Annotated in this window: 52 protein-coding genes and 2 riboswitches (2 of these 54 only partly in view); of the genes, 12 read left to right on the top strand and 40 right to left on the bottom strand. The window is 41.7% G+C overall.

Going from position 1 to position 57,671, the window contains the following annotated elements:
- The 7 genes from BK575_RS07670 to BK575_RS07640 form a co-directional block, all read right to left on the bottom strand.
- Positions 1-139: the start of a Gfo/Idh/MocA family oxidoreductase gene (locus BK575_RS07670; RefSeq protein WP_078409855.1), read on the bottom strand. It extends 890 nt beyond the left edge of the window; 139 of the gene's 1,029 nt are visible here — the first part of the coding sequence; the start codon lies at positions 137-139; its stop codon lies off the left edge, out of view.
- 117 nt (positions 140-256) lie between these two features.
- Positions 257-1,078, bottom strand: a complete 822-nt coding sequence (gene iolB / locus BK575_RS07665) for a 5-deoxy-glucuronate isomerase (protein WP_078409854.1) — start codon at positions 1,076-1,078, stop codon at positions 257-259.
- 36 nt (positions 1,079-1,114) lie between these two features.
- Positions 1,115-2,980, bottom strand: coding sequence for a 3D-(3,5/4)-trihydroxycyclohexane-1,2-dione acylhydrolase (decyclizing) (iolD, locus tag BK575_RS07660; RefSeq protein ID WP_078409853.1), 1,866 nt, complete (start codon positions 2,978-2,980; stop codon positions 1,115-1,117).
- Between the two features lie 17 nt (positions 2,981-2,997).
- Positions 2,998-4,020: an inositol 2-dehydrogenase gene (gene iolG / locus BK575_RS07655; RefSeq protein ID WP_078409852.1), complete on the bottom strand. Its 1,023-nt coding sequence runs from the start codon at positions 4,018-4,020 to the stop codon at positions 2,998-3,000.
- 797 nt (positions 4,021-4,817) lie between these two features.
- Positions 4,818-6,059, bottom strand: a complete 1,242-nt coding sequence (locus BK575_RS07650; RefSeq protein WP_078409851.1) for an MFS transporter — start codon at positions 6,057-6,059, stop codon at positions 4,818-4,820.
- Positions 6,060-6,458: 399 nt separating this feature from the next.
- Positions 6,459-7,592, bottom strand: coding sequence for a GerAB/ArcD/ProY family transporter (locus BK575_RS07645; RefSeq protein ID WP_078409850.1), 1,134 nt, complete (start codon positions 7,590-7,592; stop codon positions 6,459-6,461).
- A 579-nt stretch (positions 7,593-8,171) separates the two neighbouring features.
- Complete coding sequence (locus tag BK575_RS07640; protein WP_078409849.1) at positions 8,172-9,671, bottom strand: flotillin family protein; 1,500 nt, start codon at positions 9,669-9,671, stop codon at positions 8,172-8,174.
- A gap of 353 nt (positions 9,672-10,024) precedes the next feature.
- Between BK575_RS07640 and sspL the strand changes: the two genes are divergently transcribed.
- A complete protein-coding gene (gene sspL / locus BK575_RS07635) occupies positions 10,025-10,168 on the top strand; it encodes a small, acid-soluble spore protein L (protein ID WP_078409848.1) in 144 nt (47 codons plus the stop codon).
- 96 nt (positions 10,169-10,264) lie between these two features.
- Here sspL and BK575_RS07630 read toward each other — a convergent pair whose 3' ends face one another.
- From BK575_RS07630 to BK575_RS07570, 13 genes are all read right to left on the bottom strand, one after another.
- On the bottom strand, positions 10,265-11,245 hold the full coding sequence (locus BK575_RS07630; RefSeq protein ID WP_078409847.1) for an MBL fold metallo-hydrolase: 981 nt from the start codon (positions 11,243-11,245) through the stop codon (positions 10,265-10,267).
- A 132-nt stretch (positions 11,246-11,377) separates the two neighbouring features.
- Positions 11,378-11,926, bottom strand: coding sequence for a signal peptidase I (gene lepB / locus BK575_RS07625; RefSeq protein WP_078409846.1), 549 nt, complete (start codon positions 11,924-11,926; stop codon positions 11,378-11,380).
- 264 nt (positions 11,927-12,190) lie between these two features.
- Entirely contained in the window at positions 12,191-12,496 is a 306-nt protein-coding gene (locus tag BK575_RS07620) for an ArsR/SmtB family transcription factor (protein ID WP_078409845.1), read from the bottom strand.
- A gap of 74 nt (positions 12,497-12,570) precedes the next feature.
- Entirely contained in the window at positions 12,571-13,347 is a 777-nt protein-coding gene (locus BK575_RS07615; RefSeq protein ID WP_078409844.1) for an SDR family NAD(P)-dependent oxidoreductase, read from the bottom strand.
- A gap of 180 nt (positions 13,348-13,527) precedes the next feature.
- Positions 13,528-14,028, bottom strand: a complete 501-nt coding sequence (locus tag BK575_RS07610; RefSeq protein ID WP_078409843.1) for a dihydrofolate reductase — start codon at positions 14,026-14,028, stop codon at positions 13,528-13,530.
- A 258-nt stretch (positions 14,029-14,286) separates the two neighbouring features.
- Complete coding sequence (locus BK575_RS07605) at positions 14,287-15,219, bottom strand: manganese-dependent inorganic pyrophosphatase (RefSeq protein WP_078409842.1); 933 nt, start codon at positions 15,217-15,219, stop codon at positions 14,287-14,289.
- A 160-nt stretch (positions 15,220-15,379) separates the two neighbouring features.
- A complete protein-coding gene (locus BK575_RS07600; protein WP_078409841.1) occupies positions 15,380-16,012 on the bottom strand; it encodes a malonate decarboxylase holo-ACP synthase in 633 nt (210 codons plus the stop codon).
- Entirely contained in the window at positions 16,003-17,700 is a 1,698-nt protein-coding gene (gene mdcD / locus BK575_RS07595; RefSeq protein ID WP_078414697.1) for a biotin-independent malonate decarboxylase subunit beta, read from the bottom strand. The genes BK575_RS07600 and mdcD overlap by 10 nt, the downstream gene beginning before the upstream one ends.
- On the bottom strand, positions 17,687-17,992 hold the full coding sequence (locus tag BK575_RS07590) for a malonate decarboxylase subunit delta (protein ID WP_078409840.1): 306 nt from the start codon (positions 17,990-17,992) through the stop codon (positions 17,687-17,689). Before BK575_RS07590 ends, mdcD begins: the two co-directional genes overlap by 14 nt.
- Positions 17,993-18,024: 32 nt before the next feature.
- Complete coding sequence (locus BK575_RS07585) at positions 18,025-18,906, bottom strand: triphosphoribosyl-dephospho-CoA synthase (RefSeq protein WP_078409839.1); 882 nt, start codon at positions 18,904-18,906, stop codon at positions 18,025-18,027.
- A gap of 15 nt (positions 18,907-18,921) precedes the next feature.
- Positions 18,922-20,583, bottom strand: coding sequence for a malonate decarboxylase subunit alpha (gene mdcA, locus BK575_RS07580; protein WP_204524896.1), 1,662 nt, complete (start codon positions 20,581-20,583; stop codon positions 18,922-18,924).
- 50 nt (positions 20,584-20,633) lie between these two features.
- Positions 20,634-21,563 (bottom strand): malonate decarboxylase subunit epsilon, encoded by a 930-nt coding sequence (gene mdcH / locus BK575_RS07575; RefSeq protein WP_078409837.1) that lies wholly within the window; start codon positions 21,561-21,563, stop codon positions 20,634-20,636.
- Positions 21,564-21,713: 150 nt separating this feature from the next.
- Entirely contained in the window at positions 21,714-22,376 is a 663-nt protein-coding gene (locus tag BK575_RS07570; RefSeq protein ID WP_078409836.1) for a GntR family transcriptional regulator, read from the bottom strand.
- Between the two features lie 420 nt (positions 22,377-22,796).
- On the opposite strand from BK575_RS07570, the gene madL reads away from it, so the two are divergent.
- The 3 genes from madL to BK575_RS07555 all read left to right on the top strand — a co-directional run bounded on the left by madL (position 22,797) and on the right by BK575_RS07555 (position 24,505).
- Positions 22,797-23,198, top strand: a complete 402-nt coding sequence (gene madL, locus BK575_RS07565; RefSeq protein ID WP_078409835.1) for a malonate transporter subunit MadL — start codon at positions 22,797-22,799, stop codon at positions 23,196-23,198.
- The gene (gene madM / locus BK575_RS07560; RefSeq protein WP_078409834.1) at positions 23,195-23,959 is read left to right on the top strand and encodes a malonate transporter subunit MadM; all 765 of its coding nucleotides are present in this window, start codon (positions 23,195-23,197) and stop codon (positions 23,957-23,959) included. Before madL ends, madM begins: the two co-directional genes overlap by 4 nt.
- 276 nt (positions 23,960-24,235) lie before the next feature.
- Positions 24,236-24,505 carry a hypothetical protein gene (locus tag BK575_RS07555; protein ID WP_078414696.1) on the top strand — a complete coding sequence of 90 codons (270 nt, stop codon included), beginning with the start codon at positions 24,236-24,238 and terminating at the stop codon, positions 24,503-24,505.
- A 360-nt stretch (positions 24,506-24,865) separates the two neighbouring features.
- Here the strand turns inward: BK575_RS07555 and BK575_RS07550 are convergent, their stop codons facing one another.
- From BK575_RS07550 to BK575_RS07530, 5 genes are read right to left on the bottom strand one after another with little or no spacing between them, the layout of a single operon-like run.
- Entirely contained in the window at positions 24,866-25,897 is a 1,032-nt protein-coding gene (locus BK575_RS07550; RefSeq protein WP_078409833.1) for an ABC transporter substrate-binding protein, read from the bottom strand.
- Entirely contained in the window at positions 25,894-26,646 is a 753-nt protein-coding gene (locus BK575_RS07545; RefSeq protein WP_078409832.1) for an ABC transporter permease, read from the bottom strand. Before BK575_RS07545 ends, BK575_RS07550 begins: the two co-directional genes overlap by 4 nt.
- Positions 26,643-27,419, bottom strand: a complete 777-nt coding sequence (locus BK575_RS07540) for an ABC transporter ATP-binding protein (protein ID WP_078409831.1) — start codon at positions 27,417-27,419, stop codon at positions 26,643-26,645. Before BK575_RS07540 ends, BK575_RS07545 begins: the two co-directional genes overlap by 4 nt.
- The gene (tenA, locus tag BK575_RS07535) at positions 27,412-28,086 is read right to left on the bottom strand and encodes a thiaminase II (protein WP_078409830.1); all 675 of its coding nucleotides are present in this window, start codon (positions 28,084-28,086) and stop codon (positions 27,412-27,414) included. The genes BK575_RS07540 and tenA overlap by 8 nt, the downstream gene beginning before the upstream one ends.
- Before the next feature lie 19 nt (positions 28,087-28,105).
- The gene (locus BK575_RS07530; protein ID WP_078409829.1) at positions 28,106-29,383 is read right to left on the bottom strand and encodes an acetylornithine deacetylase; all 1,278 of its coding nucleotides are present in this window, start codon (positions 29,381-29,383) and stop codon (positions 28,106-28,108) included.
- Between the two features lie 112 nt (positions 29,384-29,495).
- Positions 29,496-29,601, bottom strand: a riboswitch (TPP riboswitch).
- Between the two features lie 228 nt (positions 29,602-29,829).
- On the opposite strand from BK575_RS07530, the gene BK575_RS07525 reads away from it, so the two are divergent.
- Positions 29,830-30,279, top strand: coding sequence for a hypothetical protein (locus tag BK575_RS07525; RefSeq protein WP_139367989.1), 450 nt, complete (start codon positions 29,830-29,832; stop codon positions 30,277-30,279).
- Positions 30,280-30,450: 171 nt separating this feature from the next.
- On the opposite strand, the gene BK575_RS07520 is transcribed toward BK575_RS07525, so the two are convergent.
- The 10 genes from BK575_RS07520 to BK575_RS07475 all read right to left on the bottom strand — a co-directional run bounded on the left by BK575_RS07520 (position 30,451) and on the right by BK575_RS07475 (position 41,875).
- The gene (locus tag BK575_RS07520; protein ID WP_139367988.1) at positions 30,451-31,128 is read right to left on the bottom strand and encodes an MgtC/SapB family protein; all 678 of its coding nucleotides are present in this window, start codon (positions 31,126-31,128) and stop codon (positions 30,451-30,453) included.
- A 275-nt stretch (positions 31,129-31,403) separates the two neighbouring features.
- Positions 31,404-31,916: a (2Fe-2S)-binding protein gene (locus BK575_RS07515; protein ID WP_078409828.1), complete on the bottom strand. Its 513-nt coding sequence runs from the start codon at positions 31,914-31,916 to the stop codon at positions 31,404-31,406.
- Entirely contained in the window at positions 31,907-34,165 is a 2,259-nt protein-coding gene (gene pucD / locus BK575_RS07510) for a xanthine dehydrogenase subunit D (protein ID WP_235867332.1), read from the bottom strand. Before pucD ends, BK575_RS07515 begins: the two co-directional genes overlap by 10 nt.
- A 23-nt stretch (positions 34,166-34,188) precedes the next feature.
- Positions 34,189-35,058: an FAD binding domain-containing protein gene (locus BK575_RS07505; RefSeq protein WP_078414693.1), complete on the bottom strand. Its 870-nt coding sequence runs from the start codon at positions 35,056-35,058 to the stop codon at positions 34,189-34,191.
- Complete coding sequence (locus tag BK575_RS07500) at positions 35,012-35,683, bottom strand: NTP transferase domain-containing protein (protein WP_078409826.1); 672 nt, start codon at positions 35,681-35,683, stop codon at positions 35,012-35,014. Before BK575_RS07500 ends, BK575_RS07505 begins: the two co-directional genes overlap by 47 nt.
- Positions 35,680-36,726 carry an XdhC family protein gene (locus BK575_RS07495; RefSeq protein ID WP_078409825.1) on the bottom strand — a complete coding sequence of 349 codons (1,047 nt, stop codon included), beginning with the start codon at positions 36,724-36,726 and terminating at the stop codon, positions 35,680-35,682. The genes BK575_RS07500 and BK575_RS07495 overlap by 4 nt, the downstream gene beginning before the upstream one ends.
- Before the next feature lie 342 nt (positions 36,727-37,068).
- Positions 37,069-38,031, bottom strand: a complete 963-nt coding sequence (locus BK575_RS07490; RefSeq protein ID WP_078409824.1) for a bile acid:sodium symporter family protein — start codon at positions 38,029-38,031, stop codon at positions 37,069-37,071.
- A 259-nt stretch (positions 38,032-38,290) separates the two neighbouring features.
- On the bottom strand, positions 38,291-39,817 hold the full coding sequence (locus BK575_RS07485) for a glycosyltransferase family 4 protein (RefSeq protein WP_078409823.1): 1,527 nt from the start codon (positions 39,815-39,817) through the stop codon (positions 38,291-38,293).
- A gap of 2 nt (positions 39,818-39,819) precedes the next feature.
- Positions 39,820-40,917 (bottom strand): CotS family spore coat protein, encoded by a 1,098-nt coding sequence (locus BK575_RS07480; protein ID WP_078409822.1) that lies wholly within the window; start codon positions 40,915-40,917, stop codon positions 39,820-39,822.
- A gap of 148 nt (positions 40,918-41,065) precedes the next feature.
- A complete protein-coding gene (locus BK575_RS07475) occupies positions 41,066-41,875 on the bottom strand; it encodes a UTP--glucose-1-phosphate uridylyltransferase (protein ID WP_078414692.1) in 810 nt (269 codons plus the stop codon).
- A 455-nt stretch (positions 41,876-42,330) separates the two neighbouring features.
- Between BK575_RS07475 and BK575_RS07470 the strand changes: the two genes are divergently transcribed.
- Positions 42,331-43,620 (top strand): UDP-glucose dehydrogenase family protein, encoded by a 1,290-nt coding sequence (locus BK575_RS07470; protein WP_078409821.1) that lies wholly within the window; start codon positions 42,331-42,333, stop codon positions 43,618-43,620.
- On the top strand, positions 43,617-43,766 hold the full coding sequence (locus tag BK575_RS28430) for a hypothetical protein (protein ID WP_169907640.1): 150 nt from the start codon (positions 43,617-43,619) through the stop codon (positions 43,764-43,766). The genes BK575_RS07470 and BK575_RS28430 overlap by 4 nt, the downstream gene beginning before the upstream one ends.
- 137 nt (positions 43,767-43,903) lie before the next feature.
- On the opposite strand, the gene BK575_RS07465 is transcribed toward BK575_RS28430, so the two are convergent.
- The 4 genes from BK575_RS07465 to BK575_RS07450 all read right to left on the bottom strand — a co-directional run bounded on the left by BK575_RS07465 (position 43,904) and on the right by BK575_RS07450 (position 49,603).
- Positions 43,904-45,487 carry a methyl-accepting chemotaxis protein gene (locus tag BK575_RS07465; RefSeq protein ID WP_235867331.1) on the bottom strand — a complete coding sequence of 528 codons (1,584 nt, stop codon included), beginning with the start codon at positions 45,485-45,487 and terminating at the stop codon, positions 43,904-43,906.
- Between the two features lie 122 nt (positions 45,488-45,609).
- Complete coding sequence (locus BK575_RS07460) at positions 45,610-46,788, bottom strand: ATP-grasp domain-containing protein (protein ID WP_078409819.1); 1,179 nt, start codon at positions 46,786-46,788, stop codon at positions 45,610-45,612.
- A gap of 212 nt (positions 46,789-47,000) precedes the next feature.
- Positions 47,001-47,084, bottom strand: a riboswitch (cyclic di-GMP riboswitch).
- Between the two features lie 327 nt (positions 47,085-47,411).
- On the bottom strand, positions 47,412-48,332 hold the full coding sequence (locus tag BK575_RS07455; RefSeq protein ID WP_078409818.1) for a response regulator: 921 nt from the start codon (positions 48,330-48,332) through the stop codon (positions 47,412-47,414).
- The gene (locus BK575_RS07450; RefSeq protein WP_235867330.1) at positions 48,329-49,603 is read right to left on the bottom strand and encodes a sensor histidine kinase; all 1,275 of its coding nucleotides are present in this window, start codon (positions 49,601-49,603) and stop codon (positions 48,329-48,331) included. The genes BK575_RS07455 and BK575_RS07450 overlap by 4 nt, the downstream gene beginning before the upstream one ends.
- 259 nt (positions 49,604-49,862) lie before the next feature.
- On the opposite strand from BK575_RS07450, the gene BK575_RS07445 reads away from it, so the two are divergent.
- The 4 genes from BK575_RS07445 (at position 49,863) to BK575_RS07430 (ending at position 55,060) form a co-directional block, all read left to right on the top strand.
- Positions 49,863-51,149 (top strand): cation:dicarboxylate symporter family transporter, encoded by a 1,287-nt coding sequence (locus tag BK575_RS07445; RefSeq protein WP_078409817.1) that lies wholly within the window; start codon positions 49,863-49,865, stop codon positions 51,147-51,149.
- 37 nt (positions 51,150-51,186) lie between these two features.
- Positions 51,187-52,611, top strand: a complete 1,425-nt coding sequence (gene aspA / locus BK575_RS07440; RefSeq protein ID WP_078409815.1) for an aspartate ammonia-lyase — start codon at positions 51,187-51,189, stop codon at positions 52,609-52,611.
- A 158-nt stretch (positions 52,612-52,769) separates the two neighbouring features.
- Complete coding sequence (locus BK575_RS07435; protein ID WP_078409813.1) at positions 52,770-54,017, top strand: NADP-dependent malic enzyme; 1,248 nt, start codon at positions 52,770-52,772, stop codon at positions 54,015-54,017.
- Positions 54,018-54,442: 425 nt separating this feature from the next.
- Complete coding sequence (locus BK575_RS07430) at positions 54,443-55,060, top strand: YczE/YyaS/YitT family protein (protein ID WP_078409811.1); 618 nt, start codon at positions 54,443-54,445, stop codon at positions 55,058-55,060.
- A 42-nt stretch (positions 55,061-55,102) separates the two neighbouring features.
- On the opposite strand, the gene BK575_RS07425 is transcribed toward BK575_RS07430, so the two are convergent.
- Positions 55,103-57,175: a peptidoglycan D,D-transpeptidase FtsI family protein gene (locus BK575_RS07425; RefSeq protein ID WP_078409809.1), complete on the bottom strand. Its 2,073-nt coding sequence runs from the start codon at positions 57,173-57,175 to the stop codon at positions 55,103-55,105.
- A gap of 375 nt (positions 57,176-57,550) precedes the next feature.
- Between BK575_RS07425 and BK575_RS07420 the strand changes: the two genes are divergently transcribed.
- A protein-coding gene (locus tag BK575_RS07420) for a DUF418 domain-containing protein (RefSeq protein ID WP_139367987.1) crosses the window boundary here: on the top strand, positions 57,551-57,671 show its 5' portion. 1,121 nt of this gene lie beyond the right edge of the window; only the first 121 of its 1,242 coding nucleotides appear in the window; its start codon is at positions 57,551-57,553; the stop codon falls past the right edge of the window.

Here is a 57,671-nt window from a genome sequence, read left to right as displayed (position 1 = left end):
CTACTTGCTCTGCCCTTCCTTCAAGAGGATCCACAACGCTAACTAATTGTGCTCCTTTGATTTTAGAAACAAGATTTTCTGCATGCCAGTAACCTAATCTTCCTAACCCCAATACTGCTGTACGAATCGTCTCTTTCATTTCATTCATCCTTTCAATTCATTAAATTTTTTTGAAAGTAAGCGCTTTAATGGACTTTTGAAGTAAAATCATAGCTATAGGGGCCTACAGCTATGGTTTTACTTTACTGTGTAGTTATTATTTCATTAACCATTCATGATCTTTATCATTTGTGAATTTCCAGGTTCTCACAGGTCCTGCCATAACATTTAAGTAATATAATTCATAGCCAGGAGGCGCTGAAACTGGATGATATCCTTTAGGAATAAGTACAACTTCGCTATCTTTTACAACAATCGTTTCATTCAGTGACTTATCATCCGTATAAACTCGTTGTAGAGCAAACCCGCCCTCAACTGGATTCATTTTGTGATAGTATGTTTCTTCTAAGTATCCTTCTTGAGGTAAATTTTCCTCATCATGTTTATGAGGCGGATAGCTTGACCAGTTACCAGCTGGTGTAAATACTTCGATAACGAATAAGCTATCTGCCGGTTTATCCTCTGGTAAAATCGTTTGAATTAGGCGTTCCATACTGCCAGATCCTCGAGTTGCTACATCCACATCTTCTGGAGCGATAAGCCTCGCTTCGTATGTTCCTTTTCCTGGTGCTTTACAAACAGCAATTTCAAGCTCTGTTAATGCTTCTACTTTATATTGATCGTCATTTGGCACGTATACAGAATATGCCGGAGTTTTTTCAAATACACTCATTCTTTTTCCGATATTGTCCCAGGATTTATGTTTCGTCTGTACATTCGCGCGGCCTGATACCAATACAATGACTGTTTCTTGGTCGAGCGTTTCATTTTCTATAGTTTGACCTTCTTTTAGCTTATACACATCAAACCCAACATATTTCCAGCCAGCAGATTCAGGTGTTATGGATAACACTTTACCATCTTTATCACCTTTATGTTCTGGTGTTACAAGCAGATTACTCGCAAGCAGGTTACTCATTTCCTTTATCTCCTTTCGATTCGTTAGTTTATATTTTTAATATTTCCTAGCTTCAGCCACTTTTCTTTCCATATTTTCATAGGCTTTTCGAACTTTTTCACTAGTTGAAACTTCGGCTACACCAAGGCGCCACCATGCTTCATATCCAGTTGTGCATGTACCAGGTAATACCTTTATGTCAATTAATGTTGAGACTGTTTCCTTCTTGGCCTGTGCCAATGCCTCTCTTAATTCTTCTATTGTATGAACTGTATAGCCTTTAGCCCCCATGCTTCGAGCGTTTGCAGCAAAGTCAATTGGCATATAATCCCCTGTTAAACGATTACTTTCTTGCGAACGATAACGGAATTCATTTCCGAAGCCATCACTTCCTTGCCCTCTTTGCAAATTATGGATACATTGGAATCCATGATTATCAAATAAAAGGATATTAATCTTTTTATTTTCTTGAAGACTAGTAACTAACTCTGAATGAAGCATTAAATAACTACCATCACCGACAATGGTATATACTTCTTGGTTCTCTTCAGCCATCTTAATACCTAGAGCACCTGCTACTTCATAACCCATACAAGAGAATCCATATTCCATATGATAAGTTTTAGGGTGAGAGCTTCTCCATAATCGATGTAAGTCACCTGGCAAGCTTCCAGCTGCGGCGATAATAATATCTTTTTCATCAATCGATTTATTAATCTCACCTAAGACTTGAGTTTGAGAAAGCCCTTCTTCTCTTTGATCTGCATAATATTTATCAACTTCTGCATTCCAATTTTCTTTCAATGATTGAAGATAACTTTCATCATATGATGTTTTATAGCCTTGTTTCTTCAATTCTTCTGTCAAAATTTCAAGTCCTACTTTTGCATCTGACACAAATGATTCTGCATCCAGTTTCAGTGCATCATAAGAACTAACATTAATACCCAAAAACTCTACATCTGGATTTTGAAATGCAGTTTTTGATGAGGTTGAAAAATCAGTTAATCTAGTCCCTACTCCAATAATTAAATCTGCTTCTTTTGCTAAGATGTTTGATGCTAATGATCCTGTTGATCCAATACTACCCATGTTTAAAGAATGATCCCATGCAAGAGCGCTTTTCCCGGCTTGTGTTTCACCAACAGGAATTTGGAAAGCCTCAGCAAACGTTTTCAACTGATCGGTTGCTAATGCATAATGGACTCCCCCACCTGCAATAATAACCGGTTTTTTCTTTCTAGAAATCAACTCAACAGCACGTTTAACAGCTGATGGTGCAGGATTTCTTCTCTCAATGTGATGAATTCTCTTTTTAAAGAATTCGACCGGATAATCATATGCTTCACTTTGTACATCTTGAGGTAAAGCTAATGTAACTGCACCAGTATCCACTGGGTCTGTTAATACGCGCATTGCATTTAATGCTGCAGTCATTAGCTGTTCAGGTCTTTGGATACGATCCCAATATTTACTTACTGGTTTAAATGCATCACTTGCAGCAATGGTGTAGTCTGTAGGATCTTCAATTTGTTGTAAAACCGGATCAGGCTGACGAGTAGCGAAATTATCACCTGGTAACAACAATACTGGAATTCGATTCACTGTTGCAGTTCCAGCAGCAGGAACCATATTTAAAGCACCTGGTCCGATTGATGTCGTACAAGCAAAAATTTCAAGTCGGTTTTTGTGCTTTGCATAAGCTGCCGCTGTATGAACCATACCTTGTTCATTTTTCCCTTGAATATAAGTTAGGTCGCCAGTGTGTGTTTCTAATGCTTCTCCCATCCCTGTCACATTGCCGTGACCAAAGATTCCAAAAACGCCTTGGACGAATTTTCTTTCTTCTCCATCAAATTCGATGTACTGATTATCTAAAAATTTCAATAGTGCCTGCGCCATTGTTAAACGGGTTGTTTCCATCTGGTGTTTCCTCCTCTTTACGTAAAATTAGCAATCTGATTAAGCATTACAGTTTCTTTTGTTTTAAAAGACTCTGTAGCAGCTACAGCAATTTCTAACGCAACCTTTCCGTCTATCTCTGTAACTTGCGGTCTTTCATTTTTTTGCAAACACTCTATAAAGTGAGCTAATTCATACTGGAAAGCATCCTTAAATTTAATAGGGAAACTTGGAATATTGTCGTAAACGCTTCCTTGAGAGGTCAAGATTTTTATATCATGATGTTGGAGAGAACCGATCTGAATAGATCCTTCAGTTCCAACTACTTCACCCCTGATATCATAACCAAATGTTGAATTACGACTAGCTTCTATATCGCATGATGCTCCATTTTGGAAATTCATAAAAGTTATTGATTGATCTACATCCCCGTATTTGTTCATAAATGGATGTACTAGCACATTCCCAAATGTTTTAACTGATTTAACCTCATCTCCCATTAAGAAACGAGCAATATCATATTCATGAATAGCTAGATCTAAGAAAATGCCACCGCTTGTTTTAATGTATTCTTCTGGAGGCGAGCCTGGATCTCTACTAACTCCTTTAAAATAGATGGGTTGCCCGATATCACCATTCTTAATTCGTCTTTTTGCTTCCGCGTATGCCGGGTCAAATCGTCTCATAAATCCAACCTGACAATAAACGTTATTCTCCTGGATTTCTCGAATAACACTTTCTGCTTCATCTAAATTTTCTGTTAATGGTTTATCAACAAATATATGTTTTTTACTTTTTGCCGCTTGGATAATTAACGGAGCATGTGTTTTTGTAGGTGTAACAATCACAACAGCATCAATTGTTGGATCCTCAAATACCTCCTGGGGATTAGTTGTCCACTTTTTAGCCCCTAATTCACGTGCTGCTTTTTCAGCACTTTCTTTTCTTGAGGCTACTACAGTAACTAATTCAGCACCTTTTATACGAGTGACTAAATTTTCAGCATGCACATATCCTAATCTTCCCACTCCAAAGATTGCACATCGAATTTTTTCTCTCACTTTTTTGCTCACCTACTCTTTAAAAATATAGTTTTTGTTTCAAATGCTTAAGTTGAGGCAAACGCTTTCTTACAAAACCAAGAACTTTAATCAAATAGAAAATTGTGCGCTATACAATCATCGTAATCCCGTTTACTAAGAGAGAATTCAACCTTAAAATTCCCTAAAAATAAACTTAGTATCCCATATAGCTTATATCTTGATTATTTTAAGATTGAAAAAGATTATCTTGCTTAAAACTTTTTCAAAACTACGACCTTTTCCTCTCCAAGTATCCAGATTAATTGAAGCGCTTAATCATTTTCCAAAAAAATACTTAGATTCTATAAAACTACTCATATTAATTTAAAGTGGTTTTATAAGGTTAATAGGAAGGTGATTGAGTTTTTAGAATCAAAGATAGTTATTACTTAAAAATTTTTTAAGTATACGGTTCTATCACTCCGAGAAACAATAATTAACTGAAGCGCTTAACCAATTACCAAAAAAATATCTTATTTCCTTACAAGCAACTCAATTAATTTAGAGTATATTACAAAGGGTTTCATAAGGCAATAGTTAATAATTGAATTTTTAGAATTCAAAAAACATTTAAATTATTACTTATTTTTTAAGAAAGCCTTTTCTTCATTATATCCTAAACAAGAAATACTGCAATACTCTTTTAAAAATTATGAATATTTTTTGTTTACCTATACAGATTTAATCTATAAGAACTTAGTAATCAGAGTATTCTCTTCAATTTATCAAAACTTAAATAATATTGCCTGTTATCTCATAAAATAAAAATTCCAGATTCACCTAGCTTGATCAACTGAGTTAACTTTTTTACTTCTCTTTTGTAATTGATATCCTTGTAATCTTTCTTGTTTATACCATACCATTGATAATCCTGTTCCAATGATTGCTAAAAGTGCAGCTAGGTAAAACACAATTTTAAATTCGGTTTCATTACTAAAAATCCCAGCAATAAAAGGACCGAAGAAAATCCCTAATGCGTAGATAGCTTGAAAAAAACCCATTGCTGTTGCACGTTTCCTATTTGAAACCTGCTGAATAGCCATTCCCATCAATAGTGGTATTGTCATCCCTTGGAAGAACCCATTAAAAGCTTGTGTAACATAAAGTAAGTCCAACCGAGATATTATTGGAATAACTATTGAAAATATACTGGTACCTAAAAAGCCAATACACAAAATGCTCCATTTATTAAAGCGAGTAATGAGGTACTGTCCCGTAAGAATGGGTGCAATAGCATGAGGTACCATAAAACTAAGCACAAGAAATATTAAGCTATCCTTTGATGCACCTATATTTAATGCCTGATTTGGAGTAAAGCCAAACATTGTAATAAACAATACAGCGTGGGCAAGCGTAGATAATAATGATGCTTTTAAATTTAAAGGATTTCTAAACACATTATAAAAATTTCTTATTTCCATCTTGTCCTGGTTCACTTTCTTATCACTGGATTCCTTAATCCAAAACGACATAAAAAGACCAATTAATCCGATAATTGCTCCAAACCAAAACGGTGCTTTCCACCCCCACTCACTAACGAGGTAACCACTTAAACTCATGCTAATTAACTGAGCTGTCACGGTAATAAATTGGATATTCCCCATTGCTTTGGTTGAGTCTTCTCTTTTAAAGTAACTTGCATATAAAACTGTGAAAGCCACCCACATTGATGCTGTAATTCCAGCAATCACTCGAGAAACAAAAGCAAATTCTACACTTTCAGTAAGAGCAAATCCTAAGCAACTTATAAAGCTTGTTGCAAGCCCTAAAATAATAAATGGTTTACGAATTTGCAACATATCCGATAAAATGCCAACTGGGAGTCTCAATAAAATCTGCATTATGCCATAGCTCCCTACAATCAACCCTGCCAAAGCATAAGACCCGCCTAAATAGTTAAGGTATGGTACAAAAACAGGTACATAAATATACATGGAAAACCAATAAATGAATGTAACAACAATAAACAAAAGATGATAGTAAATCGGTATTTTCGGTTTCAACTGATTAGCTTTCATTTTTCACCCCTTACCTGATAGTTAAGTTCTTAATTTAGATATTTAAATTCACCACTGTTCTAAACATAATAAAATGTTTAAATACGTAAGCCAATCTAAACACCTACTAATATGAATTATAGAAAAGAAAAATCCATAATTGCAACTGTTGTTTTTGGATTCTAATACAAAACTATGAAAAAATAGATTTTTTTGAAATTATTAGTAATACTATTTTTTTGAAATCAATTATACGTTTTATGTTTGACATAGAAATAAGCCAAAATCTGAATCAGTTATTATTAGCACGCTTGCGACTAAACTGCAAGGTTTCTTAACTGACTTTCAGTTTACATAATGCTCGATATCGGAAGTACTTAGGCTTAAAATCTACATCAATGAGAAATCAAAATATTTATATTATGTTGCATTAGATTCCAATCTGATCTTTTCATCCTTAGCTTTCTTTTTGAAACGATTACGAATCAAGGTAACAATTAACATTAGTAATGGAATAATAATATGAAAATAAGGGTAAATGTAACGATCAACATATTCACCTTTCTCTATGTGTACTGAAAGATTGGAGGCCAAAATCATTGAGAAAAAAATAAGAATACAACCAATTGGTAAAATAATCTGTTGATGATTTTTTAGCTTGAACAAATCTACGATTCCAATTAGGGTACAATAAAAAAAGATGGATGCCTTGAAAAATACTGTAATCAACAAAGTAAAAACAACAATAGCATCAAGTCGTTGGATAAACTCAAAAAGGTTTACTTTTCCGATGGTTGATAACAAAGGAAAAGTAGATCGCTCTACTTCCCCAACACCAAGCACAGCTATATTTAAACTCATTGTATAACTTAAAACAAACCCACTTGAAATTAAGGTAGACAACCATACTTTTTTCAGTAATCCAGGACGATTTAAATAAGGAAGCAGCATCATAAAGGCAACCATTTGACCAAAAGGAAAATTGCTAATATCCAGAAGGCCCGTCGTTAAGATTGGTTGCCATCCATTTTCAAGAAACGGCTGCAAATTATGAAGATCGATATTACCTGATAAATAGACGAAAAGATTTCCTGTGAGTCCCAAAATAATCAGAATGACAATAAAAACTTCTGCTGTTCTCGCTAATACTTCAATCCCTAGATAAAGTACATAACAAATGGTAAGAACAAATAAGATAATGATTGCTACTAACGGGGTTTCGGTCATGGTCGATGAAAGCAGCAACTCCCCGAAACTACGAATATTATGAGAAGTGGTATACAAAAAGTAGAAAATGTATAACAGGCCAATGGCCAACCCCAGGTATTTACCAAATACTTTTCTGGCATACCCGGTAAAGGGTAGATTTGGATATTGACGAAATAAAAAGGAATAAATGAAAAATAAGATAATTCCCACGCACATTCCTATAAGAATGGCAAGCCAGGCGTCCTTTTTAGCATCGATTCCAAAAGGTATGACCAATGCAGTCCCCATCTCAAACATAAACATCAAGGCAAATAGTTGAATGACACTAATTTTTGCTTTCTCCACTGTCTAGGAACTCCCCCTTTCCTCAATGGTTTCATCCGCACGCTTGAATATCTCATCTAGTTATTCATCCTATCCTACTTTCCTATTTTCAATACTTTTAAGGAGCGATGAATGCATACCCTATACAAATTTAGTTTACATAACAGTTCTTACAAGAAATGGACCGTGTTTAAATTCCTTGAGCCACAAGAGATTTAAACACGGTCCATTTTATCGTTTATACCATTTTTTTATACATCGTTAATAAATCAATGTTTTCCGCTTCTGAAGAAACCTAGCAGCTGTATAAAAAAGTGGGGTTTTATGCAATGTATCGTTGAACTAAACTCTCTTTGTTTAAGTGCCACCTTTCACAAACTCTGTATACTAATGTTAATAAAAATAACGAAAATGCCACAAATCTCCTAACTAATAAGAAGGTTTGTGGCATTTTCATATAATCCAGCTCATTCTTATCTGATTATATAAACTAGAGTGGCGTCTGATGGTAGAATAATCAAACTGGTGCTAAAATGTCTTTTATAGCTAACACTCCAAATTAATTTAAAGTTTTTATCGTGATTTTATACGATGATAGGTCTACTTTTTTTCAAACTCATTCTCATCGTTTACATCATCAGTTTTGTCATTACCTGAGCGATTTTCAGGTAAGACTGCAACAGCACCTTGATTTATATAACCATTGGACCTGGATGCATATGACTTTAACAATTCTGCTACATCAATACCCGTCATTTCTTTTAAAGGTTCTTGCATTTCAAGCATCGTTTTAGTGATACTCTTTCCGAAAGAAGGGACACCCTGGCCGTTACCGGAATCAATAATCTTAACCGATTCAATATTGTTAAGCGGCTGAGCAATTTTTTCAGCAAATATAGGGAGCATTTCAATTAATTTTTCAGTGATAATGACTTCACCATGTTTTTCCATCGCTTCAGCTAACAGCTTACGAGCCTCCGCTTCCGCTTTACCGCGTTCACGGATAACGTCTGCTTCGGCAGAACCTTCCTCCCTGCGAATCTTCGCTTTCGCTTCCCCGTCAATCTCAGCTTTACGGGCTTCCGCTTCCGCTTTACGAGTTGTTTCATAGTATTCTGCATCGGCTTTTGTTTTGCGAACTTTGCTTTCCTCTTCCTCCAGCTTAACGGCACGTTCACGTTCCAGGAATTTAAGTGTTAATTCCTCTTCTTTTACTTCTTTTGCCAGTTTAGCTTTTTCTAATTCGTAGGACTGTTCTGATTTTGCACGAGCACGTTCGGTTTCCTCTTTGAAGGCTGCGTCTTTAATGTCCTTCTCTTTTTTAGATTCTGCAATCGCAATTTGGCGTTTGTATTCTTCTTCTTTCGCCTCTTGATCCGTTTGTGCTCTATGGATACGAGTCTCACGCTCACTATTTGCTTCAGCAATTTCTGCTAGTTTACGAACCTCCGCAATTCGTGGCCTTCCCAAGTTTTTTAAATAGCCATTCTCCTCGTCCGCGTCACGTAAGTCTGTAAGACCTAATGACGTAATTTTAAAGCCCATTAAGTCGAGCTGCTTTTGGGCAACTTCAGATACATCTTGATTAAACTCCTCTCGATTACTATTAATATCTTCTACCGTCATTTTCGAAAGAATGGCACGTAGATTGCTTCCCAGTACCTCAATGATTTCAGCTTCAATCTCTTCTTGTTTCTTACCTAAAAACTGTTCTGCATAGTTAGCGATTCCATTTAACGTATCTGCGACCTTAACCATCGCTACTGCATCAGCAATAATGGGTACGCCGCCATTTGTATAGACTCTTGGCGTTGATAGCTTTAATTGAAACGATGTAAGGTTAACAGGTGTTGATGTTTGGAAGCGTCTTAGACGGTATCCGCCACCTCTAATAATCTTCATTGAGCGTCCTTCTTGATCTGTGAAGATATTCGTTTCCTTTTCAGGATCACCCAGCTTCGGTCCTGTAATAATTAAAGCTTGATTGGACTTTGCTGTTCGATAACGATGTCTTACCCAAAAGAAATATCCTGCACCTCCAAGAGCAGCTATTATCAACACTGGAGTTAAGACCATAAGTACTCCAATAAAATCAAACATTCTCGCTTCCCCCTTCTGAGATCATTATTTGATTAAGCCCTACACATACGAGGGATTTAATATAAAGCCTTCGTATATTTTCAACTGCTTAAAAAGCAAATCATTAAGTTATTACTTTGTACAAAGCTCTTTCAAACCATGGCTAAAAATATGAACTCCACTGCTGATCAACTTATATATTATTACGGATCAAATAATGAAAGGTTTCAAGATTTAGAATATTCACTATAATTGAACGGTGGTGTTTGTTCCTTAACAGAGCCTTTATACAAAACCCTTGAGCTTTTTTCTTTGGTTTTATTCCCACTTAAATCATAGTGATTTGGGAAATACTACAACTGGAGGTGAAGAAAATGGGCAATCAAAATAAAGGAGCTATTCAAGGTCAAAAAAATCCAAGTGTTAACCCGCAAGGCCATGGAAAAGATGTTGAATTCTCGACCGAACCGAAAAGCGAGCTTGAAAATAGAGCCAAAAAGTCGAACACCAAAATTTAATATAAAAAAACACCAGAGGGCTTTCGCTGTCCCTCTGGTGTTTTCACTTTTTAGCTTTAATTTTAATGGAACCGTTTGTTTGGTTCCGGGTAGCTATTATTCAAATACAGTCACATAATAATGCCAAACACCATCTTTTTGTTCTTTTCCGATTTTCTTTTTCGTTTCCAGCCAATCCAGCTGACCGATGATTTCCGACATAACCAATGAGAACTGAGTTTCATATTTGTCTCTGTAATAAACTTGAGCCAACTGAGCAGCCGTTGACATCCCGCTGTCTATCAACTCTAATAATCTTTCTGATTTTTGCTGAATTTTTTCCAGCCTGTGATGGATCAACTGCCGATGATTGTGAATGAAACTGCCATGCCCAGAGAAGATGGTTTCAAGATCAAGTCCGATGCATTTTTCAAGTGAGCGTATGTATTCTACCAGCGTCAAAATCCGCTTTCCTTCTTGGTCAGGTTCTACGATGGCATTACTCGATATGTGTCCGATCAGATGATCACCGCCAAAAAGCTGCCGTCTTTCTGCATCAAGAAAAACAAGATGGTCAGGGGAATGGCCCGGTGTTTCAATCACTTGTAGACCAACAATCGTATCGGATTCGGCCAGTGAAATAATCTCCGATTTAATTTTATCTTTCTCGTTTTTCTTCACGGCTGCTTTCAGCTTTTCAACTTGCTTCTCCCCTGCAGCCCCGCACCCCATTTCCTGATACAGCTTGCGGAAAAACTCTACCCTTAACGCAAAAAAATCCTTATCCCTTTTCAAGCGGTGAATGGCTTCGGTATGGGCATAAACCGGAACCTCTTTTACAGACAAAATCCGATTGACCAATCCGATATGGTCCTCATGGTTATGGGTCAAGATAATGCGGTCCAAATCATGAAGAGCAAACCCGGTTTCCGCCATCGTATTCATGAAAACATCCCAACATTCTGCTGTATTCACACCGGCATCTATGAGGGACAAAGACCCATTGTCCTCTCTCAAATAAAAGTTAAATGTTTTTAATCCATGCTTTGCGGGAACTTTGATCGGATAAACGGAACAGTTTTCTTTTGTGATTATCAATAAATCCACCCCCTATTGTCCTATCTTGTCTAATCAAGACTTTTATCTTCTTAATTATAACACCTTGTTTTTAGAAAATAGGGAGAATAGAACTTTATATATTGATTTAAAAATTTAAAAGTTCATTGCATACTACTTAGTTGCTCCAATATTATTTAAAGGCCATATGCGAAATTCTACTTTACCAACTACAGATTCGATAGGGATTAACCCAAAATATCGGCTGTCTTTACTAATCAGACGGTTGTCTCCCAATACAAATAGATAACCCTCCGGTACTGTCTTCTCATTTGTAAGTTCTATTAAGGTGAAATCTTCTGTCAGTCTCTGATTAGGAATAAGCTTCTCTTTATGCGTTTTTAGATAAGGCTCATTACGGACTTCACCATTCACATATAAGGTGTCATTTTTCATTTCAAGCGTATCACCCGGTAAACCTATTACTCTCTTTACATAATTTTCATCTGCATCTGGTGCCCTAAACATCACCTGATCAAATCGCTGAATTTCACTTATTTTGCTTACAATCATTCGGTCGCCATCTTCAAGACTAGGCATCATTGACGCACCTTCAACTTCAGAGGGAACAAATATAAATTGCTTACAAATAAAAGTAATAACAAGACCAAACGCCAAAGCTTTAATCCAGCCAAGAACTTCTCTTTTAATGATAGTATTCATTTCTTTCCCACCTCCTTTTTAATCCTTATACAATTATATATACCATTGGTTATATATTCCAATATTATCTTTCGCTAATGTTTATATGAACTCTTTCCGTTTAATGTACGCACAAGACCACTGTCTAAGAAAGTGGGGCGGCTGCTTCTAATATCTATCACCGATCCCAACAACAGTAGCGGCCGGTCATCGCCTGAATATCAGGCACACTAAAAAACTCCTCTTGTATTGCAACAAGAGGAGTTCACATAAGAAATAATTCAATTAAAGCTCACATGTCGTTTCAATCTCATGGATGAGCGATTTCAATAAAGACACCGATTCACTGAGCGCCAATGAATAGTAGCGCTGTGTTCCCTTTTGCTCAATTGTGACGAGTTTGTTATCCCGCAGCACTTTTAAATGATGGGAAATCGCCGGTCTTGATAAATGAGATTGTTCGGCAATTTCCGTCACCGTTAATGCCTCATGTTCTCCCAATAATAAAATGATATCCTGCCTTGCCGAATCTCCGAGCGCCTGAAAGATGGGCGTACATGCGCGGAAAATATCTAATACCGTTTGAGACATTGATTTCTTCCTCTCTATACGTTCAGTTTATCTTATACCCACATTGTACAGTACCTTGAAAATTTTTCAATGTTCTACTTTTCTCTCTCCTGTACATTACGGACAACGGATGTGACCACTTTTCGCGGCATGAACCTTACAGAATGAGCTAACAGCTTGTTTTGAGCACCGGGAATAACGACTGTTTTGCCCGAGTGGAAGCCTTTATACCCGACACTCGCCACCTCTTTTACATCCATGACCCCGCTTTTAAATAGCTTGGATTCCTGCAAATTGGCCCGATTGGAAAATCCAGTTTCCGTCGGCCCCGGACATAAAGCGGTCACGTTAATTTTCGTGTCCTTTAACTCGTTCGCCAATGCTTCTGTAAAGGACAGCACATATGCTTTCGTTGCATAATAAACGGCCATGAGCGGTCCCGGCTGGAAAGCCGCAGTGGAAGCAACGTTCAACACGCCTCCCCTATTGTTCGCTATCATACCAGGCAAAAAGCGTTTCGTTAAATGAGTTAAGCTTTTTATGTTTAAATCGATCATATTGAGCTCATCATCCAAGCTCGTGTCGGTAAATTCACCGTACAGGCCAAAGCCTGCATTATTGACAAGATAATCGACTTGAATGTTGCTTTCCTGCAAATATTCATATACCTCTTTCACGGACTCCTGCTCTGAAATATCTTTGACAATAATTATAACTTCTGCTTGATGATCTTTTTCCAGTTCTTTTTTCACTTGCTCCAATTTTGTGCTGTCTCGCGCAATTAAAACCAGTCGATAACTGTCACGAGCGAAATGAACCGCCAGTTCTTTCCCGATTCCCCCTGAAGCTCCTGTAATTAATACTGTTTTCATATATATTCTCCTTTAGCATCCAATTATATCAAATGTTTAAACACTTGAACATTTAAACTTTTAAGATGACTATAATCTATACTCCTTATCAAGTCAATAGATTCCATAAGGGAAAAGTTGCCTCACCCAACCTTTTCCCTTATGAACAACGGGTTCACGGGCGTTTTCACTGGAACTGATCTACACACATTTTTGATTCTTCCGTTCATACACCAAAAAATAATGCTCATACACATTCCGCTCGTCCTGTACTCCTTTTTTTTTCGAAACGACTACCCAGTCATCTTCATTGAAATCAGGAAAATACGTATCCCCTTCAAATGTTTCCTCAATCATCGTGACGTAGAGCCGATCTGCAATCGAAAAAGTTTGCTCAAAGATTTCTGCTCCGCCGATTACAAATAGTTCATCATCTCGCTTTTCTTCCAGCTCCTTCACTTCTGAAATCGAGTGAATGATGGTGCATCCTTCAGCGGTGTACTCCTCGTTTCTCGTGATAACAATATTTTCTCTTCCCGGCAGCGGCCTTCCAATCGATTCATACGTTTTTCTTCCCATAATGATGGGATGCCCCATTGTTAGTTCTTTAAAATATTTTAAATCAGCAGGTAAATACCAGGGCAGTTTATTGTCCTTGCCAATCACCCTGTTTTGATCCATAGCGACAAGAAATGAAATCATCTCATCCATCCTTTCATTCAACAATATGCTCGCCGTTATTATGGAATATCGGCTAAATCCTAACTATTAAGTAGAATTTAAAGCCAAACAAACGAACTTGAGAAAATGCCTCCTCTTTATCCGTAGATACCCTGTTTTAAACCTTCCCCAACATCATAAGGTATATCCTTTCAAAAAAGCATGATTGGTTTAATAGTATGAAAAAAGACGAATCATAGTGAAATGATTCGCCTTCTGTGTTAATTAAATAAGTATTGATTAAAGCGCGTTAAACGTATCTGTCAAAACAGGTACGATTTGCTTTTTGCGTGACACAACGCCTTTTAGAACGGCTGTGTTGTTTTCCAATGTCACATTGTAAGCTTTCTCCACAACGTGTGCCTTGTTTCCAAGCGCTAATGCAACAGAGTCACTATTTAAGATATCTGTTACAACTAATAAGAAAAGGTCTAGTTCCTTCTCGGCAATTACTTGAGAAAGAGCGTCTTCTAATTCTGCTTGGCGTGCCATTACATCGTTCGTGTCCACTGCGTTTACTTGAGCGATTTCAACTTTACTTCCGCCCATTTCAAATTCTTTTGCGTCAAGAGAAATAAGCTCTTTCACGGTTTTGTCGCCTAAATCCGCTCCTGCTTTCAGCATCGCCAATCCGTAGCTTTCAGCATCCACTCCTGCAATTTCAGCCAATTCACGTGCTGCTGCCACATCTTGCTCTGTGCATGTAGGAGATTTGAACAATAAGGAGTCGGAAATGATTGCTGATAACATTAAACCAGCGATTTCTTTTTCGATTGCTACTCCATTTTCTTTGTACATTTTGTTTAAAATCGTTGCTGTACATCCAACCGGCTCACAACGATAGTATAAAGGATCGCTTGTTTCGAAGTTAGCGATACGGTGGTGGTCGATAACCTCTAACACGCGTACTTCTGTAATATCCTCTGCGCTTTGCTGGCGTTCATTATGATCAACTAAAATGACGCTCTTCACTTCGCTGGCAACCTTTTCAACTAAACGAGGTGCTTTTGTTTGGAAATGATCAAGCGCATATTGAGTTTCTCCATTAACTTCACCTAAACGAATAGGCTCAACATCCATACCTAATTTTGTTTTTAAGTCAGCGTACGCAATAGCAGAACAAATTGAATCTGTGTCCGGATTTTTGTGTCCTAAAATAAATACTTTTTCCATTTCTCTACTCCTTGATCGTTTCTAGGGGTATGACGGAAATCCTTCATCCTGTTAAATGAGGAAAGTTGTCCATACCTAAAGTTTATTTTATCAGAAATCGGGTGTTTTTCACCCCCAAATATACCATTTTATTATCCTTTTTTCTATGTTTATCGTACGTTTAACGGTAACCCTTTTCCCATGGATCTTTCACAAGACGGGGACCATCCATCGTTCGAAGCAGCAGCTGGCTCTCACCGCGTGCGTATTCAATTAACGAAATCGCACCGCTCGGAGTCTCGATCTGAGCATCTACTCTCACCGGCAAAGTGCTGAATTCATGAAGAATCCGCTCGGCCTTTTCTAGAGATAAAAAACTTGGGGGACGAACGACAATATCCAAATCACTTGCAACTGTCACTGTCGCTCTCCCGCTGGCAAGTTCAAATCCGACACTTCCTCCCGGTCCCCATGGAAGCTGATAAAACTGTAAAATTTCATCAACCCGATCAAGACAGCCAAGTGCATGCACTTCATGTTGACGCGGACTTTGCCTCCACACTTTTTGTGCAACAAGGTTTTCAGGCGTGATGTGCTCTATGATCGACTCCTCCAGGATAAATGCCGCAAACCGTTCGCTCCGTGAACTCCCTCTTATGCCTACAGGTATGTTTCCATTTTTGATGGGAGCCCTTAGGACGACTGCAAACGGGGCTAAAGTTAGTGATTCATGGACCCATTTCGGCTCTGGCCGTTCTGTTATGAGACTGGAGATATTGTTAAGGTGCAATAAATCATGCGCTTTTATATCCATTGTTCCGCCATTTTTTTACGTACTTGAATAGAAGCAGCACGTCCGCCATTTTGAGCCTCAGGAGATAAAAGCCGATTACTTAAATCTCGTGAAGCGGAACGGACGCTCATAATCGCTTCAGATAATTTATCATGAATCCTGTCACAGTCCCCATCTCCAGGTGTGTCGGCATTAACCCCGTCAATCAACTCATGTAAAGCTCCAAGGGTAGCGAAAGACTGAATGTCATAAGCCATGGCCGGTACCTTTTTCGTCGCTTCTTCCAATTCCTGAATGGTACGGCGAGTAATTCTGGCAGCAGATTGCTTGGACATCGCCTGCACGTTCACATCATGATCGTTCAACGCAAGTATTCGATTCGCTTGAAGACCGTGTGATAAAAATGCCCCTGATATCGCGTTTCCAACAATAAGCGCAATGACAGGATGACCGACCAAGCGAGCAGTTGCGTAAGCATCCACCGCGGCGGCACACGCTTGATGGATACCCAGCAATTCCTCACGATATCCATATGCCTGACTTGGGACATCGACAATCGCCACAATCACGCGGCGGTCACCATCCTCGTCTTCTTCAACGGCTTCCCGGACATATTGGGCAATGGCCCATCCTTCTTCCAATCCGACCTCTCCTTGACGAGCACGAGGAAATCGGCTGGATGGATTCGGTACAACGGCGATATAACGAACACGCTCTTTTCCCAGCATCGTATCGGCACATAATACAGACAGAACCTCTCCTGCTTCTGGGCCAGATCTCCCTGTTAAAGCTTTAAACCAGGTTCTTCCTCTGCTTTCTGAGCCGCTTTCATCACTTATTAGTGCAGTTTCTGTTATTTCCACCCTATTATTTTTATCCTGTAATTGTCTCCAAATTTCTTGAAGTCCCGCTGGAGTTAGCGGCTGGGACGGATTGACTGCCTTTAAAAGAGAGCGGTAAATCTCTACTTGGGAACTGCGCGGCTTATCGTTGTTTCCTTTTTCAAAAACAACCTTAAGCGCTTCTGTAATCGCTGTTACGTCATCTTCCACGAGCTCGTCTACAAATCCCGCAGCTAAGCGCTGCGCCCCTCCGATTGTATTCCAAATAAGCTGCCGATCAGCGGAATCAAATTCTTCAATTCCTGCTTCTTGTTCAATCACCTCCGGACCGTTTAAGCCAAGACGGCCTTCACGCGTCATAATAAGGGCACTGCACAATCCGGCTGTAATGGACATCCCTCCAAAAGAGCCGATTTTTCCCGGAATGACCCCGGCGACAGGGACATATTTTCTTAACGCAACGATGGCTGCTCCAATTTCAGCAATAGAAAGTAAGCCGTAATTAGCCTCCTGGAGGCGTACCCCTCCTGTATCAAACAATAGAACAGGCCGGGTCCGAATACCGGCTTCGTTGTCACGAAGAGCCAATTCAAATGCACCAGCTATTTTGGAGCCGGCTACCTCACCGATGCCCCCTCCCTGGAAGTTTCCTTCAATGGAAACAACAACCGCAGATTGTCCTCCGATTGTCCCTCGTGCTACAATGACGCCGTCATCGCTTTGCGGGACAATGCCCTGCGGTGCCAAATGCGGTGATTCAAGCTGGTCGAACGGTCCGACGATTTCCCGAAACGTCCCCTTGTCGAGTACAGCTTTCGCTCGGCTCCGTGCATCAAGTTCAACAAAGCTTTCCTTAATAGTTTTCATCATTTTGACTCACCTCCAGCGCTTGAGCTAACCGTAATGACACCACTCCTGGTGTTGCACCAAAATCATTTACTGTTATGTTCGCAGCCACATCATGAACAGTGAAAAAACGTTCTAACACCAGCCTCCATGTCTCATTGAATCCTGTGCAGCCAGTCCTTACAATGATTTTAGCACGCGATTCTTTTGATGGTTCCATTAAAACCTCCAGATCTCCAGAGCCAACCACACCTACATGTGCACGATTATGTAACGTCTTTGTTGCCGGATATTCAAACGTTAACATTTCCAATTTCAACACCTCCGTATAATATTCTTTTTGAGTTATGTTGCTGACTTCACATATCCACCGGACACTAACTCTATAGCGGATTCCTTAGAGAGATAATCAAGAAATAAGGCCGCAGCCAGCAAATCAGCGCTTCCCCCTGGTGAGGCATTACGTGCCAACAGCTCTGCATCCAATTCTTTAATGGCGTTCCATCCTGACAGAGTAGACACTCCTCCGGCTGCCAAAACCTTCATTGCTTTTTCTTTAGCAATCGTCAGAGCTTCCAATCCTCCTCTATGCAGCACACATGTGTCATCAAGATGCGCGATAAGAGCGGCAAGGGCATCTAACCTGGCGTAAGACTCTTCCATCCCCTCATCTCGGGCACGGTACAAAGCCGGCAAGGCAATGTCTATGACATGTGGAAATCCTTGCTGTGCTTCTCCTCTTGCGCCGCTTACCTTATATCGCTGCTGTACACGGGTCCCATTTGATTTTTCTTTCGGAGCATAACGATCGGGATAACGGGCAAGCTCTCCGGCAGTAAAAGCAATTTGACATGCTGCTGTTCCAGGTGGATGAATGGCGGCACTTGCCGTCAGCAGCCCGAGTGCCCAAATGGCTCCTTTATGTGTATTGGTTCCGCCTGTCGCTGTCAGCATGATTTTTTCGCCATGACGTCCGATTTCCGCAATTTCTTCACGGAGACGCTGACTTGGTTTTCGTTCAAAAGCGGTATAGGCGATGTCAGCAAACGTTGTACGCAATGATTGTGCCGAACGAATCATAAGCTCAATAGTAAGATCGGTATGGGCTCCTGTATTTTGTTTATCGACGAGCCCCGGCTTTGGCGTGAGCTCCGCTTCCTCCATGAGCGCTGTGACAGCCAGATTGGCAAGATGCTCGCTGCATTCCATGGCGTTGTTCCAAACCATTTGTTTTCCCCCTTTTTACCAGCTGCGAAATTTAGCCGGCGGTTCATATAACCCTTCAGACCAATCCACAAGTTCCTCTACGCTTTTGGCTGCGAGCAGCGATCTTTTCGCATCTGTACGCCGTATGCCTAAGTCCTCTGGCAGAGCGATTAATCCATCTCTTCTCAATTGATCTGTACGTTTTGGGTTGTGCTCCAGCCCGATCGGCGTTACCCCAGCAATGGCCGCGATTGCTTGACGGCGTTCTTCCAGGCTGTTTGCTTTATACAAATACGCAATGCCCTCCTCCGTTACGACATGCGTTACATCGTCCCCATAAATCATGACTGGTGTTGTCGCCAAGTTCGCATCCCGGCCTACTTGAACGGCATCAAGCGATTCAACGAATACAGGGCTGTTACCTGTTTGATACGTTTCTACCATCTGAACAACAAGCTTTCTCCCCCTGGCAAGAGGGTTATCGGACGTGATCATGCTCAGCCAGGCCGGGGTGGAGTGGCGTCGTCCGCGAGGGTCATGTCCCATATTCGGCGCTCCGCCGAATCCCGCCAGTCTTCCCGCTGTCACAGTGGATGAGTTTCCATCCCGATCCATCTGAAGAGTGGAGCCGACAAAAAGGTCTACAGCATACTGGCCCGCCACTTGTGACAGGGCACGGTTGGAACGCAAGCTGCCGTCTCTTCCAGTAAAGAAAACATCCGGCCGCGCTTCAATATATTTTTCCATCCCCACTTCTCCGCCAAAACAATGGATGCTTTCTACCCAGCCATTTTCGATAGCCGGTATGAGAGTCGGATGAGGATTCAGAGCCCAGTGTTTGCAAATTTTCCCCTTTAATCCCAGCGATTCTCCATATGTCGGAAGCAATAATTCAATGGCCGCTGTATTAAAGCCAATGCCGTGATTTAAAGATTGGACGTTATGACGCTCATAAACGCCTCGAATCGTCATCATGGCCATGAGGATTTGAAGTTCTGAAATATGTCTAGGATCTCTTGTGAATAAGGGCTCCAACTGATACGGCTTGTCAGCAACCACTACGAAATCCACCCACGAACCTGGAATGTCCACTCGAGGCAGCTCGTCTGTCAGCTCATTGACCTGAGCAATGACAATTCCATCGCGAAATGCTGCCGCTTCAACAAGCGTAGGCGTTTCTTCCGTATTAGGACCTGTATACAGATTTCCGTTTTCATCCGCTTTATCCGCTGCCACTAAAGCAACAGATGGAATTAAATCGATAAAGAGCCTTCCGTATAATTCAAGATATGTGTGAATTTCCCCCATCGTAATCTTTCCATCTTCCAGCATTTGAGCAATACGAAGGCTTTGAGGACCAGCGTAGGAAAAGTCGATTTTTTGAGCGATACCCTTCTCAAAAATATCGAGATGCTCCGGTCTTGAAATGCTCGACATGATCATATGCAAATGGTTCACTTTACTTGGATTAACCTGTGTTAAAGCTTTTGAGAGAAACGAGGCTTGTTTCTGGTTATTTCCTTCGAGTACCACCCGATCTCCCGGTGCAATAAGCCCTTCCAGCGCTTCTACAATTTTGTCGGTCGGTATCACCCGTCCCTTCACAATTTTCTCGACTTTGGCAAGCCGCTTTGCTTTTGCATCCCGTCTTGTCGTCCATGAACGTGCCTGGTTAGAACTTACATTTAATGAATTCATATTCATTCTCCCTTCCCCTCTTTTTTCAAGAACTAATATGCGTTTATGAGTTATATGGATTTAACACGATTTGCTAGAATACAAGTCGTTTTGATTCCGCTGTCTGATACGGAAACGGCGCGTGCAGCTGGAAAAGCATTTTTAGCAAGGTCCGTCAAAACATGTCCAGGCGGCATTTCGATGAATAATCGCGCTCCTAATTCATAAAACAAGGATGTCGCTTCATGCCAGCGAACCGGATGGGAAACGCTTAGAGCTAAATCTTCTTTGATGGCTTCCGAATCGTATAACGCACGAGCAGTACGGTTTCCGGCATATGGGATTTCAGGAGTACGAAAGGTGATTTTTTGAAGTGCCGAAGCAAGTTGTGAAGAGACAGATTGAAGTAAGGCACAATGGGAAGGGACACTGACGTTTAAAAGTTCTGCCTTTCGTGCCCCTTCCTTTTGGGTTATTGCAAGAATCCTTTTAATCCCGGCAATTGATCCGGCAATCGTCATTTGATCAGGAGAATTTTTATTTGCAATAAACATGGTTTCCCCATCTTTAGAAGCGCTTTCAATAATATTCAAAAGCTTTCTTTCCTGAATACCGATTACTACCCCCATCCCATGCCCATGCGGATAGGCTTGTTCCATCAATTCACCGCGCAATTTCACCAAGGCTACCGCATCGCGAAAATCTAATGCATTAGCGGTGACGGCGGCCCCAAAAGCCCCTACGGAATGACCCGCTGCCATATGAGCCTTCACACCTTCAGCCTTTAATACGCGAGCGGCAGCCACACCCGCTGTAAGCAGTGCAACTTGAACCGCCACAGTGGATTTCAGCGCCCTATCCGTATCCCATAACAAAATATTTTCGTTTAACACTTCACTTGCTTCATGAAGAGTCTTCATCACGGCCGAATGATCGGGTAAGGTATGGAGCATATTCGGCTGCTGAGAACCTTGGCCGGGGAATAAAAAAGCAATGCTCATAGAATTTCTCCCCTTTCTTTCAATCTAGTAAAAGCAACCATCATTTTAGTCGTCAGTCGACTGAATTTATTCCCTGCAAGCTAATACTCAAAAACTAAGAGTCTTAACTTGCATTTTTAAAAAATTGGGGGAAAAACTTCTTCAAAATAATTAAAGATTTCTCTCTTTCTTTAAGCGCTTTTGAATGCTTGTGATAACGTCATGATTATGTTTATTCAATATATCAGCAGCTTCCGTCACGTTCCCGCTTCGCAGCAATTGGACAATGACCGAATGTTCCGCCACTGATTTTTCAATGTTTCCTTCATGTGCAAAGGAAATGCTTTGAATCGTTAAAAGCGGCAGCTCCAATCGGGAATACATATTTTTAATGACGTCACTCCTGCTCATTTGGATCAGGCACATATGAAACGAGTGATTCAATTGAGTGTAGTTGCTCACACCTTTCTCCTCTTTCATCTCTTTTAAAATGTTGACCATTTGAGCAACAATCTCAGACTGTACCCCGTTTTCTGCAATTCGTTTCATCGCCATGGATTCCAACATGGTACGGATTTCGAGCAAGTCGTATATTTCTGTTTCGGTGTATCCTTTTACGACAGCACCTTTTCTTGGAATTCTTTCAACAAGCCCTTCAAGAGTCAGTAAAAAAAGCGCTTCTCTAACCGGAGCCCTGCTCGTTCCGTATTCTTCCGCGTATGTATTTTCAATCAGTTTTTCCCCGGGCTTCAATTCGCCGGTGATGATTTGTTCTGTAATATGTTCTGCGATTCGATTAGATAATGCGTTCTTGCTAAAATCCAGCGTGTTCATTGAAAGACCTCCTCTTCTTTGAAAGAAACAATTCAAGATTGTCGACTGTCGATTAAATTATACAACCTCATTTAATAATATTCAATATTTTTAGAAAATTTAAAAAAGTAATTGATTTTTTTAAAACAAGAATTTATGATGGAGCTTAGGTAGATTGTCGACAGTATATTGACGTCTATGTTGAAAGCGCTTCCTAAAAATGAGTACTAAAGGGGGGGATTCCATAAATCAGTTTCTTTAACTTTATAAAGAAACTCTCATTGCTTCATGAATAGCCAACTAAGTGAGAACAAGCTGTACAATCATATGTTAGTCTTGTCTTTTTTGTATGTTGACATCTCAGTGTAGACGATTCTGCTTTTGTTAAATTCTATAACGGAATGACGAGAGAATCAATTTTTAATAGAGAGGTGTATAAAGTTGGTCATTTATGGAGTTTCTTTATTGTCCATTTGTATGTTGGTCGGAATTTTCTTTGGAGATTTGCTGGGTAAACTGATTGGGGTTGATTCAAATGTCGGCGGCGTGGGAATCGGGATGCTGATGCTCGTATTGTTGGTCGACTATTTAAAGAAGAAAAACAAGTTAAACGCGACTTCACAAGAAGGATTGGCTTTTTGGAGCTCCATGTATATTCCAATCGTAGTGGCCATGGCGGCCCAACAAAATGTAGTAGCCGCTGTCAAGGGAGGCCCTGTCGCTATCTTAGCTGGGATTGGTGCCGTTCTGATTGGCTGGGTCCTTGTCCCTGTGTTAAGCAATATTGGGAAAGAAAAAGCAAACACCTACAAAAGCGAAACGGTTGGAGGTGAACAGCTATGATGGAAATGATGGCTGCTATCCTCGAAAAAAACGGCCTCATTATGTCCTTTGCCTTAATCGGGATCATCATGTATATTTCTTATATCATATCGGATAAGCTTACCAAGGGAAGGATACACGGATCAGCCATTGCTCTTATTGTCGGACTAGTATTAGCCTACTTGGGGGGCATAAACTCCGGTGGTGAGAAAGGCCTCGCCGACATAAGCGTGTTTGCCGGTCTCGGCATAATGGGCGGCGGGATGCTTCGTGATTTCGCCATTGTTGCTACGGCTTTCGGCGTTAGTTTTGACGAAGTAAAGAAATCGGGCATCAGTGGTGTCGCCTCCCTTTTCATAGGTGTCTTTGCCTCCTTCATCGTCGGTGTTATAGTAGCACTGGCATTCGGATACACCGATGCCGTAAGCTTAACCACAATTGGTGCAGGAGCGGTTACTTACATTGTCGGTCCCGTAACTGGAGCAGCGATTGGAGCCAGTTCCGATGTCATTGCTTTGAGCATTGCTGCTGGATTAATTAAGTCCATTTTAACAATGATCGGAACACCGTTTGTCGCTAAATATATAGGGCTTAACAATCCCCGATCAGCAATCGTTTACGGAGGATTGATGGGTACGACAAGCGGTGTTGCAGGCGGTTTGGCGGCAACAGATCCAAAGCTCGTGCCTTATGGGGCGATGACGGCCACATTCTATACAGGTCTCGGCTGTCTCTTAGTTCCATCTGTTTTATTTTTGATCACAAAATCTATATTTGGATAATTGCCTCCATTTATCATAATACTTATCGGGCACTCAAGCCCAATACCTTCGAATGTCATACTCATCTTTCAAAAAGGCAGAAATCATGATTTGATTTCTGCCTTTTTATTAACTTATGTAGACATTTTTTCATAAAGTAAGAGTAAGGCTTTCAGTCTACGGGATAAAGAAAATTTCACCAATCTGGATTTATACTGCACATTGAAGCGGCATAAAGTCAGATTTTAGGACAAGCTACAAAAAGGGAGGTATTTCACATATGAAAGGGTGATTATGTTGAAAGAGAAAAATCAACAGGAGTACAGCGATTTTGCAGCTGTCGAAAAAAGCCATGAATACGTCATTCCCGAGGAGTTTCCAGACGGACCGTTCGGTTCACCCGTTAATCGGGAACTCGGAAAATCCACACCTTGGGAAGAAGGTCAAAGAACGTACAGCGCGTTTAATTACGAATACAAAAACTTGCACGAAGAAACACAGCGGCTCGACCCGGGCTCCCATCCGCCCCATGATAACCCCGATGCGCATGAAATGAATGCGGAATAGGAAAAGCGGAGGCGACTGTTCAATCTTGAGAGACATTGGCAATTCTGACCGGGAAACCGCTTTTTGGTTTCATGGGCAGAAGTGAAATGGCCGAAAGATTAGGAGCCGCAGCTGGACACCAAGAAAAGCAGAACAAGCTCGTTCATGCTCATAGGGAATTTTAGCCGCCGACGAGAAGTCGCTTTTTGACTTCGTGGGAGGCTGCGAAATCACCGTAGAGCATAGCTTGTGCAGCTGGACACCAAGAAAAGCGGAACAAGCTTATAATCCTCCACTATAAAAAGGCCGCAACGACAAATACTGTCATTGCGGCCCCCTTATACATATCACCCGGCTTTAATGCCTTTGTGCATGTTTGTTTTACTCCGTAATATCAACAAACAGCTCATCCGCAGCCGGTTCTTTTTCAATCAATCCTGATTTTTTCAGCCATCCGCTCGTCTCTTTCCATGATTCTTCACTTTGGCTGCCGAAGCCTTCCTCCGATTTCATTTTCGGCAATAGAATTTCCAAGCTTTGCTTTTCCACTTCTTCCACTAGAGGAAAGTTAGCTTTATCTTGATTGCTTAAAAGAATTTGAAGGGCCTCGTCCGGCTGTTTTTCCATAAATTCAAAGCCTTTTGCTGCACCGCGCCAGAATGCTTTAATCGCTTCTTGTTCTTCTTCCCATGTTTGATCGCTCGTGACAGCTACTAATTCATAGTAATTAGGAACACCATAGTCGGTTGGATTGAAATAGCGCGTTTCATAGCCTTTATGCTTCAATACCGGCACTTCATGGTTAATATAAGCTCCGACAACCGCATCTGCCTTTTCGCTTACAACGGATGAGCCTAACTCGAAGCCAACATCGACCATATCCACTTTATCCGGATTTCCCCCATCATGTTCTACCATCGTTTTCAAGAGCGATTCATTCAATGGAATTCCAGGGTATCCAACCGTTTTGCCTTCCAAATCTTTCGGTCTTTGAATCGGGCTGTCTTTTAGGAACACGACATGATTTAACGGTGAACGAACAATCGCTCCAACTGATTTGACCGGAACATTTTCATTGGCACGAGCCATCACGACATCCGGCTGGTAGTAAAATCCTAATGTAATCTTCCCGGCAGCCGCTAAATTCAACGGATCGGTCGGATTGGCAGGAAACTGGATGTTTACTTTCACGCCTTCCTCCTCAAAAAAACCTTTTTCTTGTGCTACATACAAAAAGCTATGAACAGCATTTGGATACCAGTCGAGCATCACATCCACTTCAGCAAGCTCTTTTCCATCCGTTTTTTTCGTTTCGCCTTCAGATGCGGACTCTTGGCTTGTTTTATCCCCCCCGCATGCGGCAAGCATCATAATTAACAATACGCTTATACTAAGTGATAACCACTTTTTCATTCTGTTTTCCTCCATTTTAATGATTTCTTTTCAAACCATATAGCAAGTAAAAATAATAATATTCCAACAGCCGATAAAAGAACGATCGGTGCGAACACACCCGCTCCATCGAACTGCGTCATCATTCGGCGGCTAAAGTAGCCTAACCCTGCTTGAGCCCCGAGCCATTCTCCAATAGCGGCACCGATGACACTTAACGTTACAGCTACCTTCAGGCCCGAATAAAAATATGGTAAGGCAGAAGGGACATTCAATTTGAAGAAAATATCCTTTTTACTGGCCCCCATCGTTAAAAGCAGTTCTTTTAACTCTTTGCTGCTTGAACGGAGCCCGTCAAACGTGCTGACGGTAATCGGAAAAAAGGTAATCAATACTGTCACCACTACCTTGCTCCAAATGGTGTATCCGAACCATAAAACAAAAATTGGAGCAAGGGCAATAATGGGAATCATTTGAGAAGAGATAAGAATCGGATAAAAGGCTCGTTCCGCGACTTTGCTCATATTCATCCAAACTGCCAGACCAACACCTAATATAATGGAAATAACAAGACCGATGATAATGATCGATAGCGTTGCCGGGAGATGTTCAAAAAACAAAACATCCTTTAACTCCCAAAGCTTTTCCATGATGCCAACTGGCGAAGGCAAAATGAACGCCATATTGATCGTCCTTGCCGCAATCTCCCATATTATTAGAAAAGCAATGATCAGCATGGATGAGAAGAGGTAGTCTTTCCATTGTTTCATATCTTCACCTTCCATCGCAGCTGATCAATCAGCTCGTCCTTTAGCCTGAGAATGGCCGGATCATTTAAATCCCGGAGGCTCCTTGGCCTGCCAAGCGGAACCTTTACCTCCTCAAGCGCTTGTACCGGCGTGTTTGTCAAAACGAAAATGCGGTCTGACAAAAACAACGCTTCATTCACATCATGAGTAATAAACAAAATCGTTTTTTTCCGTTTTTCCCATTGATCCAGCAGCCATTCTTGCATTGATAGCTTCGTAATCGCATCAAGGGCACTGAACGGTTCATCTAAAAGCAAGACGTTGGACCCGCTCAATACCGTTCGCAAAAATGACACACGCTGTCTCATTCCGCCTGATAAATCAGCGGGATAGCGATGTTCGAACCCTTTTAATCCAAACTCCTCTAACAAATCGAGCACCTGTTTATGCGCTTTGGCTTTCTTTATCCCTTGTAGCTCGAGAGGCAAAGCTGCATTTTCGACAATGGACCGCCACGGCATAAGCAAGTCTTGCTGCGGCATATAGCCAACGCGACCGGAACGGTTATGGCAAACCTCACCGTCAATGCAGATTTCTCCCGAAGAAGGGTGCTCAAGGCCCGTGATCAGCCGAAAAAGAGTACTCTTTCCAGATCCGCTCGGCCCGACAATGCTAATTAACTCGCCATCAGCAACTCGTAAATTGAACGAGTCTAAAATGTGAACAATCCGCTCCTTTTTTCCCTCTTTATAGTGGAAGGTCACCTCTTTAAACTCTAAGACGCTCTTACTCATCGATCGGCCACATCGCCTCGTTATAAGACATGTCCCAAAACATATATTCAAATCGGGTAGTGTTCAAGAAAATGTCTTCCAGCTTCGCAAGCTCCTCTTCCGGTTTTCCATCTGCCAAATCGTCCAAAAGGTTAATGCACCATTGCGCGTGATTTCCAAACCCTTCGGAACTGTACATTTTCACCCATTCTCCGTAAAATTCATGGTCACTCGCTCCCGGCAATTCATTCAACTCTTTTCCAATTTCCCAATAGCTCCACGCACAAGGGAGCAGGGCCGCCATCAGTTCGGCAAGCGTGCCATTTTGACCTACATGAAGCATATAGTGTGTATAGGCCAATGTAGTAGGAGACGGCTTCGCATTTTCAAGTTCGCCTTCCGTAATACCAAACTTCTTCGCATATTGGCGGTGAAGTGACATTTCTTCGTTTAATGTAGAATCTAGTAATCCCGCAAACTTCGCCATTGTCTCAACATTAGCGGCTTTCACTGCACCGATGGCGAACAGCTTGGCATATTCAATTAAATATAAATAATCTTGAATCATGTAAAAACGAAACTTCTTTTGATCTAAAGACCCATCCCCTATTCCTCTTACAAACGGGTGAGCATGATTTTTCCGCCAAATGGGCTGCAATTTTTCATATAGACGTTCACTAAACTTCATTAATTGTCACTCCCTGGAGTTATTTTGATTTTGTATGTCCCCATTCGTAAATAAATGTGAGCATAACTTTCGTATAATCTACCAACTGTTCAATGGATACTTGTTCGTTAACAGCATGAGCGTTATGTAAATCGCCGGGTCCGTAAATCGCGGTCGGAATGCCCGCATCTCCCAGCCACCCTCCGTCTGTAACGGTTGGCGAGACATCAATGACTGCATTTGTATCTAGGACCTGTTCATGCGACCTTGCAAGCAAGCGCACTCCTGGGTAGTTCGGATCGACTTCCAGCGCCGGGAAAATCTCGCCTCGATCTTCAATCATCGAAGTTCCTCCCCACTCGAATGTCGGTGGATTTTCCTTTAGCCAAACATCTGCCCTTGCGACATTTCCGATATGTTCTTCAATCTCTTTGGCTACCTGTTCATACGACTCATTCGGATAATAATGGACCGTAATCCACAGCCGGCATTCATCCGCGATGAAGGCGGCATGCCTTCCTCCCTCAATCACCGCCGGATTAATCGTATTCGTTCCTGGAAGAAATCCCGGATAGCTTTTTGTAACAGCCCAATGGCGTTCTAGTTCCTGCAAACCTTCTATTACTTTCATCATTTTTTCGATGGCACTTGCCCCGAACAGCTTTCCGCCGGCATGGATCATGTTTCTTCTCGTGGCATCATGGAATGTTTGATTGCTTTTAACGGTAATCCATCCTGTGATGACGCCGCCTTGTCCTTGAATATGTAAATCACTCGTATCGACAACTACCGCAAAATCGGCTTTATATCCGCGGTTGCAGCATTGTAAAGTCCCGGCTTCCCCTACTTCTTCTCCGATCACGGACTGAAAAATCAAGTCACCAGGCAATTCAATTCCCGCCTCACGGAGAAGTCGAATGCCAAATAAAGCCCCGGCGAGACCGCCTTTCATATCCGATGCACCGCGTCCAATCACTGCCCCGTCTTTTACGATCGGCGTAAATGGATCTTCTTCCCATTCTTCATCCTCGCTTACTTCAGCAACGTCGATATGTCCATTGACGATCAGGCTTTTGTAATGTTCTGAATCGGTGCCTTTTAACACACCGACAACGTTCGGATCATTCGGATAAACATCCCACATATCAATGGCGAACCCGAGATTTCTTAAAAAATCAGCGACATATTGTTGTGCTTCAGATGTATTGCGAGCAGGCGGTGCGGGTGTTTTAAACGAAATGAGTGTTTTTAATAAGTCAATGAGCTCTTCTTTGCGCTCATCCACTTGATTGATCAATAATTGTAAAGGCTTTTCCATCCCAATCCCTCCTTTTGTGACAATAAAAAAACCGCTTCTGTTGGAAAGAAGCGGTTGTACAAAACAAATGATTTCATTTGCCAAACAACAAAGCGGATGATGATGACATTGTTGGATTACAACACCTCTTCCCTACGCTAGTATTACCTAGTTCAGGTGATAAGGGTTAAGACACATACAGCCTCTCTCAGCTTTTACAAGCACCCCTAGTGGTGATTATTATTCTGTTTATGGAATCTGGTAATCTGAATTTTAACAATTGTTATCTTCATTATTTTTATCATATTCAATTCATTAATTCAATAAGAATATTTTTCAGTTAAAATCGCTTTTGTTATTTGTCAAAGATTTGTGAGAAACTCTCCCTGCATCCATAATGCACATCTCCAAGCCTTTGCCCGTATATTGTAAGGAGTTTTATGCAAACAGGAGGGATTTGTTTCATCATGTTCATCTATCCATATTCCTATGTACAGCCTCAATCATTGTCTTGGTCTTGCCCTTATTATTTGCCATACAGCGAAGCCGTCCAGCCGATGATGTCCGTACCGGACACACCTTATCGTTCATCAACCTTGGCTTATCCAAACTCTTTAAGACCATATATGCAAGTAGATCCGACCTTATTTAACCAATCAGCCATTACCATGCAGGCACTCATGAAAGAGGCAAGCATTCTTTTAAATAAGCTTGCAGAATCCAAGGAATTCGATTCCAAAATCATGACAGCAGCACAGCAATCCAACACAAAAGAAGTTGACAAATTGATCAAATCAACGGGTATTAAATCGAAGGTTAAGACTTCATTCAACCCTGATGGAATCACCCTTAAACTATCTTCAAAGGTCGGCGGCACGGAATGCTGTCATTTAACCATTGCGCTGCGGTGGATGTAAAGATAAGCAGGGTTTTCTAGTCATAACTAAAAGAAAATCCTGTTTTATCAACCTCGGCCAGTTTCTAAAATATCCCTTCTATTGTTTTCATTTTAACAGAAGAGAAAGATTGGAAACATCCTAGATTCAAACAAAGGAAAGCATGACGACAAGGTGAAAAGCAGACGGCCGCTACCTGCTTTCGACTTCCACTGAAACGATTTGTTTGAATTTTTTCAAAGACATATAAATATCGGTTGTATATAGCTTTTCAGAAGCAAGTATGACCATTTCCAGCTGTTGTCGGCCACTTTCCACATCTTTGATTTTGACCCGCTTTACTTTCATATTTAACTGCTTAATTTCTTTGAAAATTTGATTTAATTCTTGATTTTCCTCCACTACTATTTTTATGGATAAATCCCTTTGCCTCAAGGATCGTGGGCCCATTATCTTAATGAAGTACGGAAATATACTAACGGCTAGGATAATGAGTGCCATGGCAGCAATCGCTTCTAAATAAAAACCGGCCCCGACCGCAATTCCGAGACCTGAGGCTGCCCACACCATGGAAGCCGTCGTCAACCCTGAAATGACGTCATTGCTTCTCCTCAAGATCACACCTGCACCAAGGAAACCAACCCCGCTCACAATCTGTGCCGCAAGACGCATCGGATCCATATTCGTATGCCCCGGTATCGAATACTGGCCGACCGATTCAATAGATACGATCGTGATTAAACAACTTGCTACCGAAATGACCATGCTTGTTTTAACGCCAAGCGGCTTATTTCTTAGCTGCCGGTCAATTCCAATCAACAACCCAAGAAAAAGAGCCATGATGAGCCTTAATAAAAATTCTTCTTTCACTTTTGTTTCTCCTCACTCAATGTTGTTATTTTTCAAATCAATATATGTATAGTAGTTTACCATGATAACGATAAAATTTTTTATGTTTTATAGATTGATTTAGAAAATTCAACATGATCAAAGAGCAGCCATAGACCTAAGCGGCTGGCAAGCTCCTTTGCGGGTTCTTGCCAGCCGCTTATACGAAGACCTTTTGAGCCAGTGACCTAAAAGGACCCCGCACGAAATCCTTGATTTTACTGGACTTTGATGACTCATCCTCTTGTGACACAAACTTATGGATTTTCTTCTATCATCCTCTTCACCGACCTGATGATTCCTCCGTAACCGGTGCAGCGGCAAAGGTTTCCTGACAGCGCCTCTTGGATTTGTTCATCGGTCGGGTGCGGCGTTTCATCAATTAGCGCCTTCACCGCCATGATCATGCCCGGTGTGCAGTAGCCGCACTGAAAGCCCCCCTCTTCCAAAAAAGCCTTCTGAATCGAATGAAGTCCTTCTTTTCCTAATCCTTCAATCGTTGTAATGAAAGTTCCATCAGCTTGATATGCCATCGTTAAACAAGAATTCACGAGCTTACCGTCCATCAGGACAGAACAAGCACCGCAGCGGCCGATCCCGCAGGAAATCTTCGTGCCTGTTAAATTCAAGTTTTCCCGTAAAATATCAACAAGACGAATGGCGGGATTGACCTTTACTTGTACAACCTGATCATTCACATGTAAATGAATGAAAATTTCCTTCACTGGAGAATGGGGAACTTGCACTTGTACCACTTTTTTCATCTCCATGTTTTCATCTCCTTTAACCCGACAGCCTTTACAATCACTTCAGCTGACACAGGCAGACGGGAAATCCAGCATCCGGCAGCATTATGGATGGCTTTGGCAATAGCCGGAGCCACCGCGACCGTTCCGATTTCCCCCACTCCTCTTGGTCCATAGGGGTCATCTTCATATAATATTTCGATTGCCTCGACTTCCATCTTAAAAGGAACATCGCAAATGCTCGGAATCAGATATGAATCCAAGTTTTCAGTTATATAACTACTTTCACTCATTAAGGCTTCTTCCATTAACGTATAGCCCAGCGCCATTACACCGCCGCCTTCTATCTGGCCAAGATAGCCGAGCGGACTGACCACAGGTCCAGCCGCTACCGCATGATCCATATCGACCACTTTCACTTTCCCTGTCAACAGATCCACTTCCACACGGACTATCACAGCGCCAAACGAATACAAGAAATGACCGCCGTTGACGGCATCCGGGGTTGTCGGGAAATGAAAATGGGTATTCACTACAACGGGGTGTTGCTTCCCTAGCTGTTCATATGTGACGCAAGGCTGGCTCACCACATCTCCCTTGTTCCTCCAAATTCCGCCTGCTCCAAGACGGAGTTGGCTGGATGGTATACCTGTAAGCTGTTCGGCATGTACGAGGATTTGCCGACAAAAAGACCCCTTCATCCGCTGGACCGCCTGCCATACCATGCTCGTTCCTCTTGAAGCAGTCGAAGAACCGGACGGTGGCACTAGCGCGGTGTCGCCAATGACGATTCGGATGTCTTTAGGAGAGCATCCGATTTCCTCTGTCACGATGTGTTCAATAACAGACAACAGTCCCTGCCCGCATTCTTCAAATCCAAATGCCGCTTCAATTTTTCCATTGCCGCTTAAAGAAAGGCGGCCGCCGGCACTATCCAACCGTCCAAACCCAAGGCCCCCGCCGTGCATTGTAATTGCAATACCTGTACCCGTCCTCTTCCAGTCTCCTCCAGAATCTTGGGCATTACTCTTTAAGAGCGGAGAACGACTTATCGCTTCCAACACTTGGGCAGCACCGTCCGTCGGAGCAATCCTCTGCCCTAAAGGCCCCAGGTCATTCACCTTTCTAATGTTTTTTCTTCTCAATTCAATGGGGTTCATTCCAAGTTTCTCCGCAAGACGGTCGATTTGCCCTTCAAGCGCAAACGTGATTTGATTCCCTCCAAATCCCCTAAACTCGCCGGCTACTCCGTTATTCGTGTAAACGGACACACCTTGGACATTTATATGGGGAATGATATAAGGCCCCGCGGCATGCTCCACTGCAAAATCCAATACAGCCGGACCTAACGTTGCATAAGCACCCGTATCTGCAATAATATGGACGTCATGCGCAAGGATGTTTCCTTGTGCATCTGTACCTGTTTTCATTTTGATTTTCATCGGATGCCGCTTTAACCCCGCTCTCACGGATTCCCGCCTGCTATGGTGGATTTTGACCGGATATCCTGTAACAAGAGCCAATAACGCCCCGTACGGCTGAATATTCAGCTCATCTTTCCCTCCGAAAGAACCGCCCATCGGACTTGATACGACACGTATACCGGCTTCCGGCATCGCCAAGATCCGAGCTAATTGAAAACGATCTTTATAGCCGTGCTGGGTTCCGGCATAAACGGTAAGACCGCCTCCTTCTTCCGGAACGATGACACCGCCCTCCGTTTCCATATAAGCATGCATTTGCCGCGGCAACTCGTACGTTTCTTCCACCACAACCGTACTTTTTTTAAACCCTTCTTCCATATCCCCTTTTTGATAACCGGAACGATGCAATACATTTCCTCCGGGATGAAGCTGCGGCGCATCGGGAAGAAGCGCTTTTTCCGGATCATCTATCTCGGGAAGGCGGTCATATACAACCTCAATCAGCTCTAAGGCCCGTTCTGCTATTTCTTCCGTTTCCGCGGCTACAGCTGCAATGGCATCACCTGTATACCGTACTTTTTCTTCACAAAGCACGGGCTGATCCGGAATGACGATTCCGAACCGGTTCATGCCCGGTACATCCTTATGCGTGATTACCGCCCGTACACCGGGAAGCTTTCTCGCCTGTTCTGTACAGATGGAAAAAATGTTGGCATGCGGGTAAGAGCTTCTCAATATTTTTCCGTATAACATGCCGGGAAAAGACAAATCCGTTAAATATTTCAGTTCACCGGTCACCTTTCCTATACCATCGGGCCGGCTTCGCTTGTTTCTTTCTGTTAGACGCACATAGACCCCCTCCTTTTTCTCTATTAACCTTTTAACCTCGTAAGCTCTGACATGATGACATTCGCCGCCGTCCATTTCCGATAATCCGCAGAAGCGAACGCATCAGAAACAGGCTGAAATTCCTCTGCAATCTCTAAATAGAGTTTTTGCCAAAGGTCCGGATCAGGAATGGACCCTTCCAGAAGCTTCTCACAGTCTGTTAACCGCTGCGGAGGGTTGTCTCCGCCTCCCGCAGCCAGCCGGATTTTCTCTACTTCTCCTTTTTCATTCCATATGCACAAACCGGAAACGGCAATAAGAGAAACCGAAAAAGCTTCTCGGCGACCGATTTTTTTATAAAAACGAACGGTTTTGGCAGCCCTTTTTTCTTCGGGAAGCAAAATGCTTATTAAAAGAGGCGGTTCAGCTTTTGATTTAAGCCATTTCCATAATTCTTGCCTTCTCCTTTTTTTTCCGTCAAACGAGATGATTTCCGCATCCATCGCTAACAGTGCCGGAATGCTGTCTCCAAAACGACTTGATATATTTCCCCCAAGCGTTCCTCTATTTCTTACAGCGGGGGCTGCGATTGACCTGATTGATTCGCCCAGCAGCGCCCAATCCTTCTTTATGATAAAAGGATGGCCCTGACAAAGAGACAGAGACGTAAGCGCTCCGACCTGAAGGACTGTACGATTGCCATCAAACTCTTTGCTGACTCCCCGCATTTCTTGAATCCGCTCTAAACTAATGAAATTCCCAGGACACGGCACCCCTTTTTCCCATTGAGTTTGCAGCAATGTCCCTCCTGAGACGAAACAAGCATCCGAACCGAGCTTTTGTTTGGCCTCCCATGCCTCTTCGACACTAGAAGGCATCCACACCTGCGCTTGTAATTCTCCTGCCGTAATCATTTCCTCTTCCTCCTTTCACCCGTTCATAATCTTCCTTTGTATCAATATCATAGAATGCTCGTTCATTCATGTATTCGATTGCCATCCCCTTCATCACCGCTCCCTGGCGCAGCAGCTTTCGCGCCCCTTCATCTCCCTCAAGCCTCATGAGAGATGGAAAGACTTCAGGAGAAAACAAAACCGGAGGTCTGAGTATACTCCGGAAATTAGCAGTGATAAAAGGAATATTCTTATGTGTTTCATAACCATCTATCAGATCATTGATCATCTGTGCTGAAATAAATGGCTGGTCAGCAAGCAAAATCATGATTCCGTCTGCCTTCATTCGTTTTCCTTCCTGCAGGCCACATCTTAATGAATAAGCCTGCCCTTTTTGGGCTTCGGGACATGGAATGCAAGTCCAGCGTTTTCTTATTTCACCGGAGAAAAAAATAGGGTCCATCCAGTCAAGTGTGTCTTCTGCCTTTGCCACCACAATGACATGGTGGAGCATTGATTGAAGAGCGGCTTGAAGCCCAGAGCTGCCGACTGTTGTTTCTCCTAACGAAAGGGAGAGCTTATTTGTCCCCATCCGGCTGCTTTTACCCGCCGCCAAGTAGACCGCGATAATACGTTTTCGGTTCATGCACTTATCACCTTGCCAACATCCCGCTTCCTGTAAATTTGAATCAATTGGGAAACGATACTGACCGCAATCTCCATCGGCCCTTCTGCCCCAATCGGAAGACCGACGGGGGTATAGATGCTATCAGGAATTTCCTTTCCGCCGAGCAAGCGGGAGGTCCTCGACTTCGAACCCAATACTCCCAAATACCGGAGCTTTTGTTTCACCAAGAGCTGAAGCAGCTCTTGATCGCGCTGGAATTGATGAGTAAGGATCATGACAAAATCATCGGGTGTTAATTGGAGCTGGTTCACGGTTTCTTGCGGGAAACCGATGACGAGTTGATCCGCATCCGGAAAATGACTTTCACGACAAAACGCCGGCCTCCAGTCACAAACAATGACAGAAAAGCCTGTTTGCGCTGCAAGCTTTACGAGCGGCACCACATCCATCCCCGCCCCAAAAACGATGAGTCTCGGCTTTGGACGAAAACAATGGAGGTAGAAGGATTCGTCTAATTCCGGAATAAAAGCAAGGCCGCTCTTATGTCTGGAGTTCTTCCATTTCGTCTGTAAAGTCTTTACTTCATTCGGTATGGTCCCCTGCCATTCTCCAAACGGCAGCTGGCCTTCCACAAAAAACAAATAACCCGAAACGGCAAAGCCGTCGGTTAATTTTCTCACCATCATGACCGTTTTTCCGGCTTGGAGATAGAATTTGAGTACAGACAAATGCTGACGCAGCCGAACATCGACCGGTTCCAGCAATACATGAATAACACCATTACATCCTGCCCCCTGTCCCCATGACAAATCATCATAGCTTCTCATATCAAAGATCGACATTTGCGGCCCAGCTTCGGCCCGCATTTCCTGTACGCGGATGGAAAGATCTTCTTCAAGACACCCGGCACTTAATACCCCAACTTGGGTCCCGTCTTCCCGGAACAACATAGACGTTCCTTCTTTTCGATATGCCGAACCTTCTACATGGATAATTGTCGCCAAGATATCTCTTTGAACTGAGGAGTCAATGTGATCTAAAATGCGATAAATCTCTTCCAACAGCACCCTCTCCTTTGTAAATGTTCCTCCATCGAATGAAGCTGTGCCGAGTTATTAAATGAAATATATAGTTAGATTATGTTACATCCAAACATATAAATCTATTTTTATGTTACATTTCCTAACACCAATAATCCAAAATATGTATTTGGATTTTCTAAACAACGAAGGTGATATCCTTACTGCTGGCTGACCTTTAAAACTCTCGGAAGCCCTCGAGAACTAAAGAAAAAAGAACCGTCAAGAAATCCTTTTTTGGATTTTCTCAACGGTTCTTTTCCCTTAGATAGAAGCCGATATCTTGAATAGGCCTATACAAGGTTTTTTCTTATATCGAATTCATTACATCGATTCATAGCGCTGGACTGGCCTGTAATAAGATCGATGCAGCATATGTCCGTAAAAGGAAGCCAGTATTTGTTGAAAAAGAATGCCCAGCACAACAGGAACCGCAACAGGGGGAGGAAAATAAGCAACAGCCACGACAGCACCGGCACTAATATTTCTCATGCCGCCCGTAAATGTCAACGTTACAATCTCCTCTCTATCTCTCTTAAACATTTTACTGATCAGCCATGAAAATAAATAACCGGAAGATGACAGCAGGAAGACAACGGCAGCGATAGAAATCAGCTTTTTATCGACGATTTTCAAATATGGAGCGACCACGGCACTATTTAACATGACCACCACCACTAAACCCATTTTGGAGAAAGGTGCAAGCCTTACTCCTATCACATCTTTCACTTTGCCATCCGTCATCTGATTTAACAGCATACCCAATACTGAAGGAAGGACAATCATTAAAATCAGTCCCTGCATCATCCCCCATATATCCATTTGAACTTTCTCCCCCGCTGTTAATGTCAGGGCATATGGCACAATGAACGGAGATAGGAATGTATCGATTAAGATAATCGACAGTGCGAGGGGAATATTTCCTTTATGAATGGAAACCCACATGAAACTTGTAATTCCCGTCGGAATCACCGCCGCTAAAATGAGGCCTGTAATCGTGAACACATCGCCGGCGAATGCCACATGCCCAATTGTCCACGCCCATACCGGCATCAATATATGTAAAATAAGTAATGCAAGGAACATCGGTAATGGGTGGGCCAGCACTCGCTTAAGCGCTTTAAAATTGGAACTTAGGCTCCCGGTAAATGTCATAAAAGCAAAGATCCACGGCACTAAAAAGGCATAGGATTTAACCCCATCCGCAAGTAAAACCCCCAACAATACACTCATTGGGGTAAGAACGGGCATCGTCTTTTCAAGGAAACGGTTCGCTTTTTGCAGCATGTCTTTTGACCTCCATTGTGCTCTTCATGTAATAACTGCTACAAAAAAAGCGATTTCATACAATATATCTATTGCTTCTATTTTATCACGATTGTTTTCATTTTGCCGTAATCTGCCTAGTCATTATTCGGAACTTCTCTTCCCATTTATGACACAGCCAATAGAAAAGACTGACTAAAGAAATAAAGTTTACCTCCAAGTCAGTCCTCGTTTTTAATTGATTAACGCTCCATTTTCCTATCTTCTTTATCTTCGTTCATCAATAAACAGAGCGGTACGATGTACTATGAATATTGGCATTTCCTTTGAGGATTGTTCTTCTTCTCTTTCTTTTTCGCTTTCTTTTGGCCTCTATTGCCGGTGAAGATTCACTGCTTTCAATAAAATCTTTTTCTTCCGCTTTTGCCTGCTTCTCTGCCAATACCACTTGTTCTTCTGCTTCTTTCTGTTTATTTTTAGATATAGCTTTTTCTTCTGCTTCTGTCCGCTTCTTTTTAGATATGGCTTTTTCTTCTGCTTCTGTCCGCTTCTTTTTAGCTGCCGCTTTTTCTTCTGCTTTTGTTTGTTCTTTATCCAATCCCTTAACCATTTCCAATACAGCCTGTTTTCCAGTGTCTTCAACAGGAACTGCGGATGATTCAGCGACTCTCGCTTGCTCCCAAACTTCAAGCAATTCAGAGGCTACTCGATCCCACGTATATAAAGAAAGCGCCAGTTCCCTTCCTTTTTGCCCCATCTTTTTCATCAATGATGGATTGGAAAGAATCTCGGAAATGTTTTCAGCAAAGCAGTTTGGATCTTCCGGTCTTTCAACTACAAGACCGTTCTCCCTTTTGAGGATCACTTCCGGATTTCCTCCTCTTGCCGTCGTGACAATGGGAAGACCTGCCGCCATCGCTTCATAATGTACGCGGGCCAGCGGTTCCTGCCATTGGGATGTACATACAAATAAATCGGCAGACGCGAACCACTTTTGGATTTCGCTCGGTGACACAAATCCTGTTGCAATAACCGGAACGGTCAGTTTCTTAGACAGTGCACGTACATACGCGATATAATCCGTCGTATCTTCTTGGCTGAACCATTTACTTCCCATAATAACTAATGCTAAATCCTTAAATTTTTTCGAAAGCTCCGGAATCGCTCTTACTAACTTGTCAACGCCTTTATTATGGGAAAGCCTTCCGGCGAACAATAGAACCGTCTTATTTTCCAAACCGTTCGCCTGTCGAATGTCGTTTCTTGTTCTTCTCATATTCGGATGGTTTCCGGGTAAAAACCGATCGATGTCTACCCCCGAATAAATCGTGCGCACTTTTGACGAAGCTTGCGGATATAAAGTCTTTATCACGTTTCCAATATAATCGCTGACCGTCACGATATTTGAAACCTCATTTATCGCTTGTGCCGCTTCCTCCTGATCAATTTTTTCGGGGTTGAACATATCATTATGCATACTTAACGTAATTTTTGCTTGAGCGGCAGCCTGACGGACAGGGATGACAAGTCGGGGACGATTGAAGATGTGGATAAGGTCAAAGCGATTGGATTGGACGTAATTGACAACACCTTCCCTGTATATTTCAAATATCTTTCCCGGTATGCGTACGTAATGAATTCCATTGATGGTCTCTTGATCAGGAAGCGATGGATCATCCGTTCCTAAAATGGTAATGTCGTGATGGCGGCTTATGTGCGGGAGTACACCGGAGATATAAGTTTGAATCGCTCCTCCCAATACCGGAGGAACAGGGAGTTTTTCAGTACAAATCATTAAGATTTTCATATTTATCCCCTTCCCTTCCAATCGTTTGCAATTTCCTCTAACGCAGGCCATTTTGACTGGTCCGTGTCGACAATGATTTGAACCATTTGTTTTGTTTCTTCATTTAGAAACATTTCCGGTTCATAAACCATTTCTTTTATATTTTTATAAAATTCGTTTGGAAGCGACAAATCAATCATTAAAATGTCATACAGTTCAGTTGAAATCGGATTCGCTTCATGATATGCCTTGATCATTTCCCGAATCCATGTGACATCCCAATTAAATAGATCGGCCATTGTACCGGTAATCAACTTCCTTAAGTCCCGAATCGGCAGGTCATAGGCGACACCATCCAAATCAATGACCCACATGCCATTTGAACCCATTTGCCCATTCGACCACCCATAATCTTGGTGAACGAGCCCCCAATATGCATTTCCATGCTTTGTTAAGTCCAGGTAACTGGATTGCTGGAGCCTTTCCAGACTTTTTCTTGCCTGTTCCTCGAATTGGTCTACAACACTTAATACAGCGGAACTTGCCGGCATTTCATCATATGCCTTCGCAATCGTTCGGAACCAATCCATCTTAAAAATGATCTTTTCATAACCTTTCAGCCATTTGTATAGTCTTGAAGCGTTCTCCGCTTGCTTCGGGGGCACGTATCCTTTCGTCAGGCGATGGAATTCACCCAGCGCATAACAAAGATGTTTTGCCCCTTCCAAGTCTTTTGTCACAGGTGCCAATGATTCAATCCATTCCGCTACAAACCACAACTTCCCTCCCGCTTCCACATAATTGATTCCGTCTTTTGTTTTAACAATTGGAGGCACTCTCGCTTTCTGGACATCGACTAAATATTCTTGCGCCCCCAGACTGAATAAACTTCTTGTTGGCCTTCTATGGAGAAGTTTCAAACTTTTTGGCCCCTTATTCGTCTCAAGCTTCCAGATGGCCCCGCCCTTATCCGCCTTTGTTGTCACGATTTGGATATCACTAACGGAAAAGTCGTAATGATGAAGAACCTCCCGTCCCATTTGCTCAATATATTCTGGCACATAAAACTCATCATGAACAAGTTCATCCACATCCCATGGTTCGATTATCTTTTTATCCACACTACCCCTCCTACCAGTTTGTAATTATTTTTATGACAGTCTATGAAAAAAGTTCACCATGGCGGATGACTCCACCCCCGCAAAGAGAGCGGCAGTCGCTTAGGTCTAGAAAATTTGTTATAGCCGATGTTTGGCCGTATCGAATTTGCTAAATCGATCTATGATAGATTTCGTTAATTAATTTAATATAGTCAGCTTCTAAACCAATATCGTACCTTTCTCCCCCCACCACTTTTCCATAACACTTGTCCTTGCTCAACATTTCTTTAATGGCATCTGTTAATTGAATTTCTCCCCCTACACCGGGATTTTGCGTCTCCAAATATGACATGATATCAGGCGTAAATACGTACCGGCCAATTACGGCAAAATTAGAAGGGGGATGTTCTTTCGGTTTTTCGATAATGTCAAACAACTCAAAAAGATTGTCATCAATTTTTTTCCCTTTGATGACCCCATAATTCTTTAAGCGTGCAGAATCTACCTCCGATAGGCCAATGACACTGCGTTGTTGTTTCTCGTACACTTCAATGAGCTCTTGTAAACCGCTTCCGCTTTGGTGAACGATAATATCATCCGGAAGCAATACCGCAAACGGATCGTTTCCGACAAATCCTTTCCCAAGACGAATCGCATCACCAAGTCCTCTTGCATACGATTGGCGTGTATACAATATTTGAACATCAGGAATATTCAGTTTTTCCAATAACTCCGTTTTATTGTTTTTTTCCAAAAACGCTTCCAGTTCAAAAGAATGATCAAAGTAGTCGACAATCAAATTTTTGGAACGCGAGACGATCATTAATATTTGCTCAATCCCGGATGCAAGGGCTTCTTCCATCACATATTCGATAGCCGGCTTTACCCCGATGGGAAACATTTCTTTTGGAATGACCTTTGTAATCGGAAGACTTCTTGTACCGAAGCCGGCTGCTGGTATGATTGCTTTTTTTATCACCATTTTCTCTTCCCTTCTTCCGTTTATCCCTCATTAACGGGCTGTAAGGCCCCCACTTCAAAACTTGGCGTAATCACGGAAGTTTAAGTGGAGGATAACTGCCCGTAAAAGCCCGATTATAAGAACACAGACTAATACCGCCGCGTCCTGCGGCAACGTCTATGTGACCCGCATCATGCGGGCCTAATTAACCATCGGTGGGGGATGAAGGAACCCACCACCGATGGAAGTTTCCTTTATCTCTCTAACAGGTAGTAAGATCCCCCTGAATGAAGTTTCACTTTACCTATATCGTATTCTTTTCTATAGAAGTAGAAAGTTGTCCGGAACCAAAAAATGGCGATAAATACGCATATTTTTTACTCAATGGGCTGTTTCTGTTATCACAAGATACGGTTGTACCTTAATACGATATAACGCGTACAAAGTTTGCCTGAGAAAGGAGCAACATAAAGATGAATGTATGCATCATAGGAGCGGGATATGTGGGATTAACGACAGCTGCTGTTTTAGCCAATCTTGGGCACACAGTTTGCTGTGTAGACAAGAATGCCAAACATATTCAAACGCTGCAACAAGGAAAGGTTCCCATCTATGAGCCCGGTTTAAAAGAATTATTTGAAACGAACCGTGAACGCTTAACCTTTAAGACATCATTAGAGGAAATGATGGAAAAGGCATCTGTCCTGCTCATTGCAGTCGGAACTCCGTCTCTTCCAGATGGGAAAACGGATTTAACATATGTTAGGTCAGTCGTAGAGGAGATTGCAGATAACCTATCATCGTATAAAACGATTATTACGAAAAGTACGGTGCCCCCCGGAACAAATGAATGGATTCATAGTATGTTCATCAAAAAAGGAATCCCCTCCCATTTATTTGACGTTGTTTCAAACCCGGAATTTCTAAAAGAAGGCACAGCCATCTATGATATGGAAAATCCAGATAAAATTGTTGTAGGGATGCGAAATGATGATAAGAAATCCCTCTCCATCATGAAAGAGTTGTATAAAGGGCTGGATGCTCCCTATATCGTTACAAGCTTAAGTGGTGCCGAAATGATTAAATATACTTCCAACGCATTTCTAGCAACGAAAATCTCTTTTATTAATGAGATTGCTAGAATTTGTGACAAGTACGGCGTAAATATTAAAGATGTGGTAAAAGGAATCAGCACAGACCCGCGAATCGGCCCTCACTTCCTTCAATCTGGAATCGGCTACGGTGGTTCATGTTTTCCGAAAGATGTACGTTCGTTAGAGCACAGCGCGTTGGCCAAGCATGTAACCCCGCTTATTTTACAGGCCGTTCAAGCTGTTAACACAACACAAGTAGACCTCTATATTGAAAAACTCCATTCAGCTTTTGAACAATTGAACGGAAGAATTATCACCGTTTTAGGCATCGCCTTTAAGCCAAATACAGATGATACCCGCTCGTCTCCAGCCGTTCACCTAATTGAAAGATTGCATGAGCTTGGCTGCAATGTTCATACGTATGACCCGAAAGCGACATTGCCCATTTCCTTAAAAGCGAATGTAACTCAGCACCCAACGTTGGAAGAGTCCATCATCGATTCCGATTGTCTCGTCATTGCGACAGATTGGCCTGAATTTGTTCATTTAGATTTGGCAAAAGTGAAAAAGCTTATGAAGGGCACTATCATTTTAGACGCCCGCAACTGCCTTAATCCGCAAATGGTTCAACAACACGGTTTGCAGTATATAGGGGTGGCACAGCCATGAACATTCTAGTCACAGCCGCAATCGCTTCCCATTTATGCGAAAAGCTGACAGGTAAGAAAGTGAACATCCATTATTCCGCCAAGGTGAGCGGAGAACCTAAACATACTTGGGCTGACTATCCAAGGCCATGGATTGCTTCACTATGACTCTAAAATCTCTTTAAAAGAAGGTCTAATCCGAATCAAATATATCCGTTCCGTTTATAATTTATAAAGAGAAAAGAATGAGGGTGACTCACAAGCTATTAAAAAACATACCTTGTGAGTCACCCTCCTATATTAATTCAACCATCTATTTTGAATCTCCCGACAGTACCTTGGAGCACGTTAGCCACGTCTTTCAACAAATGGTTCTGATATTTTAATGTCTCAACCGTACTGTTCTGTTGAACGGCGGCGGCTGCAATTTCTTGAGCTGTCGCCACACTTTGCTCGGTAATAGCCGCGATTTCTTGAATCGAAGAAAGTGTTGCATCTGATGCTCTCGCTATATCGCTTGAACTTGTAAATATAATATCAGATCTTGATTTAAGCTGTTCAACTGATTGGAAAATTTCATTGAAGAGACGACCATTGTCTTCTACAATTTCTACACCTTTTACGATATCCTCAAAATCTTGTTGGTTAAGATGCAACACTTTATTCGTTTGTTTATTAATTTCATCGATTGTATCAGAAATATCCTTTATCGATGCAGCTGTTTGATTGGCTAGTTTTTGAATTTCTTGGGCAACTACAGAAAATCCCTTTCCGGCTTCTCCGGCACGAGCAGCCTCGATGGACGCATTTAACGACAACAAGTTCGTCTGAGAAGAAATCTCGCGAATTAAATCAATGATCCGGTTAATATGTTCCAGCTTGTGATTTAATTTAGATAAATTTTCCTTTGTAGTTGCTCCATTATGTTTAATTTTATTAATTTGGTCCGAAATCACACTCACTTGCTCATAACCTTTTTCAGATAGCTTGCTTGTATGATGAGTGAATTCTTTTATTTGTTTAGTTTGATTGTCCATGTTCTCGATTGCTGCAGACATTTCAGTCGTCATATTGGATATGTGTTCTATATGTTTGGCTCTTTCTTCCGCTCCATGAGCTTCCTCATTTGTTCCCGTCACGATTTGTTGGGAAGCTCCTTCCAACTCTTCAAAAGATATAAGAAGATTATTACTTGTTTCATTGATTGTTTGTGATTTTTCTCTTACGCTATCAATAATAAGACGCAAATTTTGACGCATCTCTTCAAAACTATTAGACAATAAACCAATTTCATCTTCTCGCTTTATATCGATGGTTTGGCCGAGATTTCCGGACGAAATGACTTTTGTGAAACGAACTAAACGATTGATCGGATTAGAAATCCTACTTCCGATATAAATCGCCAAAAGCCCTCCAATAAATACGGCTGCAATTAAAAATAAAGTCGAATATAGAAGGACTTGTTTTTGTAATGCATCGATAAAGGCGGCGTCCATGTCAATTCCGATGATTGCATTTGTATTATCTACCGGTGTGAAAAAAGACTTATGTACTCCCCACTGATCTGTATAAATTGAGCTCAACACTTCGCTTTTTTGCTCAAAAGATTGTTTTTGCTCTTTTGTAAAAGGCGATTCAACCATAAAATCATCACTGCCGTTTAATGCGACGATAACATCTTTATCATTTTCTTTCGATAATACATAAACGTATTCGATGCCTTTGCGCTCTTTTATGAAAGAATCCAAATATTGCTTTAAATCCTCACCGTATTCTGCAGGATTCTCCATTGTATGATTAATAAGTTCGCTATCAACAGCGCTCGCTAACGTTTTTCCGTTTTCTTGGAGTCTATTATCGAATTGAGAAAGCACATGATCATTTATCATAGAATTCATCATATTAACAAAAAAAACGCATATAACCATTGAAAAAACTAAAAATGGCACTAAAAAGCTAACAACTAACTGTGACTTAATTGATTTTTTAGGATGTAACAAACTGATTTTTATCATATTTCCCTTTCTTGAAGGACTTTCCCCTCTTTTACTGTAATAAATTGATTTAAGTCTAAATGCAGCAACCGATCATTTTCTTGTAGATCAAGACTCTTAAAGAAAACAATCGCAAACGTTCGATCATTCGCTGCATGAATTTCTCTATATTCCAAAATATGGTTAATTTGTTTTTGAAACTCGTTATGGTTGACTTTTTCCACAATGGACATTGACAAGTCCAAGGGAACTTCTGCGCAGCAAAAACTGTAAACAGCATCATCCATTTCTTTTAAAATCGCGTCCCAATCTGGGCTTGTCCCGAGGAAGTAATGTTCATACACATTAGATCCATAAGCGTGAAAACCTAAGTCGGTCGTACCTGCCCCGGCAAATCGCAATGGATTAATTTCAATAGGAACTAATCTGTCTCTATGTTTCTTCACTTCAAAATGAACCGGATAATTTTTTAAGGGAACTAGCTCTTTCAGTTTCAGCATAAATGAAAGAATATCCTCATAAATCTCGGTTATCACTTGTTTTGATGTAAAATAAATGCGATCTGACGTGTCGTATTCATCTTTGAATAGTCTCTTAAACATATTCAAGATGACAGGATTTCCTTTGTTATCGAAATAACCGTCTACCGCATACTCTTCGCCCTGTATCCATTCTTCTATTAAAACGTGATTAACATTAATCACATTTTGATTGTAGAGATCTTTAGAAAGAATGAAATCCACATTTAATTTATGTAATGCCTGTTCCCATTCGCCGGCATTTTTCACTTTATAAACACCTACGCTTGAATAACCTAGTGTCGGCTTGATTACGACCGGAAACGGAATGTCGTCAACATTGATATCAAAAAGTTCGGAAATACTGACGACTTTATAAAAATAGTCGGGGTACATGCGGGAAAGAAGACTGCGTAACTTCCCTTTATCCTTTAATAGCTTTGACCACCGGTTTTGTTCGCTTTCAGGCTTATGTAACTCGAGTAAAGATAAGCAACTTTCAGAATTGGTAAGCAGCTTTTGATGTTGATCGAACATGTCAAAGAATGCCTTTGCTTGTAAGGCGGACAATTCCACAGAAGCCCCCTCATGCGGTTCTTCCTTTAAAACAGGAATTTCAAGGTTCTTTAACGTGTCAATTAAAAGCGGTGAAATAATTTGTTCATTGATGATAATCATGCAAATGTTCCTTTCATAATTGATTGACAGTTATTTGAGAAAAACAGCTGTCAATATAATGGATTCGTCTATTCTTCCTTTCACCACTATTACTTCCCGCCTAAACCGTTTTGTTTTATTTTCACTTTAAGGTTCGGTTTCTCTGACATAAAAAAAGCCACCCCGAAAAAGGGTGGACATGTGCATCTTTTAAAAAGACGTATTCCAGCTTCTTCGGTAACCCGGCTGCCATTGCAGTATGCGTTAGGCCCGTGGCTTTGCGTCCTTGTCTTTCAACAAGTTTGCCCTTATCGGAAAATAATAGTGAAATTAGATACAGGACTATTTTAGTATAAATAATGAAGAAATTCCATATTTTTTCTACAAACTCGATATTTTTCTACATAATTCACAATTTTTCCAAAGGATTAAAAAATGTTCTTTTCATCATATACATGAAGGTGGTCCGACTAAATACAATAACTTCAGGGAGGCAACCAGTTATACCCATAGAAAATCAATGGCTGTCAATACATTATTTTACTCGCGCAGGCTTGGAATCCCCAAAAATAAAGTGTTATTTGCTAATATCGAAGACTTCCGAAATATTTTTATTAAGACAGAAACATTTCTATCGTTATACTTTAATCCATCAGCTGCCTCGCTTGCATGAACAATGCCTGGACAAACTTCTTCATATTAATACGGCTTTGGTTTACACTTTTTTCATTTTGGTTTTCCAGCTCCAACATTTTCTTCCGAACTTCCGAAAAGTCAAAAAACGTGGAAGAATACGCTTCGAATTTTGGATTGGTATAATCGGTCAACCCTAATGAAGCAATATGGATGAGCGCTTGATAAAGGGATCGGCGCACACGCTGTTCGGACGCTTTCATTTCTTTCTGGATGTCGGCCTCCTTCGCTTGTTTCCCCAGCTTTTCGGCAGCGATGCCCGCGAATATTTCCTTTAACGGAGGAAAAGTGTAGCTGGAGCCAAGCCTTTGCCTTTCATATTGAAGGAATTCCAATATCTTCAGTAAATCCTCGCTTCCCCCTTCTCCAATCATGCCAAGGTCGGAAATGAGCGTTCTTCCGGCTTCCGTAATATTTTTCGTATGGGAAGAAGGCATAGCAGACGATTGCGGCCGGCCTGTAAATAAGGTCAATGATTCTTGAATGCCCCGAATCGATTGTTCCAGCAATAACCGCTCGTTCACCTTTCTTAAGATGCCCGCAATTTCAAGACGGTTTAGCGGCTTCGTGATATAGTACTCCACTCCTAAACTGTACGCCTCTCCTATAAGCTCTTTTGTTTCTACTTGTGAAATCATGACAAACTTTCCGTTAAAGCCGTCAAAAAGGGCCCGAACCGTTTCAATCCCATCCCTTATGGGCATAAGCAAGTCAATTAAGACAATGTCCACTTTCTTTAAAGACAGTAAACCATTGTCCACCAATTCTCCATCCTCTGCTTCTCCGACCACGTTTCCTAAATCCTCATCTTCAATCATCTCTATCAGCATCGCCCGAATGGCAGGATCATCGTCTATAATAAAATAATTCATCTTGCTATTCCTTTCTCTACCATTGCCTCTGTCGGAATTTCCACAACAAATACGGTCTCTTTATAATCATCCATAAGTCTAATATGTCCTCCCCACTTCTCGACAGTTTGCTTTACATACGTTAAGCCAATTCCCGTCGAAGGATTCCCGGACAAATCAAACTTCGTGGTGAACCCCTCTGTAAAAATCACTTCTTTCAGCTTCGGCGGAACACCAGGCCCGCTGTCGCTGACGCGAAATTCCACACATTGATTTTTTTGTTTCACATGCAGTGAAACATATCCTGTTTTCTCAATGGCTTCCACGGCATTGGCCAATAAATTATTGATGAGCGACAATACCATATACACATGGTACGGCGAATGATTTCCTTCTACATACAGGGAAAAAGACACATCCTTCCCCAAAGACTCCGCATACCTCCTATTAGACACGAACATAATGTTTGCAAGTTGTTCAATATTCATATAGTCCTGGAGGTTTTCAGAAGACATAAGCTCCGACAGTCCCGCATAAATCCGCTGATTATCTTTTTTGATTTCATGCACAAGCCCGGCAATCTGCAAGGCGGTTTGCGCATCATCCTTTTTGGTTTCTGACAATTTTAATCGGCGATAAAAATCATAGCACATACGAGTGATTTCTTCCGCATTTTGCATCGTTTTCTTTAACTGTACCGATTCTTCATACAAATTGGAAATAAATATGAGCATTTGCTCGTTTTGTCTTCGCTGCTCTTCCTCCGCCAATTTCGCTTCCCTTAGCTTAAAAATATTGAAAAAGCCAAGAACGAAAAAACTGCGGATAAACGCAATGAAAATGATTTGTTCAATGGCAGTCAGCGATATTAGATCATTTGCCAACGAAGAACGGATGGCCATTTCCGAAACACTGGCAAAAAACTCAGTCACCACTCCTAATAGCCCGATCATAAATGGCTGGTCATGCCGTTCGTTCAATTTCGTCCAATGAAACATGAATGCATACGTGACATAATAGAAAAAAGCAGGAAAATGAAGATACACGGCTTCTTCAATCGCTATATCACGGAGACCCACAGCCACTAAAAACCGAAAAGCCAGCACACCCGTCCCCGTTACTATTCCTGAAATATAGGGATGAATTCCTCTTCCCCATAATAAAAACAAGAAAAAGACAGGTGTCCCTAAACTGACCCTGAACGTATCGCCAAACGGGTAGAACTTAAATTCACCGGCAAGAGGCACCGTTACCATCATCAACAGTATAACCCACATTCTTTCTTTCAACATGGCCCTCCTCCATCGCTATGCATATTCCTAAAAGCCGTTTTCTCAGCTAAAACTCTATCACACATTGTAATGAAATCATTAATAAGAGGAAATAGTTTCGAGTAATATTTTTTTCTTTTTATTTTTCATTGTAGGTTTTCGTAGGTTTCGGTAGGTTCTTGTAGGTAACCGCTTACAATCAAATTGTCAAAACAAATAATCACAAAGAGTTTGACTGTCCGTTAAAACGGGCCAAACACTTTTAAGGAGTGGAGAATATATGAAAAAATTCAAGCTTGGCTTAGCCTGGCAAATTGTAATTGGTCTTATCTTGGGGATAGCAGTCGGAGCGGCTTTTTATGGAAATCCGCATATCGAAGGCATTCTTCAGCCGATTGGAGACATTTTTATTCGATTAATTAAAATGATTGTTGTTCCAATTGTCGTTGCAACACTCGTTGTCGGTGTAGCTGGAGTTGGAGATATTAAAAAACTTGGGAAACTCGGCGGTAAAACGATTTTATATTTCGAGGTTATTACAACGATCGCGATTCTCGTCGGTTTGTTAGTCGCAAATATAGCGCAGCCAGGTGCAGGCATTCACATGGATGAATTAACGACAACAAATATCGATCAATACGTCGATTCAGCTCATGAAAAAGAAAGTCACGGAATCGCTGAAACGTTTGTACACATTGTACCAGCGAACATATTCGATGCACTCATGAGAGGCGACTTGCTCGCTATTATCTTTTTCTCTGTCATGTTTGGTCTTGGTGTAGCTTCACTTGGTGAAAAAGGAAAACCTGTTTTAGACTTTTTCCACGGTGTAGCCGATGCAATGTTTTGGGTGACTAACCAAGTCATGAAGTTTGCGCCGTTTGGGGTATTCGCCTTAATTGGCGTCACTGTTTCAAAGTTTGGCCTTACCTCTCTCATTCCGCTCGGCAAACTCGTATTAGCAGTTTACTTTGCCATGATCTTCTTTACGATTGTCGTTTTAGGAATGGTAGCTAAATGGGCTGGCATAAACATCTTTACAGTTATGAAAGTATTAAAAGACGAGATGATTCTTGCATTTTCAACGGCAAGTTCTGAAGCCGTATTACCAAAAATCATGCAAAAAATGGAGAAATTGGGTTGTCCAAAAGCCATTACATCATTCGTTATTCCGACAGGGTATTCGTTTAACTTAGACGGTTCCACCCTTTATCAAGCAATCGGTGCCTTGTTTATCGCCCAAATGTACGGGATTGATATGTCTATTCCTGAACAGCTAACACTTGTACTCGTTTTAATGGTGACATCCAAAGGAATGGCCGGGGTACCAGGTGCATCGTTTGTCGTGTTGTTAGCAACATTGGGTGCGATGGGGCTTCCACTCGAAGGGTTAGCCTTTATTGCTGGAGTCGATCGCGTATTAGACATGGCACGTACAGTCGTCAATGTTATCGGCAACTCGCTTGCAGCCATCGTTATGTCGAAGTGGGAAGGGCAATTTGACGAGCAACAAGCTAAAAACTATATTCAGTCCATTAATTCGAAAGAACAGACAAACGCCGCATAATCTGTGTAGACAAAGGGCATGAACGGAGGAATACAGCATGAAACATGAACATGTTCGAATAGAGAAAGACTTTTTAGGAGAAAAAGAACTGCCGATTGATGCGTATTATGGCATTCAAACATTAAGAGCCATGGAAAATTTTCCGATTACAGGCTATCGCATTCATGAAGAATTGATTAAAGCATTCGCCATCGTCAAAAAGGCGGCGGCGCTTGCAAACATGGATGTGAAACGTTTATATGAAGGTCTTGGGAAAGTCATTGTTCAAGCAGCAGATGAAATCATTGAAGGCAAATGGCATGATCAGTTTATCGTGGATCCGATTCAAGGCGGCGCTGGTACATCCATGAACATGAATGCGAACGAAGTTATTGCGAACCGCGCCCTTGAATTGCTTGGAAAAGAAAAAGGCTCCTATGTTGAACTAAGTCCAAACAGCCATGTCAATATGTCACAATCAACAAATGATGCGTTTCCAACCGCCATTCATATCGCAACTCTTCAATTGATTGGTAAATTACTGGACACGATGAAATATATGCAAGAAGTGTTCAAGGCAAAGGCAAAGGAATTCGATCATGTCATCAAAATGGGGCGTACACACCTCCAAGATGCGGTACCGATTCGTCTCGGCCAGGAGTTTGAAGCATACAGCCGGGTTTTAGAACGGGACATGAAGCGGATTGAACAATCACGACAGCATTTATATGAAGTGAATATGGGAGCGACGGCTGTCGGCACAGGCTTGAATGCAGACCCGCGCTATATTGAAAATGTGGTCAAGCATTTAGCTGATATTAGCGGCCTTCCGCTTACAGGCGCTGAACACCTGGTCGACGCCACACAAAATACAGATGCTTACACTGAAGTGTCCGCTGCCTTGAAAGTATGTATGATGAACATGTCGAAAATCGCCAACGACTTACGCTTAATGGCATCAGGTCCACGTGCCGGACTTGGAGAAATCAGCTTGCCTGCCCGTCAGCCTGGTTCATCCATCATGCCAGGGAAAGTGAACCCTGTTATGCCTGAGATGATCAATCAAGTCGCATTCCAAGTCATCGGAAATGATCACACGATTTGCCTGGCTTCTGAAGCGGGGCAGCTTGAACTGAATGTGATGGAACCTGTACTTGTATTCAACTTGCTTCAATCGCTCAGCATCATGAACAATGCATTCCGAGCATTCACCGACTACTGCCTTGCAGGCATTGAAGCAAATGAAGACCGCCTTAAAGAATATGTGGAAAAAAGCGTAGGAATCATTACGGCAGTGAATCCGCACATCGGATACGAAGTGGCCGCCCGCATCGCACGCGAAGCCATTTTAAAAGGAAAATCAGTGCGCGATCTATGTCTGCAGCATGATGTACTAACGGAAGAAGAACTTGACCTTATTTTAAATCCTTATGAGATGACGAAGCCAGGGATTGCAGGCGCTTCTCTTTTTGAAAAACAATAATTCCTATAACCTTTTAATGCCATTCAAGATGGAAAATTAGAAAGACTAGAAAATTCATACTACACATTAAAAACTTAAAGTCGATTTAAATAGAGCTGAGAAAAGCCCCCTTTCTCAGCTCTCCCTTATTTTAGCTATAACCGAAAGGAGAAACAAATATGAACAGTCTACGTGAAAAAGCGTTACAAATGCATAGAGAAAATAAAGGAAAGCTTGGTGTTCATTCAAAAGTTCCAGTACGTGATGCAAGCGACTTGAGCCTTGCTTATTCCCCCGGGGTCGCCGAGCCATGTATGGAAATCCATCATGATGAAGCGAAAGCGTATGATTATACGATGAAGGGAAATCTTGTAGCTGTCGTATCGGATGGGACTGCCGTGCTTGGTCTTGGAAACATCGGCCCGAAAGCTGCGATGCCGGTGATGGAAGGAAAGGCCCTTTTATTTAAATCATTTGCTGATGTAGATGCCTTCCCTCTTTGCCTTGATACGAACGATGTCGATAAAATCGTTGAAACCGTAAAGCTGATGGAACCGACATTCGGAGGGGTTAATCTCGAGGATATTGCCGCCCCAAAATGCTTTGAAATTGAAGAACGCTTACGTAAGTCGTGCAGTATTCCTATTTTCCATGACGATCAACATGGAACAGCCATTGTAACCGCTGCTGGGTTAATGAATGCCCTGAAATTAGCCAATAAAAAAATCGAAAATATTCGTGTCGTTGCAAATGGAGCCGGTGCCGCAGGTGTAGCCATTGTTAAGCTGTTGCTGCATATGGGTGTTAAAGATGTCATCTTATGTGATACGAAAGGAATTATTTATGAAGGCCGCCCTGCCGGCATGAATCCATTTAAAGATGAAATGGCGCGCATCACCAATAAGAAACAAAAACAAGGAACATTAGCCGACGCCCTGGAAGGAGCGGATGTATTTGTCGGTGTATCAGCAGCGGGAGCGGTCACGCAAGAAATGGTTCGTTCGATGAATCATGACCCGATTATTTTTGCAATGGCCAATCCGACACCGGAAATTATGCCGCAAGAAGCGAAAGAAGCGGGTGCACTCGTAGTAGGTACAGGCCGCTCTGATTTCCCTAATCAGGTTAATAATGTTCTTGCATTTCCAGGCATCTTCCGCGGCGCACTCGATGTCCGTGCAACGGAAATCAATGAAGAAATGAAACTTGCGGCAGTGCATGCCATTGCCGAACTTATTGCAGACAATGAACTTCATGCCGACTATGTCATCCCAGATCCATTCGATCACAGAGTGGCAGCATATGTCGCGGCAGCTGTTGCCCAAGCGGCCATGGACAGCGGTGCCGCCGGGCGGTTCATTGACACGGAAGGAATCAAACAACGCCTGCTTTCAATCGCCCAGAAGAAAGAGTCTGTACTCGTTTAATTCTTGCTTACTTCTAAAAAACAATGGTATTTTTGTATAGAGAAAACTTCTATCAGCGGGATTTTCCTTCATCCCCTGCTTAAACTTCTCCGATGACTTTAAGCTTTGAGGTGAGGGTCATACAGCCCTTTCATGAGGGCCAAAATCTTTTTACTGAAAGGGTCCTTTTATCAAATTTCCAGCATCACTGATTTAATGGAAAGGACCCTTTCAAGAGCAGGAACAGAGAGGGGGATAATCCCCCTCTCTGTTCCTGCTCTTTTTCTAGAAATTACTGCTTGATTGTCACTTGGAAATAGAGTAATATTTGAAATTGTAAACGCTTCAAAAAAGAGGTCTGACGACTAACAACTAAAACTAATAAAGAAAATTTCCATCTGTCGGCATGACAGCTCAACTATCTTTGAAACGAAGGAGATTATTATATGAAAGAAAGAAGCTTATTTTTTACTATTGGATTATTGATTTTAACGATGGGCGTCGCACTCATTATCAAGTCTGGCCTGGGAGCGTCCGCTTGGGATGCATTAGCAGTCGGAGAATCAAAGATGTTCGGCTTTACGGTCGGGACAGCCGTGTTCGTCAATGGAATCATTTTAATTTTTATAAATGCAGCATTATTAAAGAAAAAACCAGAGGTACTTGCGGCAGCTACCATTTTTGTCATCGGTGCACTCATTGATTTCTGGCTGTTGATTGTGTTTAAAACCTTCTCTCCTCAAGGATTAATTAGTCAATCGACAAGCCTGGTTTCAGGGATTTTGACGATGGGAATTGGTATCGCCATTTATTTACAGGCGAAGTTCCCGGCAAGCCCGATGGACACCCTTATGGTAGCCATTCATACACGCTTTGGATTAAACTTGCGTACATCCCGAATTATGAGTGAAGGATTCGCCTTGGCACTTGCCTTTTTATTTCAAGGCGCTATCGGGGTGGGAACCATTATTGTGACCCTGACATTAGGATTGGTCGTTCAATATTTTCATCCTCGATTCGAGCAATTATTCAAAACATGGGGACGCAGACCATCCCTTCGATAGTAGTGAATAGAAAATGGCCTGGGAAGCTTCCCAGGCCATTTTCTATTCACTTTCGGTATTTTCTTGATTTATTCCCATGAAATAGGCATCTAAAATTCGTTGTCCAATATACTTATTAATCGGATTTTTATCGCTATCCAAATAAGGAACAACAATGGAAAATGCGACTTCCGGATCGTTGTGGGGCGCATAGCCTACAAGTGTGAGATTATACGTTTCATATGATCGCTTTTGTTCAGGATAATAATAAAATGATTGCGCAGTTCCTGTTTTCCCTGCAGGTCTATACGGCTTTGTACCAAAGTACTTCGTTGCTGTCCCCCCTGGTGCCTGCATAACTCTTCTGAATCCTTCCTGTACACGTTTAACCTCTGAATCATCCATGGAAATTCTGTTTAAAATGGTTGGTTCAAACTGCTTTAAAACCGAACCAATTTCATCAGGCTGACGGGAAGGATTGCGAATTTCATTGACAAGTCTTACCTTCATTCGATATCCATCGTTGGCGATGGTTGAGACATATTGGGCAAGCTGCATTGGCGTATACGTATCATATTGCCCGATGGCAAGGTCAAGCAGAAACCCGGGACGAACATCCTTCCCTTGAAAGCCAACCGCTTCCATCGGCAAATCGATGCCCGTTTCGACACCAAGTCCAAATTGACTAAAATAATACCGAAATGTTTGGAAAGCTTCGGGACTATATGGCAGCTTCATATTTGGATAATAGTCTCTCCCCATAATTTTCATCGCTGTTTTAAACATATATACGTTAGAAGACATTCTCAGCGCATCCAAGTCACTAATCGTTCCCATTGCTTTATAGGACCCTTTAATAGGTGTACCTTTTATTTGAAGGGGTTCATCTCTCAAATATGATCCCGGCTGAATAACACCTTTTTCATATCCCGTTAAAACGGTCGCCCCTTTAACAGTAGATCCCATTGCATAAGACGTCGTGACCGTTCCTAACGCAAAATCGTCAAACACGAGTTTCCCGTTTTCTCTTTTCACTTGCTTTCCCGCCATGGACAGCACTTCGCCGGTTTTAGGATTAAGCATGACGACAAATGCCCGATCCAGAAACCTCGTCCCCCCCATGCTTTTCGCTTTTCTTAACTCTTCTTCAATAATCTTTTCAACTTGTTCCTGCAAGTGGATATCAATGGATAAAACGAGATCTTTCCCCCGTTGGCCGTCCACGATTTTTTCCGTCCCCAGCACTTTCCCTGAGCGATCAACGACGTTTTTTATTTGAGCCTTGTCCCCACGCAAAACATGTTCATATTCGGCTTCCAATTGGCTCTTGCCCACTCGGTCGTTTCGGCTGTATCCCCTTGCCAGGAAATGGTCAAGCTGATCTTTTGGAATCCCCTCCCGGTCTGATGTTACATTCCCCATTACCGAACGCAGAATCAGCGGATATTTATAATCACGCTCCCAACTCGTCGTTACATCTACACCCGGCAATTCACTTAAACGACTGCTGACTCTTGCATATTCCTCATCTGTTACGCCTTTATTTTTAACTACTTGCGGTGTTAAAGCGTATCCGCTGTCCAATTCCCTTTTAATGGCTGCAACTTCCAGCTCGGCCTTGCTTATTTCTTTTAAATCTTCTGCTTTAATACGTTCAAGAGTAAGTTCATAAATATTTTTATCGGACAGTTTTTCCTTTTCTGTCTTCATCACTTTTTTCTCCGCTTTCTCAGGGCGCGTTAACATCCAATAGTCCTTTAAATCCCGCTCTGTCACATGTTCCGTTTCCTTTTCGATTAAAGCAGCAAGCTTTTGGGCTACCTCAAGCTTCTCTTTTTGGCTTGTTTGCTGTGCTTTCGTATATGTAATCGCATTCAACGGAGCATTGCCCACAATGACATTTCCATTACGGTCATAGATGTTTCCTCTTGGAGCCGGTGTATTGACGATGACGTTTTCCGTTTTCGTTACTTCCCGTTGATATTCCTCACCTTGAACGATTTGAACAAGTCCTAACCGAATAATTAAAGTAGAAAACAGAAGGAACACCAAGAGGAAAAAAATATTAAGCCGAAAAATAAGCTGCCTTTTCTGTTTTTTTCTCTTTTTTTGTTTGTTTCGTTTTCCGTTACCCATTAAAACATCAATCCTTCAATAAATATATATCCACACAATTATTTCCATAATTTCCTTTTATTATCTCAATATTTTTTTGTTATTTCAATCTATTTAACTATTCTTTCTAATGGTGTAATCTCTGGATATTACAATTAATTAATGCCAAATGAAATATTCCATGCACACAAAATCAAGAAAGCTATGTAAAAAAGGTGATTTACAAAATATGGTTCATATGCCAAACTGAACAAGGGAAAGGCATTTATATCTTTATTTGTTCATCTCGCATGTGAAATCAAATAAAACTTCAATAGCTGCAGATCTTACTGTCCGTTGAAACACATGCCGCTTCACGGCACGATTACTGAAAGAGTTAGAAAGGAGAAACAACAAATGAAATCAGCTCCGATTTCTGCCAAGGAAAGGATTATAAGCATCGACATCATCCGAGGCTTTGCGCTGCTCGGTATTTTTCTTGTAAATATGCCCGCTTATCATTCCCCCGATTTTATGA

Source organism: Priestia abyssalis (assembly GCF_002019595.1).
In the GTDB taxonomy this organism is placed as follows: Bacteria; Bacillota; Bacilli; order Bacillales; family Bacillaceae_H; genus Bacillus_BA; species Bacillus_BA abyssalis.
The sequence above is the reverse complement of the archived record's forward strand: the minus strand, read 5'-3'. Positions and strand labels throughout refer to the sequence as shown.

Bases quoted from the DNA above. Each gene is read 5' to 3' on its own strand.
- BK575_RS07640 (WP_078409849.1), bottom strand. From the start codon at position 9,671: ATGTTTGATTTTATTGGAGTACTTATGGTCTTAACTCCAGTGTTGATA.
- BK575_RS07450 (WP_235867330.1), bottom strand. From the start codon at position 49,603: ATGTTGAAAGAAAGAATGTGGGTTATACTGTTGATGATGGTAACGGTG.
- BK575_RS07650 (WP_078409851.1), bottom strand. From the start codon at position 6,059: ATGAAAGCTAATCAGTTGAAACCGAAAATACCGATTTACTATCATCTT.
- BK575_RS07620 (WP_078409845.1), bottom strand. From the start codon at position 12,496: ATGTCTCAAACGGTATTAGATATTTTCCGCGCATGTACGCCCATCTTT.
- BK575_RS07515 (WP_078409828.1), bottom strand. From the start codon at position 31,916: ATGGAGATGAAAAAAGTGGTACAAGTGCAAGTTCCCCATTCTCCAGTG.
- BK575_RS07435 (WP_078409813.1), top strand. From the start codon at position 52,770: ATGAACAGTCTACGTGAAAAAGCGTTACAAATGCATAGAGAAAATAAA.
- BK575_RS07530 (WP_078409829.1), bottom strand. From the start codon at position 29,383: ATGGAAAAGCCTTTACAATTATTGATCAATCAAGTGGATGAGCGCAAA.
- BK575_RS07540 (WP_078409831.1), bottom strand. From the start codon at position 27,419: ATGAGTAAGAGCGTCTTAGAGTTTAAAGAGGTGACCTTCCACTATAAA.
- BK575_RS07505 (WP_078414693.1), bottom strand. From the start codon at position 35,058: ATGATTACGGCAGGAGAATTACAAGCGCAGGTGTGGATGCCTTCTAGT.
- BK575_RS07550 (WP_078409833.1), bottom strand. From the start codon at position 25,897: ATGAAAAAGTGGTTATCACTTAGTATAAGCGTATTGTTAATTATGATG.
- BK575_RS07585 (WP_078409839.1), bottom strand. From the start codon at position 18,906: ATGGTTTGGAACAACGCCATGGAATGCAGCGAGCATCTTGCCAATCTG.
- sspL (WP_078409848.1), top strand. From the start codon at position 10,025: ATGGGCAATCAAAATAAAGGAGCTATTCAAGGTCAAAAAAATCCAAGT.
- BK575_RS07490 (WP_078409824.1), bottom strand. From the start codon at position 38,031: ATGCTGCAAAAAGCGAACCGTTTCCTTGAAAAGACGATGCCCGTTCTT.
- iolB (WP_078409854.1), bottom strand. From the start codon at position 1,078: ATGAGTAACCTGCTTGCGAGTAATCTGCTTGTAACACCAGAACATAAA.
- BK575_RS07455 (WP_078409818.1), bottom strand. From the start codon at position 48,332: ATGAATTATTTTATTATAGACGATGATCCTGCCATTCGGGCGATGCTG.
- BK575_RS07600 (WP_078409841.1), bottom strand. From the start codon at position 16,012: ATGGATATAAAAGCGCATGATTTATTGCACCTTAACAATATCTCCAGT.
- BK575_RS07470 (WP_078409821.1), top strand. From the start codon at position 42,331: ATGAATGTATGCATCATAGGAGCGGGATATGTGGGATTAACGACAGCT.
- aspA (WP_078409815.1), top strand. From the start codon at position 51,187: ATGAAACATGAACATGTTCGAATAGAGAAAGACTTTTTAGGAGAAAAA.
- BK575_RS07445 (WP_078409817.1), top strand. From the start codon at position 49,863: ATGAAAAAATTCAAGCTTGGCTTAGCCTGGCAAATTGTAATTGGTCTT.
- iolD (WP_078409853.1), bottom strand. From the start codon at position 2,980: ATGGAAACAACCCGTTTAACAATGGCGCAGGCACTATTGAAATTTTTA.
- BK575_RS07525 (WP_139367989.1), top strand. From the start codon at position 29,830: ATGTTCATCTATCCATATTCCTATGTACAGCCTCAATCATTGTCTTGG.
- BK575_RS07425 (WP_078409809.1), bottom strand. From the start codon at position 57,175: ATGGGTAACGGAAAACGAAACAAACAAAAAAAGAGAAAAAAACAGAAA.
- mdcH (WP_078409837.1), bottom strand. From the start codon at position 21,563: ATGAGCATTGCTTTTTTATTCCCCGGCCAAGGTTCTCAGCAGCCGAAT.
- tenA (WP_078409830.1), bottom strand. From the start codon at position 28,086: ATGAAGTTTAGTGAACGTCTATATGAAAAATTGCAGCCCATTTGGCGG.
- BK575_RS07485 (WP_078409823.1), bottom strand. From the start codon at position 39,817: ATGAAAATCTTAATGATTTGTACTGAAAAACTCCCTGTTCCTCCGGTA.
- BK575_RS07570 (WP_078409836.1), bottom strand. From the start codon at position 22,376: ATGAACACGCTGGATTTTAGCAAGAACGCATTATCTAATCGAATCGCA.
- madM (WP_078409834.1), top strand. From the start codon at position 23,195: ATGATGGAAATGATGGCTGCTATCCTCGAAAAAAACGGCCTCATTATG.
- BK575_RS07545 (WP_078409832.1), bottom strand. From the start codon at position 26,646: ATGAAACAATGGAAAGACTACCTCTTCTCATCCATGCTGATCATTGCT.
- BK575_RS28430 (WP_169907640.1), top strand. From the start codon at position 43,617: ATGAACATTCTAGTCACAGCCGCAATCGCTTCCCATTTATGCGAAAAG.
- BK575_RS07430 (WP_078409811.1), top strand. From the start codon at position 54,443: ATGAAAGAAAGAAGCTTATTTTTTACTATTGGATTATTGATTTTAACG.
- BK575_RS07610 (WP_078409843.1), bottom strand. From the start codon at position 14,028: ATGATTTCATTTCTTGTCGCTATGGATCAAAACAGGGTGATTGGCAAG.
- mdcA (WP_204524896.1), bottom strand. From the start codon at position 20,583: ATGAATTCATTAAATGTAAGTTCTAACCAGGCACGTTCATGGACGACA.
- BK575_RS07460 (WP_078409819.1), bottom strand. From the start codon at position 46,788: ATGATTATCATCAATGAACAAATTATTTCACCGCTTTTAATTGACACG.
- mdcD (WP_078414697.1), bottom strand. From the start codon at position 17,700: ATGAAAACTATTAAGGAAAGCTTTGTTGAACTTGATGCACGGAGCCGA.
- BK575_RS07500 (WP_078409826.1), bottom strand. From the start codon at position 35,683: ATGAACCGAAAACGTATTATCGCGGTCTACTTGGCGGCGGGTAAAAGC.
- BK575_RS07615 (WP_078409844.1), bottom strand. From the start codon at position 13,347: ATGAAAACAGTATTAATTACAGGAGCTTCAGGGGGAATCGGGAAAGAA.
- lepB (WP_078409846.1), bottom strand. From the start codon at position 11,926: ATGAATACTATCATTAAAAGAGAAGTTCTTGGCTGGATTAAAGCTTTG.
- BK575_RS07465 (WP_235867331.1), bottom strand. From the start codon at position 45,487: ATGATAAATGATCATGTGCTTTCTCAATTCGATAATAGACTCCAAGAA.
- BK575_RS07605 (WP_078409842.1), bottom strand. From the start codon at position 15,219: ATGGAAAAAGTATTTATTTTAGGACACAAAAATCCGGACACAGATTCA.